The organism is Microlunatus sp. GCM10028923, assembly GCF_042666975.1.
Lineage (GTDB): Bacteria > Actinomycetota > Actinomycetes > Propionibacteriales > Propionibacteriaceae > Microlunatus.
Genome location: NZ_JBHTFF010000007.1, coordinates 113,388 through 169,376, shown reverse-complemented (window position 1 = coordinate 169,376; position 55,989 = coordinate 113,388). Strand labels below are relative to the sequence as shown.

Below are 55,989 nucleotides of genomic sequence, written 5' to 3'. Positions count from 1 at the left end.
CGTCGCCGGCGGCCCAGGCCAGGTGCCCGTGGTGGGCGTGCTCGTCGGGGTCGGTGACCGGGCCGGACTCGGCGCCGGCCAGGAAGACCGCCGTGCTGGCCGGCCGCAGCGAGAGCGTGCTGACGGCGACACTGCGCTGGTCATGCGACGCGACGACGGTCGCGACGTAGCCGCCGCCGTCGTACAAGATCGTTTCGGTGCCGTCGGCCAGGTCGCGGACGATCACGTCCATGTCGACCCCGTTGCGGCGGTTGGTCGAGTAGATCACCGCGGTGTCGGTGACGTCCTGCAGGACGTGCATGTAGTCCGGGTCGTTGACCAGCGGCGTCAGCTCGTCCAGCCGGTACGGGTCCCGGCCCGGCTCGACGGTCAGCAGCGAGAGCTGCATCCGCTCGTCGCCGTCGGTGTCGTGCTGCACCACCACCTGGCGCGGCGAGGAGCCGGGCAGATAGCGGCCCGAGCACCGGGACGGCAGGTCGGTCAGCGGGGTCCGGCTGCCGTCCGGCGCCAGCTCGACCAGCTGGAGGCTGCCCGGCGCGTCGTTGCCGGCCAGGATCCGGCCGTCCGGATCGATGTCGAAGACCTGCCAGGCCTGCAGGTCGAGCAGCGCGGTGATGATCGACTGGGGATCGCGTGTCACACGATTAACCTAGCGCCCCTAGCCTGGCCGGATGACCGTGACCCTGAACGAGAAGGTCCGTGCGCTGGTCGACGGACGCAACTACGCCGTGCTGGCTACGGTGAATCCGGACGGAGCGCCGCAGACCTCGCCGATGTGGATCGACCGGGACGGCGACGACGTGCTGTTCTGTACGGTCGCCGGCCGGCAGAAGGACCGCAACCTGCGCCGCGACCCGCGGGTCAGCATCACGATCTTCGACCTGGCCGATCCGGAGCACTACGCCGAAATCCGCGGCACCGCGACGATCACCGAGGAGGGCGGATTCGCCTTCGACGACAAGCTTTCCTGGAAGTACGACGGCAAGCCGAAGGACCCCGACCCGGAGGGCTTCGTCCGGGTGATCGTCCGGGTCACGCCGACCCGGGTCACCGGCTACGCGGCCCGATGATCATGGTCCTCACTCGGGATAGGCGGCCGGTTCGGTCGCCGGGTCGCCGTCGGTGGCGGCGGCCAGCCGGGGCACCGCGATGTCGAGCAGGAACGGCAGGCTGAGCGGCGAGTTGAAGCCGAGGGCGGCCGCGAAGTCGTCGTCGAAGGCGCCGAGCCCGACGTAGCGGCCCTCCTTGACGACCTTCAGCTGCTGGACCAGGTCGCGCTTCAGGTCGGCCTCGGCGACGCCCTCGCCGAGCAGCACGTCGCGGTCGAGCGTGTCCAACTTCTCGTAGCTGATCTCGCCGCCCTTCGGGTCCAGCTCGAAGCCGAGCTCGGTCAGCCAGCCGGTGCGGTAGTCGTCGGTGCCGAGGCTGTAGAACCCGGCCGCGCTGGAACCGAGCAGGAACCCGGCCCGCTTCCCGGCGAACTCGGGGTGCTCGCTGATCGCCGCTTCGAAGGCGGCCTTGGTCTCCGCGATGATCTTGGTCGCCTGCTCGGTCCGGCCGAGGGCCCGGCCGGTCTGCTCGGTCTGCTGGTCCCACGGCGTCGCGCCCTCGGCGTAGTCGGCGGTCTGCGCGACGGTCGGGGCGATGCCGTTGAGCAGGCCGTACGCCTCGTCGTCGATGTAGGAGTTGATGCCGAGGATCAGGTCGGGCTCCAGCTTCGCGATCGCCTCCAGGTCGAGGTCCTGGCTGCCGACGGTGGGCAGTTGCTTGCCCCGGACACCCTCGGGAGCCCACGGCCGGTCGGGCGCCGGGTAGCCCAGGAACTCCCGTACCCCGACCGGCTCGACGCCGACCGCGAGGGCGAAGTCCTGGTCGTTGAACCCGACCGTGACGACCCGCTGCGGCCGCGCCTCGATCGTCGTCGTACCGAACTTGTGCGTCATGGTCACCGGGAAGGCGCCGTCGTCGCTCGCCGCCGGCGCGCTGCCGGTGTCGGTGGGGCCGGCGGTGGTCGCGGCGCAGGCCGGTACGGCCAGCAGGGCGAGGACGGTGAGCAGCAGAACTGTGAGGCTGCGAGCAGAATGCATGTTGCTAAGGCTAACCTAAGAGCTTCCGGCGCCCCGCACCATGATCAGAACTCGGCCTCGCCCTGCCAGAAGTCCCAGACGTTGCCCCAGGGGTCGGTGACGGTGACCGTCCGCGGACCGTACGGCTTGTCCTGCGGCTCGTCGATCTCGACCCCGGCCTCGATGATCTTGCGGTACTGGGCGTCGGCGTCCGGCACGGAGATGATCAGGTACGCGTTCCCGGCGGTACCGCCGCCGCTGATGGCGATCTTGCTGTCCCCGACGGCGAGGTCACCCTCGTACCAGGCGCCGTTCTCGTCCCGGGCGCAGCGGGCCGGCCCGAAGCCGAGCACCCGGGTCAGCCAGGCCACCGCGGCGTCGCCGTCCGGGTAGCGCAGGTAGGGCGTGAGCTTGGTGAAGTTCATGATCAACAGCATCGCCGGTGCCGCGGCCCGGGGTCTTGGAGAAATTCGTCAACGTACGGGCAGTGGCCCATGGAACGCGGCGTCGGTACCGCAGCGGAACCAGCGGCCCGGCGAGGTCCCGGTCAGCTCGGTGAAGTCGCCGACCAGATGCGCCTGGTCGAAGTAGCCGGCCCGCACCGCAAGATCGGCCCAGTCCACCCCGTCCGCTCCGGCGGTCCGGGCCAGCGTGATCACCTGCTCCAGCCGGAGCACCCGCTGGTAGCGCTTCGGGGTCAGGCCGACCGCGGCCCGGAACCGGCGGGTCCAGGCGGACTGGCTCAGCCCGACCCGGTCGCCGATCGTGCCGATCCGTTCATTCCGGCGCAGTCGTGTGATCACGTGCCGGACCAGCGGGTCGGCGGCGACGTCGGCGTCGGACCGGACCAGCCCGGCCAGTTCCGCCTCGATCCGGTCCAGCACGGCCGGACCGCCGGTCGCCGGCTCGGCGACGTCGCGCAACCGGTCGGACCAGGTACCCCAGAGTTGATCAAGGGCGGTCAGCGGGCCGATCCGGTCGGCCGGGATCCGGGCCAGCGCGCCGACCGCCTCGGGCCGGACCACCACGCCCACCAGCCGGCGCTGCTCGGACCGGTCCAGGACTTCCGGGCCGGAGCTGATCGGCGCCAGGGCGAGCGGTCCGACGGTCTGCCGCCGGTCCGCCGCACCGCAGCTGAGCCGGTCGCCGCCGAGGTTGATCAACAGCTGCGCGGTGCCGGTCGGCAGCTTCACCTCGAGCCCGCCGGAGCCGGGATTCTCCACGTACCAGAGGCGCTGCACGATGCCGGCCAGTTCCGGCCGGTGCGGTGCGCGTCCGTGCAGGGTCACCTGGCCAGCCTGCCATTCGAGGCCGTACCGGGCCAACGGCTAGAATCGCGGGACCTTGACCGATCTGCGTACCGCGAGCCAGCCGCGATGACCGAGTGGATTCTGCTGGCCGTCTCCCTGCTGTTGATGCTGGCCTGTGGCGTGTTCGTCGCCGCGGAGTTCGCCTTCGTCACGGTCGACCGGGCCACCGTCGACCGGGCCACCCAGGCGGGTGAGCGGGGCGCGGCCGGTGTCGGCCGGGCCCTGAGCACCCTGTCCACCCAGCTCAGCGGTGCCCAGCTGGGCATCACGCTGACCAACCTCGCCATCGGTTATCTGGCCGAGCCGGCGATCGCGACTCTGTTGCGACGGCCGCTCGGCGGGATCGCGGGCCTGGACGAGACCGCGATCGGCGCGATCGCGCTGGCAGTCGCCCTGTTCGGCAGCACGGTGATCACGATGCTGCTCGGCGAGCTGATCCCGAAGAACCTCGCCCTGGCGCTGCCGATGCGGATCGCCGCACTGACCCAGCTGCCGATGCGGGCGTTCACCAAGGCGATGGCGTGGCCGATCCGGCTGCTCAACGGCGCCGCCAACGCGATCCTGCGGTTCAACGGGATCGAGCCGCAGGAGGAGTTGCGGTCGGCCCGTTCGCCGAACGAGCTGCGCTATCTGATCCGCCGGTCCGCGTCGGAAGGGGCGCTGGACCGGCCGACCGCCGACCTGGTGGACCGGAGCATCGCCTTCGGTGACCGGACCGCCGCGGACGTACGGGTCGCGCGGGTCCGGGTCCGCTTCCTCTGGGCCGGCGACTCGGCGGCCGACCTGATCCGGGCCACCCGGGAATCGGGCCATTCCCGGTTCCCGGTGCTCGGCCGGGACGCCGACGACGTGCTCGGCCTGGTCCACCTGCGGCAGGCGCTGCAGATCGAGGCAAGCCGTCGCGATCAGGTACGGCTCGGCGAGCTGATCCAGCCGGTGCCGCGGGTCCCGGACACGATCGAGCTGGACCCGCTGCTGGCCGAACTCCGGGCGGCGCCGCACCAGTTCGCCCTGGTCGTCGACGAGTACGGCGGCAACGACGGCATCGTCACGCTGGAGGACCTGGTCGAGGAGATCGTCGGTGAGATCGCCGACGAGCACGACCGGCTGGCGACCTCGGTCAGCGCCCGGGCCGGCAACTGGACCCTGTCCGGGCTGCTCCGGCCGGACGAGGTGACCGAACGGACCGGCATCGTGCTGCCGGAACATTCCGACTACGAGACCATCGCCGGCCTGGTGCTGCACCGGCTGGGCCGGATCGCCGCCCCCGGCGACACGGTCCGGGTGCGCGGTGAACGGGCCCAGCGGTCGGAGGAGTTCGTTCCCGAACCGGTCGAGGTCGAGCTGCGGGTCGAGCAGGTCGTCCGGCGCCGGATCGACCGGCTCCGGCTGACCGTCGTCGACCCGATGGCGGGGGAGGACCGGCGATGAGCTTCTGGGCCGGAGTGGCGCTGACGATCGCGCTGCTGTTCGCCAACGCGTTGTTCGTCGCGTCCGAGTTCGCGCTCGTCTCGGCCCGCCGGGCGACGATCGAGCCGCTCGCCGAACGCGGCCGCTGGTCGGCCCGGATGGCGATCCGGGCGATGGAACAGGTCAGCCTGGCCATGGCCGGCGCCCAGCTCGGCATCACCCTGTGCACCCTGGGGCTCGGCGCGGTGTCCGAACCGGTGATCGCCCACGCCATCGAACCGCTCTTCCTCGCGGTGGGGATCCCCGAGTTCCTGGTGCACCCGATCGCCCTGGTGCTGGCGACGCTGCTGGTGGTCTGGTGTCACGTCGTGCTCGGCGAGATGGTGCCGAAGAACATCGCCCTGGCCGGGCCGGACCGGGCGGCGTTGATCTTGGGCCCGTTCATGCTCGTGGTGATCTTCCTGCTCCGGCCGTTCGTGGTCGCGCTGAACGCGATCGCCAACGGGGCGGTACGGCTGTTCGGGGTCGAGCCGAAGGACGAGGTCGGCTCGACGTACACCCACGAGGAGGTGACCGGCCTGGTCGACGAGTCGCGCCGGGAGGGTCTCCTCGACGCCGACGAGTACGGCCTCGTCTCCGGCGCGCTCGAGTTCGAACAGCACACGGTGGGCCAGGTGATGCTGCCGCTGGACGGGCTGCTCACGGTCTCGCCCGAGACCACGCCGGCCGAGATCGAACGGCTCTGTGCCGAGACCGGCTTCTCCCGCTACCCGATGGTCCGCGACGGCGAGGTGGTCGGCTACCTGCACGTCAAGGACGTGCTCGGCTCCGACGCGCCGGACCGGCCGGTGCCCGAGCACCGGATCCGCGGCCTGATCACCGTCGCGCCGGACACCCGGCTGCACCGGGCGCTGCGCACCCTGCAGGGCCAGGGCGTCCATCTGGCGCGGGTCGCCGGGCCGGACGGGTCGACCCTCGGCCTGGTCGCGCTCGAGGACATCCTCGAGGAACTGGTCGGCACCATCAGCGGCTGAGCCGAACCCCGGCAGCGGATAATCGGGCCGTGACCAGGGTGATGATCAAGGTGCTCGCGGCGATGGTGCTGGCCGCGCTGTTCGGGGCGTGCTCGGTGTTCGGCACGACCGGGCTCCCGAACGACCCGGTCCGCGCCCATCCGCTGCCGCCGGACCAGCTCGTCCTGGAGATCACGTACGGCGTGGGCGGGCTGGCTCCGTCCGAGCTGTACGCCACCACGGCACCCTGGCTGCTGGCGTACGGGGACGGCCGGTTGATCATGGCCGAGGAGCAGAACTACCAGGACGGCTGGCACCGCGGCTACCGGCAGACCATGATCGATCCGGAACTCGTGGCCGGGCTCGCCGAGCGGGCCCGGGCCGCCGGGCTGGACCGCGAGCTCGACTTCGGCTCGCCCCGGGTCACGGACGCCGGCTCGCTGAGCCTCCGACTGCACGGGACGGGGGAGCCGATGCGGCACCAGGCGTACGCGTTCGGTCCGGAGATGGAGAAGGGAATGTCCCCGTGGCTGCGGGGCCGCCGTGACCTGCTGCGATCCTTGATCGACAACGCCGAGTCACTAGCCGGCGACGCGGCCTGGCAGCCGTACCGGCCGGAGTTGATCTTCGTGTACGAGCAGCGCCGGCATGGCCGGGACAAGGGCACGGCCGAGCCGTGGCCGGGGCCCGACCCGGACCGGTTCCTGACCGAGGGGAGCAAGTCGTTCCGGGGTACGGCCTGCGGCGAACTGCGCGGGCCCGAGGCGGAGCAGGTCTATCAGGCCTCGCTGCGGAACCGGTTCGGCCAGTGGACCGTCGCCGGTGAGCCGCGGAAGTTGTTGATCAACGCCCTGCCCGGCTCCCGGGCCGCCTGTGGTCAGTGATCGTCAGAAGTAGTCCCGGATCTGCACGGCCGGCCCGCCGAACGCGCCGTCCCAGGCCGAATCGGTGGCTGGGTCGCCGCCGGTCAGCAGGCCGGTGGTCCGGAGCTCGGCGAGCGGCAGCGCCCCGGTGAACAGAGCGGCCAGCCCGCGGGCGGTGAAGACCCGCTGGTCCGGCTCGGCGTGGGACCGTTCGCACCGGCCGCGGCCACCGGCGATCCGGAGCCGGTAGGCGCCGTTGTTGCCGGCCACGAAATGATCAGCGACCGCGAAGTCGAGCACGGCCTCGTAGCCGTAGTGGTAGCCGCGGCGGGACAGCGCCCCGGCGACGTCGATCACGTTGATCATGTACGGGCTGCGCTTGACCACCTGCCAGTCCAGCGCCGGCAGGATCGCCCGGACCGCGTCGAAGCCCGAGCTGCCGAGCTTGATCGTCGGCGTCACCGAGGAGAATGAGCCGAGGGTGCGGAGCAGGCCGCGGTAGCCGTCCGGCGTGCTCGCGATCAGCTCGTCCACGGTGATCATGGAGCCCGGGCCGTAGCCCTGGCCGCGGTCCCAGAGCGCGTACCCGACGAGCTTTCCATGATCGTCTTCGGCCACCGTGACGCCGGTGAACTCGGACAGCAGTTGTTCGACCTGGCCGGCGAAGGCGGCGCCGTCGCGGGTCAGCGGACCCTGCTGCGCGGCGGCCCAGGCCGTGTAGCAGTCGAAGATCGCCGGCAGGTCCGCCGCGATCGCCCGGCGCACCCGTCCGGTCGCGGGAGCCTCGACGCCGGCCAGTGAGGTGGCCGGCACCTCGACCTCGAGCAGGTCACCGACCACCTCGTAGCCGAACCGGCGGTAGATCTTCGGCGCGGTGGGGAACAGGCTCGAGATCACCGCGCCACGCTTCCGGGCGCCGGCCAGCAACTCGGCGAACAGCGGCGAGAGCAGGCCCTGGCCGCGGTCCTCGGCCGCGGTCGTCACACCGGCGATCCCGGCCGTCGCCACCCGCCGGCCGCCGAACCAGGAGTCGAAGAACCGATCCAGCATCCGGGCGCCGAGGTGCTCGGTCCCGTCGGCCCCGGTGACGAACGCCCCGTACCAGGCCTTGCCGTCGCCGGCGATCGACGCCGGCTCGGTCGGCGGCGTGCTGGGCGCACCGAACGCCTCCCAGCCGAGCCGACGGGACGCCTCGGCGTCCTCGGAAGTCAGGGGTCGCACGGTCACGGTCACGTGCAGAAGCTAACCGATCAACCGCCCGGCGCCGCACCCGGCACCCGGCGGATGAAGCGGCGGTGAACATCGCTCAACGCCCGGCCGCAGGGCCGGAACGGTGTGGTAGCGTCCCGCTTGGGACCGGTCCCGGGACCGGTCCCAGTTTGGCCGAAGGTTCGGCATCCACGTTTCGTCGGAAGGCACCACGATGCGCCGTTTCCCTCATCCCCACAGAATTCTCGCCCTGGTCACGGTCCTGGCCTCGGTGGCAGCAGCGGTCGCCTGCTCGGCGACCCCGGCGGACAACGAAGGTCCCCTCAGCCTGATGATCTGGGATCCCGCCCAGACGGCCGGGGTACAGCGGGCCGTCGACGCGTTCGAGGCCGCCAATCCGGACCTCCAGGTCCAGCTGGAACAGGTCCCGGAGGACCAGTACTACACGAAGCTCGACGCCTCGCTGGGCGCCGGCGAAGGTCCCGACGTGATGTGGCAGAGCTCGCGGGCGCCGAGCTACGTCGAGGGCGGGGCGCTGGAGCCGTTGAACGCGTACCTGGAGCGGGACCAGGTGTCCCTGGACACGTACCCGAAGCAGCTGGTGGACCTGTACAACTTCGACGGCCAGCAGTACGGGATGCCGAAGGATCAGGACGTCTGGACCTTCGTCTACAACACGGCGGTGTTCGAGAAGCTCGGAGTGAGCGAGGTTCCGACGGCCGACTGGACCTGGGACGACATGATCCGGGTCGCCACCGAGCTCAAGGCGAAGCAGACGTCGTCGGCCGACGTGCCGATGTTCTACAACTACGACTTCAACCGCGGCGTCGGCAGTCTGGTCCACGCGCTCGGCGGCACCGTGATCAAGGACGGCCGGGGCTCGGTGTCCTCGCCGCAGGGGATCCGGTCGTTCGAGATGATCAAGGACCTGCAGGACCGGAAGCTGATCCCGCCGGTCAAGGACTCGGCCGACTTCAACGCGACCTCGTCGCTGATCTCCGGCAGCCTCGCGATGGCGAAGATCCCTTCCTGGCAGCTGTCCCTGCTGGCGCAGGCCGACGTACCCCGCGGCACCTTCCGGATGGTTCCGCAGCCGGCGGTCGACGGGTCCAGGGCGACCGACACCAACGGGCTGTCGTACGTCATGAACGCGAACTCCGGGCAGAAGGACGCGGCCTGGAAGTTGATCAAGTTCCTCACCTCCGACGAGGGCGCCAGGCTGCAGGTCGAGGGCGGCGCCAGCTTCGCGGCGAACGTCTCCGCCGACGTGAAGGCCGCCTACTACGAGGCGAACGGCACCATCGACGGGGTCCGCGAGACGTTCGAGGTGACGCTGGAGCAGAGCTATCTCCGCACCACCACGGAGTTCCCAGCCACCCGGGCCGTGATGCCGGAGATCGAGAGCACGGTGGCCGGTCCGTACTACGCCGGGGAGCTGTCCGTGGCCGAGGCGGCGAGCCGGGCCGACGCCATCCTGACCAGGTCGCTGCAATGACCAGCGCGACGCTGGAACGTCCGGTGCGAACGCCGGCGGCCCGGCCCCGCCCGGTCCGGCGGCGGCCCGCCGGACGCCGGGACGCCCGGGTCGGGCTGCTGTTCCTGGTGCCCCTGTTCGTCGGCCTGCTGGTCTTCCGCGGGTACGGCTTCGGCTACAACGTCTGGCTCTCGTTCCACCAGGCCGGCGCCTTCGGCCGGGCGAAGTTCATCGGGGCGGCCAACTACCAGGAGCTGCTCGCCGACGGGCAGCTGCGGATCGCGCTGATCAACACCGTCAAGTTCTGCGCCTTCGTCGTCCCCGGCGTCGTCCTGGTGGCGCTGCTCTGCGCGACCCTGATGCAGCACCGGTTCCTCGGCCAGTCGGTGTTCCGGGCCGTGATCTTTTTGCCCGCGGTGTGTCTCCCGACGGCGGCGATCCTGTTGTTCGGCTGGCTGTTCCAGACCCGGTACGGTCTCGTCAACGCCGTGATCCAGGCCCTCGGCGGAACGCCGGTCAGCTGGTTCGGCACCGCGGTCGGTGTCACCGTGGTGATCACGGTGATCGTGATCTTCCTGTCCTTCAGCGTTCCCGCGATCATCCTCTACGCCGGCCTGCAGGAGATCCCGGCGGAGGTCTACGAGGCCGCCACCATCGACGGCGCCGGGCCGGTGCGCCGGTTCGTCCTGATCACGCTGCCGCTGCTCAGCCCGTCGCTGTTCTTCGTGGTTCTCACCACGACGATCAGCACGCTCAAGCTGTTCGACGTCGCGTACGTCCTGCTGCCGCCCGAGCAGTCCGCCTCGGTGAACTACGGACTCACCGCCGTCTATTACTACTACCAGCTCGCGTTCCTCAACATCGGTGACCGCGGCTACGCCTCGGCGGTCTCGCTGCTGCTGTTCGTGCTCATCCTGGCCGTGTCGGTCGTCCTGTTCCGGCTGCAGCGGCGGTTCGTCCACTACGGGGAGGACGGCTGATGACCGGCACCCGTGGGTGGACCTACGCGGTCGCCGGGGCCGTCGGGCTGTTGATCTTGGTCCCGTTCGCCTGGATGGTGGCGACCAGCCTGATGACGCCGGCCCAGACCCTGCTCGTTCCGCCGCAGGTGATCCCGGCGCCCGCGACCCTGGAGGGAGTCCGCGAGGTGTTCGACCGGATCCCGTTCGCGACCCTGCTGGGCAACACCGTCCTGGCCTCGGCCGGCCGGGTGGCCGGGACCCTGGTCGTCTGCACCCTGGCCGCGTACGCGCTCGCGGTGATCAAGGTTCCCGGTGCCCGGGCCATCCTGGTCGCCGTCCTCGCTTTGATCATGGTCCCGGGCGACATCTTCGTCATCCCGAACTTCGCGATCATCTCCGCGCTCGGCCTCACCAACACGATCGTGGCCCTGTTCCTGCCGTCGATCTTCGACGTGTTCGGGGTGTTCCTGCTGTACCAGTTCTTCCGCGGGGTCCCGCGGGAACTGATCGAGGCGGCCCGGATGGACGGCGCCTCCCATCCGCGGATCTTGATCACCATCGTCGCGCCGATCGCCCGGGGCGGCCTGATCACCTTGTCGATCTTGACCGTGCTCGCCGAATGGAAGGAACTGCTGTGGCCGATCGTCGTCAACCGGTCCGTCGAGAAGCTCACCCTGGGGCCGGGACTGGCCCTGCTGCGCGGCACGTACACCACGGACTACAACGTCCTGATGTCCGCCGGTGTGCTCGCCGCCCTGCCGATGATCATCATCTTCCTGGTGCTGCAGCGGCGCTTCATCGCCAGCGTTGCCCGCAGTGGGCTGAAATGATCGCCGATAGCATGGGGCCCATGCCTGCCGGCCCCGATTCCCGCGACGGCGGATCGCAGAGCCCGCGCAAGGCGAGCACGATCCGCGACGTCGCCACGCTGGCCGGAGTGTCGAAGTCGACCGCGTCGCGCGCCCTGCTCGGGCAGCCGGGGGTCAGCCCGGAGAACCTGGAGAAGGTGCAACAGGCGATCCGCCAGCTCGACTTCGTCCCGAACCGGATCGCGCGCAGCCTCTCGGCGCCGTCGCCGGCGATGCTGGGGCTCTTCCTGCGGAACTCGGACTCACCCTTCTACGGCCACCTGGCCAAGGCGTTCGACGGCGAGGCCGACCGGCGCGGCTACGAGGTGCTGTCGGTCGCCTCCGGTGATCAGACCGACGACGCCAACTACCAGTCGCTGATGGTGCTCGTCGGTCTCCGGACGGCCGGGATCGTGGTGGCCACCCCGGTGGTGGACCCGCTGACGATCCGTCGCGTCGCGGCCCGGGTGCCGCTGGTGCTGGTCGGCCAGATCGGCCAGCCGGACAACCCCGAGGTGCCGTTCGTCGCTCCCGACCCGAAGGACGGGCTGGTGCTGGTCGATCAGGTGCTCGCCCACGGGCACACCTCGGTGGCGCTGACCGCGGTGCCGCCCGAGCAGTCGCCGACCCAGTGGGTCCGGATCGAGGAGATGCAACGCCACCTGGCGACCCGGGGCGTTCGGCACCGGGTCGTCACCGTGCAGCCCGACACGGATCTCTCCGACCTCGTCGCCGGCCTGGTCCGGGACCGGGTGACAGCGGTCCTGTGCAACAACGACTTCGTCGCCCTCGACGTGCTGGCGGCGGCCGCGCGGCTGGGGATCGCGATCCCCGGCGAGCTCTCGGTGGCCGGCTTCGACGGGCTGCCGCCGTTCGATCATGAGGCGGTCGGTCTGACCACCTACCGGGTGCCGGCGGCGGCGATGGCGGCCGCGGCCGCGGATCTCGTCGACCGGCTGGTCCGGGGCGAGACCGTGGACGCCGGCGGCAGCCTGCTGCCCGGCGAGCTGGTCGTCGGCCGTACCACCGGTCCGGCACCCACGTCCTGACCCGGACCCGGCCGCGGCACGACCTCCCGTGCCTGCGCCGGCGCTCCGCGTCCATCGCAGCAAGATCATCTACGGAACGGCATCCGACGTGACGAACCACGACCCCGCACACCTCCTGAACCTTGCCCGACGTACGGCCCGCGAGGCCGGTGACCTCGCGGCCGAACTGCGCGCCGGCGGCATCGACGTCGCGTCGACCAAGTCGAACCGGCTCGACATCGTCACCCAGGCCGACACCGCGGTCGAGACGCTGATCAGGACCCGGCTCCGGTCGGCCCGCCCGGACGACGGATTCCTCGGTGAGGAAGGCGATCCGAGCGAGGGGACCTCCGGCATCACCTGGGTCGTCGACCCGATCGACGGCACCGTCAACTACCTCTACGGCTCGCCCTACTACGCGGTTTCGATCGCCGCGACGGTCCGCGAGCCCGACGGCGGCCGGCGCGCCCTGGCCGGCTGCGTCCTCGCGCCGGAGCTCGGCGTCGAGTACACCGCGACCGCCGACGGACCCGCCGTCCGCAACGGTCAAGAGCTGCGGCTCGGCGATCCGGCGCCGCTCGCCGATGCCCTGGTCGCGACCGGCTTCCCGTACGACCTCGGCAGGCGCGAGCGCGTCGTCCGGGTCATGGCCAGGCTGGCGCCGCTGATTCGTGACTTCAGGCTCAACGGCGCCGCGTCCCTGGAACTCTGCGGCGTCGCCGAGGGCCGCCTCGACGCCTTCCTGCTCTGGGATCTCCCGGTCTGGGACTACGCGGCCGCGGCCCTCGTCGCGACCCGGGCCGGAGCGCGGGTCCGCGGCGGGACCGACTCGCCCCGGACGCCCCTGCTGCTCGCCGCCCAACCCGCCCTGGCGGCCTCGATCACCCCGCACCTGACCTAGCCCGCACCTGACCTAGGAGGCATCATCACCAACCCACCCCGCAGCTTCGTCCTCGCCGGGCATCGCGGAAACATGGCCGACGCCCCGGAGAACACGCTCCGGTCGTTCGCCAGCGCGGAACAGGTCGGCGTCGACGAGATCGAACTCGACGTCCAGCTGACCAGGGACGGCGCGCTCGTCGTGCTGCACGACCGGACCCTCGAACGCACGGCGGCCGGCGCGAGTCCGTACCTGCGCACCCCGGTCGAGGACCTGACCCTCGAGCAGGTTCGCAGCGTCGACCTGGGCGAGGGCCAGCGGGTGCCGACCCTGGAGGAGACCCTCGACGCGACGACCGTGCTGCTCCGGGTGGAGATCAAGGCGCTCGCGGCGGCCCGTCCGCTGGCCGCGCTACTGGCAGGGCGCCCCGATACCGACCGGGCGCGCTGCGTGATCACGAGCTTCGACCCGCTCTCGCTCGCAGAGTATGCGGCGGACGATCCCGGCGGCACCCGGGGCGTCGGGCTGCACGTACCCGATCCGGACAGCGACTGGCGAGCCGAGGTCCGGCGGATCGGTGCGTCGACGGTCCTGGTTCCCTTCGCCCGGCTGACTCGTGATCTTGTCGACGAGCTGCACCGGGACGGTCTCCGGGTGGAGGGCTCGCTGATCGAGGGACCGGCCGACGTGCGCCGGATCGTCGACCTCGACCTCGACGCGTCGGCGTCGAACTGGCCCCGCTACGCGCGCGAACTGCTCCGGGGATCGGACGAGTTCCTGACCCGCTTCCCGACCTGGCCGGGCACGGAACTCAGCCGGTGATGCTCTGCTGGACCGCCGGGCGGCCGGCCAGCCGCTGCTCGCCGTTGGCGACGCCGATGGCGAGGGCGCGGCCGAACAGTTCGGGGAAGCGGGACGGCATCATGCTCAGCTGCTGAGTGCCGCCGATCGAGAGCGCGGTGGCGATCACGGCGTTGCGGCCGGACGCGCTGCCGAAGACGGTGACGGTCTCGCGTTCCTCGGCGGGCCGGCTCTGCAGGGCCTTCAGTCGGTCGGTCACATAGGAGATGTCGCCCGGCGCGAAGCGGTTGGTCAGGTTGTCCGACCAGCTGAGTACGGTGCCGCCGGCGTGGGTCCGCGGTCCGCCGACCTGGTTGGCCGCGAACCCGATCAGTTCCCGGAGCCAGCCGACCACCCCGGGCTGGGACATGCTGATCACCCGGTACGTGTCCCGATGGCCGGCCGGGCCGGCCGCCTCGAAGACCGCGAACAGGGCGTCGCCCATCAGGTTGTTCCGGGTCGTCGTACTGACGTTGAGATTGACCTGGCTGAGCCCGCGGATCGAGCCGGAGAAGACGCCGGCCGAGGAGGAGCTCATCGACGCCGTCCGCGGCCCGGTGGCCCGGGCGCTGCCGTACGAACTCGAGAAGGAGGTGCCGAACATCCGCAGCTGGTGGCTCATCGTGCCGTTGATCGCGCCCTCGGTCTGGGAGTCGAAGTGCCGCTCGATCTCGACCAGCCGGGCGTTGCTGATGGTGGCGTCGCCCTCGGCGACCCGGTACGCCAGCTCCGACGGCTCGTGCCACAACTCGCCGAGCGACTCGTGCAGCGCGTCGGCCAGCGCCCAGTCCCGCCGGTTGAAGCTCTTCGACCTGATCTCGCCGGAGATCCCGACGATCAGGAAGATCACGCCGAGCAGGGCGAGGATGCCGATGAAGATCTGCAGGGCGATCACCATGCCGACCCGTTCCAGTGGGTCGCTGCTGTAGACCAGGGTGACCGGGATGGTGATCGCCGCCCAGACGACGATGAGAACGATGCCCCAGACCAGCAGGCTGCGCTTGCGCATCGAGAGTGCCATGGGCGACATCCGCCGGGTTTCCGCCATGGACCTGAACACTACTGAAACCGGCTGGCGCCGGGAACGATTCGTCCCAAAGGTAGGTTTCGGGTGTGCGAGCCGACACCAGTGAAACCGATCCCGTCAGCCTGCTCCGGTCCGAGGCCGAGCAGCGGGCGTCCATGATCACCGTGACGTCGATGCGGGTCGACCTCGATCTCACCTCCGCGACGCTGGAGGGTGCGGCCGGTGAGCTCTTCGCCTCCACCACGACGATCGACTTCCGGGCCACCCCGGGCGGTCGGACCTTCCTTGATTTCAAGGGCCGCCGGCTGATCTCGGCCACCCTGAACGGGACCGCGCTGCCGGCCGAGAGCTGGCGCAACGGCCGGATCGAACTGACCGGCCTGGCCGAGGCCAACACGGTGGTGGTCAGCGGTGAGATGGCGTACTCCAGCGACGGGGAGGGCCTGCACCGGCACGTCGACCCGGCCGACGGGCATACCTATCTCTATGCGATGTCGTTCCTGGACGCCGCGCCGCGCTGGTTCGCCTGCTTCGACCAGCCCGACCTGAAGTCGCCGTACGCGTTCGAGGTGACTGCGCCGGAGGAGTGGACGGTGATCGGCAACGGCCCGGCGGAGAAGGTCGGACCGGGTCGCTGGCGGATCGTCCAGGAGCGTCCGCTGTCCACCTATTTCGTCACCCTGGTCGCCGGTCCGTACGCCTCCGTACGGCATCGGCACGACGGAATCGAGCTCGGCTTCCACGTCCGCGCGTCGCTGGGCGAGCAACTGCAGGCGGAGGCCAAGGACCTGATCGAGGTGACCAGCCAGGCGTTCGACTACTACCACCGCACGTTCGGCGTCCGCTATCCGTTCGGCGAGTACCACCAGGCGTTCGTCCCCGACTTCAACGCCGGCGCGATGGAGAACCCGGGCTGCATCACGATCCGCGACCAGCTGATCTACCGCTCCCGGGCGACCACCGCGCAGCGGGCCGGCCGGGCCGGGTTGATCGCGCACGAGATGGCCCACCAGTGGTTCGGCGACCTGGTCACGATGACCTGGTGGGACGACCTGTGGCTGAACGAGTCGTTCGCCGAGTACGTCGCGCACCGCTGCTGCACCGACGCGACGCGCTACCCGCTCTGGATGGAGTTCGGGATCCGGAAGGACTGGGGCCGGATCGCGGACCAGGCACCCTCGACGCACCCGGTCGCCGGCAACGGCTCGGCCGACGCGCAGGCCGCGCTGCAGGACTTCGACGGCATCTCCTACGCCAAGGGCGCCGCGGTGCTCCGGCAACTGGTCGCCTATCTCGGCGACGACGTCTTCCTGGGCGGCCTGAAGGACTACTTCGCCCGGCACGCGTACGGCAACGCCGAGTTCGCCGACCTGATCGCGGCCTGGACCCGGGCCGGCGCGGTCGACCTCGACCGCTGGGCCGCGAACTGGCTGCGCACCTCCGGCCTGGACACCCTCGCGGTCGCCGACGGCGCGGTCCGGCGGATCGCACCCGCCGACCACCCCGCCGACCGGACCCACGCGATCGAGGTGGCCCGGCTGGACGAGGGTGGCGCCGTGGCGGAACGGACCCGGATCCAGCTCGCCGGCACCCCGCACCCGGCCCTGAGCCGGTCGAAGGGCCTGATCGTGCCCGACGCGGCCGACGAGACCTGGGCCAAGATCGCCTTCGACGGCGGGGACTGGCCGCGGCTGACCGCGGTGATCGGCGGGATCACCGACCCGGCGATCCGGCTGGTCGTCTTCAACGCCGCCCGGGACGCGGTCCGCGACGCGGCGCTCGATCCGGCCGAGGCCCTGCGGCTGATCCTGGCCGCACTGCCGGCCGAGACCGAGGACGTGGTCTGGGAGGCGATGGCCCGGTTCGCCCGGACCGAGCTGACCGGGCCGTACTGCCCGCCGGCCGAGCGGGCCGCCCGGCAGGCCGAACTGCACCGGGTGACGCTGGCCGCGATGGCCGCCGCCGCGGCCGGGTCGGACCGGCAGCTGCTGGCGTTCCGGGCGGCGATCCCGACCGCGGCCGACCCGGAACTGCTGCGCGGCTGGCTCGGCGGCGAAACGCTGCCGGCCGGGCTGGAGCTGGACCAGGACCTGAGCTGGGGCCTCGTGTCCCGGCTCAGCGAGCTGACCGGTGACGCGGGACTGATCGAGGAGCGGCTGGCGGCCGACCGGTCGGCGCTCGCCGAGCAGCACGCGGCCCGGGCCCGCGCGGCGCTGCCGACGGCGGAGGCGAAGGCGGCCGCCTGGGAGTTGCTGCTGCGGCCGTCCACCGGCTCGGCCTACCAGGTGTACGCCACAGCGGAGGGGTTCTTCCGGCCCGATCAGGACGAACTGGCCGCTGACTACGTACGACGCTACTTCGACGAGATCGGCGCGACGGCAGGCTTCCGGACCGGCTGGGCCCTCGGCCGGACCGCGGAGCTGGCGTATCCGTACCTGGCGGTGAGCGAGGAGATCCTGGCGCTGGCCGAGCAGACCCTGGCCGGCGACGGCCTCGCGGATCCGCTCCGGCGAGCCCTGATCGACGGCACCGACCGGCTCCGGCGCGCAGTCGCGGCCAGGCGGCGGTTCGGCTGATATCGATAACAGACCCTGTGGTCACAATCTTGTTTCGCGTCCACCGTGATTGGCACCACGCCTTGCGGTGATGGACGACGATGGCCTAGAAATGGTCAAGCCGCGCGGTCAGGAGGCGCGGTCCTTTCGCGCCCGCGATCCGGGCGCCATCTGGAGGAGGAGACGTTCCATGCGAGGAAGAGCTCGCGCAGCGATCGCCGCGGCGATCGGCAGTCTGGCGCTCATCGCGTCAGCCTGCGGAAGCGGCGGAACACCCACTGACCCCGGCCAGAGCGGGGCCGCCACCACGGGGGGCGAGATCACGGTCCGCGGCTGCACGCCGCAGAATCCGCTCGTCGCAGGCAACACGGCCGAGGTGTGTGGGGGCAACATGCTCGACCTGCTGACCTCGAAGTTGATGCACTACGCGCTCAAGGATGCGACGCCGGAGTACGACATCGCGGAGAGCATCGACACGACGGACAACCTCAACTTCACGGTCAAGCTCAAGCAGGGTTACAAGTTCCACGACGGCACCGAGGTGAAGGCTCACAACTTCGTCGATGCCTGGAACTACACCGCTGCTGGGGCCAACGGCCAGCAGGGCAGCTACTTCTTCGAGCCGATCGAGGGCTACGCCGAGGTTTCCTGCCCGAACGAGGAGTGCTCGCCGAAGCCGAAGACCGACAAGCTGTCGGGCCTGAAGGTCGTCGACGACTACACGTTCACGATCAAGACCACCGGCGCGGTCTCCAACCTGGTCGTCCGTCTCGGCTACTCGGCCTTCGCGCCGCAGCCGGATGCGTTCTTCGAGAACCCGGACAGCTTCAAGACCAAGCCGATCGGCGCCGGCCCGTACCAGGCCGAGATGATCGACGACACCCAGTACGTCTTCAGCAAGTACGCCGACTACTCGGGTGAGTTCAAGGGCAAGCCGGACAAGATCACCTTCCGGATCTACAACGACCCGGGCGCCGCGTACCGCGACGTGCAGGGCGGCAACCTGGACGCGACCGACATCATCCCGCCCGACTCGATGGTGGACGACCTGTACAAGTCCGACCTGCCGGATCGCTGGCTGGTCCGCGAGCAGGGCGTGATCCAGGCGATCGGCTTCTCGCCGGTCGACGAGCAGTTCAAGAACAAGGACCTGCGCCAGGCCATCTCGATGGGGATCGACCGGGACCTGATCACGAAGCAGATCTACAACGGCAGCCGTACCCCGGCCGACAGCTTCGTCTCCCCGGTGGTGAACGGCTACAAGGCCGGCGCCTGCGGTGAATGGTGCACGTTCGACGCGGCCAAGGCCAAGGCGTTGTACGACAAGGCCGGCGGCTACAAGGGCACGCTGACCTTCGGCGTCAACCAGGACGGCGGCCACAAGCCGATGGCCGAGGCTGTCTGCAACTCGCTGAAGAACTCCCTCGGCATCGACTGCGCCGTGGAGATCACGCCGGACTTCAAGACCCTGCGTGACCAGCTGAACAAGAAGGAGCGCAAGGGCATCTTCCGGCAGGGCTGGCAGATGGACTACCCGAGCATCGAGAACTTCCTCGCCCCGATCTACGCCAAGGGCGCGTCGTCCAACGATGTCCGGTACGACAACCCCGAGTTCCAGGCCGATCTGCAGAAGGGCAACGCGGCGAAGACGACCGACGAGGCCAACAAGTTCTACCAGGATGCCGAGGCGAAGCTGGTCGAGGACCTGCCCGCCTTCCCGACCTGGTACGACGCGGCCGTGATCGGTTGGTCCGACCGGGTGACCAACGTCGAGACGAACGCCTTCGGCGTCATCGACTACGCCCAGATCGAAGTCAAGCAGTGACGGACGGCCGAGGGGCGGTGGTGAACCCACCGCCCCTCGGCCGATTCCCGTGACCCACGTGCCTCAGCTTGTCGAAGCTCACCCGTTTCGGCATGCTCAGGTCACGTCAACCTGAAAAGGGGATGCGCGGATGGCAACCTTCATCGTGCGCCGGGTACTGCAGATGATCCCGGTCTTCTTGGGCACGATCTTCGTTCTCTACCTTGCGGTCTTCGGCCTCGGCGATCCCATCGCCGGCCGCTGCGGCGAGCGACCCTGCCAGCCCGGTTACGTCGCCAAGTTCACCGAGGAGTACAACCTCGACCAGCCGCTGCTGGTGCAGTACGTGCTCTACATCGGCAAGCTGTTGCAGGGTGACCTCGGCACCAACTTCTACGGCAACGAGGTGGCCCACGAACTGGCGATCCGGTATCCCACGACGATCACCCTGACGGTGATCGCGATCAGTTGTGAGGTCCTGATCGGCATCACGGCGGGCGTCCTGGCCGGCATCCGCAAGGGCCGCTTCCTGGACAACCTGGTCCTGGTCAGCACCCTCTGCGTGATCGCGGTGCCGGTGTTCGTGATCGGCACGCTGGCCCAGCTCGTGTTCGGCGTCCGACTCGGCATCTTCCCGGTGACGTCGACCCAGGGCACGCTCTACCAACTGCTGTTACCCGGCTTCGTGCTCGGCACGTTGTCGGTCGCCTTCGTGTCCCGGCTGACCCGGGCCTCGCTGGTGGAGAACCTCCGCTCCGACTACGTCCGGACCGGGAAGGCCAAGGGCCTGACCAACCGGCGGGTGATCGGCGTGCACACGCTGCGTAACTCCCTGATCCCGGTGGTGACCTTCGTCGGCACCGACATCGGCACCCTGATGGGCGGCGCGGTGGTCACCGAACGGATCTTCAACATCAACGGCATCGGCGGCTTCATCTTCCGCAGCGTCAACCAGAAGGACGGCGTCTCGGTGGTCGGGGCCGTGGTGGTGCTGGTGCTGGTCTATCTGTTGATGAACCTGATCGTGGACATCTTGTACGGGGTGCTCGACCCGAGGATCGGTCATGGCTGACACGACGTCGATTCCGCTGCTCGCCCCGGGCCAGGCGGAGCAGGTCGGCGGGCCGGGCGGCGGCCAGCAGGCCCGGTCGCTGTGGTCCGACGCCTGGCGGGAGCTGCGCGGCAATCCGATCTTCTGGATCTCCGCCGGCCTGATCGTGATCATCCTGCTGATGGCGATCGTGCCGCAGCTGTTCACCCAGACCGATCCGAACTTCGCCGACCTGCGCCGGGCCCGGGAATCACCGTCGTTCGACAAGGCCTGGTTCGGCATGGATTCGCAGGGGTACGACGTGTACTCCCGGACCATCCACGGCGCCCGGTCGTCGTTGATCGTCGGCCTGCTGACCACCGTGCTGACCGTGATCATCGGCGGCGGGCTGGGCACGATCGGTGCCTACCTGGGCGGCTGGGTGGACGCGGTGCTGTCCCGGATCGGCGAGATCTTCTTCGCCATCCCGCTGATCCTCGGCGGCCTGCTGTTCCTCTACCAGTTCCCCAACCATGCCGGCGATCCGTACCTGCAACTGGTCGGCAAGGTGGTCCTGGTGATGACCTTGATCAGTTGGCCGCAGACCGCTCGGGTGATGCGTTCCAGCGTGCTCCAGGTGAAGCCGAACGACTACGTCCAGGCGGCCCGCGCACTCGGCGCCAGCCCGGCTCGGTTGATCTTCCAGCACATCCTGCCGAACGCGGCGGCCCCGGTGATCGTCGTCGCGACGATCAACCTCGGCGTCTTCATCGCCACCGAGGGCACGCTGTCGTTCCTCGGCATCGGCCTGCAACCGCCGGCGATCTCCTGGGGACAGGCGATCTCCGACGCGTCCGGGATCGGCCTGATCCGGACGGCTCCGCACATGTTGATCTTCCCGAGCCTGTTCCTGTCGATCACGGTGCTGGCGTTCATCATGCTCGGCGACGCCGTCCGGGACGCCCTCGATCCGAAGCTCCGCTGAGGAGGGGGAGAGATGACCGAATCATTCGTGGAGACCCGTGCGGTCGAGGCCGAGCGCAGCTGGGTGCCGACCGACGGGGTGTTGCTCGAGGTTGATCAACTCCAGGTCGAGTTCCGGACCAAGGAAGGCGTGGCGCACGCGATCAACGGCGTCTCGTTCGACCTGCGCGAGGGCGAGACGCTGGCGATCCTCGGCGAGTCCGGTTCCGGGAAGTCGGTGACCGCGCAGGCGATCATGGGCATCCTGGACACCCCGCCCGGCTACGTCACCGGCGGCGAGGTGCGCTACTGCGGCACCGACCTGCTGAGCCAGGACGAGGAGATCCGGCGGTCCGTCCGCGGCGCCGAGATCGCCATGGTCTTCCAGGACGCGCTGTCGGCGCTGAACCCGGTGTTCCCGGTCGGCTGGCAGATCGCCGAGATGTTCCGCAAGCACCGCGGAATGAACCGGGCCGACTCGCTGGAGCAGGCGGTCCGGCTGATGGAGCGGGTGCAGATCCCCGGCGCCCGGCAACGGGTGAAGGCGTTCCCGCACCAGTTCTCCGGCGGCATGCGGCAGCGGATCATGATCGCGATGTCGATCGCGCTCGACCCGGCGATCTTGATCGCCGACGAGCCGACCACGGCGCTGGACGTGACGGTGCAGGCCCAGATCATGCAGCTGCTGGCCGAGCTGCAGGCAGAACGCAAGATGGGCCTGATCCTGATCACTCATGATCTTGGTGTGGTGGCCGACGTGGCCGACCGGATCGCGGTGATGTACGCCGGCAAGATCGTCGAGTCGGCCGAGGTGTTCGAGCTGTACGCGCAGCCGCAGCACCCGTACACGAAGGGTCTGCTGGAGTCCATCCCGCGACTGGATCAAAAGGGCCAGGACCTGGCCGCGATCGGCGGCCTGCCACCGAACCTGATGCACATCCCGGACGGCTGCGCCTTCCACCCGCGCTGCAAGTACGCCCAAGACATCTGCCGGGAGGAACCGGCGCCGCTGCTGCGCCAGCTCGGCAAGAGCCGGCACAGCGCCTGCCACTTCGCGGAGGACCTCGCCGTCGCCGAGCCGACGAACAGTGAGCTTGCCGACACCACCCAGCAGGGGAGGGAACTGCGATGAGCGACGTGATCCTGCGCGCCGAGGAGTTGTACAAGCACTACCCGATCAAGGCCGGTGTGCTGCGCCGGACGGTGGGCCACGTGAAGGCCGTCGACGGGGTCTCGTTCGAACTGCACAAGGGTGAGACCCTCGGCATCGTCGGCGAGTCCGGCTGCGGCAAGTCGACCCTGGCCCGGCTGCTGGTCGGGCTGGAGGAGCCGTTCCGGAGCAACGTCGGCAGCACCAGCCGGCCGAGCCCCGGCCGGCTGCTGTACGACGACGTCGACGTGACCAAGCTGTCCGGGTCGGCCTGGCGGCGGGCCCGGCGGAACATCCAGATGATCTTCCAGGACCCGTACACGTCGCTGAACCCGCGCAAGACGGTCGGCGACATCGTGGCCGAGCCGTTCCACATCCACCCCGATGTGGTGCCGGCGCCGCAGCGGCGGGCCAAGGTGCAGGAGTTGCTCGACCTGGTCGGGCTGAACCCGGAGCACATCAACCGCTACCCGCACCAGTTCTCCGGCGGCCAGCGGCAGCGGATCGGGATCGCCCGCGGTCTCGCGCTGAACCCGAAGATCCTGGTCTGCGACGAGCCGGTGTCGGCGCTGGACGTCTCGGTGCAGGCGCAGGTGGTGAACCTGCTGGAGCGGCTCCAGGCCGAGCTCGGGCTGGCGTACATCTTCATCGCCCACGACCTGTCGGTGGTCCGGCACATCTCGGACCGGGTCGGCGTCATGTACCTCGGCACCATGGCCGAGATCGGCGACGAGGACCAGATCTACTCGCGGCCGACGCACCCGTACACGCAGGCCTTGTTGTCGGCGGTCCCGGTGCCGGACCCGACGCTGCGCAACAGCCGGGACCAGATCGTGCTGACCGGCGACGTGCCGAGCCCGGCCAACCCGCCGGCCGGCTGCCGCTTCCACACCCGCTGCTGGCGGGCCCAGGACCGGTGCGCCGTCGAGCAACCGCAACTGGTGCTGCGCCCCGACGGCACCGGTGAACACGCCTCCGCCTGCCACTTCGCCGAGGTCCGCGAAGTCGTCTGACCGCCGACCGGGGTCGAATCCCGGCGGGTCACAAATCTGCAATGGAACCGCCCGATCTGGGCCGAGATGCGCCGGCGAAGGGCGTTGCATTGCAGATTTAGGACAGCGGACTCAGTCGACGGGACGCCAGCGCCCGTCGTAGGCGGGCGGCACTGTCTGCTCCCATTCGCCCGAATTGATCGCCGCAACCTCCTCGACAGGGATCGCCATCACCGCGATCGTCACTCGTTTCGGGTCAGTGGGGTTGGTCGACGTGATCTTCACCCAGTCAAGGTCCCGCTCCTTCTTCGGCGCCTCCACGAGGGTTTCGAAGACGTAGTGGTCCTCGGTCCGGCCGTAGGTATTGGCCGCGATCACGATCGCAGCACCGCTCGTCAGAGTGACGCGGAATGGGGAGGGCGGGTTACCCACGATCTTCATGATCACCACTTCTCCTTCAAAGACTCGAGGGCCTCGCGGATCTTCCGTTGAGCCTTCTCATCGTTGTCGATGTCCTCCTGGACCTTCCGGGGCAGGCTCGCACCTTTCGACGTCCTGAACTTGCCCTTGCCCGCGTACTCGTAGCGGGTGCCGCCTTTCACGTTGTCCAGCTGAACATGGAGGCTAGCGGGTCGGTAACCAGGGCGCGGGTTCTCCAGGTCGATCCGCCACGGCGTCCGGCCTGCCGTGCCGTCCGCGACGGGCTTGGAGAAGGGGTATTGCTGGCCGTTCGCACCCCAGAGCTTCTTGTTGAACTCGACGTCCTTCTTCTTCGAGCCGGACTTCGGGCATTTGCACTTCTTGGCATTGCCACCCCGGTTGTTGCCGCCCCCCGGCTTGGCTCCTGAGCCGAACGCGCCGTCTCGGCCGTCGTTCGGCACGGCGTTGGTGGACCCCGCGCCACAGGTGCAGTTGCATCCCTGCAGGCCGAGCAGACCCATCGGGATGGCAGCAAGCAGCACCAGGACCTGGAGCAACCGACCCAACTTTCGAACCCTCATCTCAAACCTCCCTTACGATTCCCCGGCAGACACGGGGTCAGCATCCAGAGCTGCACCCGTCATCGACGGTCACCGTGACTCCTGCGAATCCCTCTACCCATGAGCAACACGGCGATGATCAACAAGCCGTATGGAGACCTCATCCACTGGTCTTGACCATGCCTCAGGCGATTCCGGCGAAGTCCTCTCGCACCTCGTCGCGCCGTCGAATTTTGCACGGTCCATACCAGGAAGGTGACGCGACGCCGCCACCCGGGTCGCAGTCGCAACGCCGCCTCCTGATGGGCGCGACACAGCCACACCGGTCGGTTGAGCCAGCCTGTCATCGCGCACGCGGAGTCTCCGCAGAGATGGCAGTCCCGTTCTTTGTGATGCACCGCAACAGACTGCGGCAGGTCGGACGACGGCAGGGGGACACCGCGTCCCCCTGCGGTCGGACGCGAATCAGTTGAGTACGGCTGCTTTCATCCGTGCAGCCAGAGAACTCGAGCGATCGGCGATCGACGCCGGCGCGCACTCAGCCAACTCATCGGCCAGCGTTCTCGCCCAGGGAATCAGCGCGACGGCTTCGAGGGAAACGGCCGCTGCGGCCTCAAGATCGACGACTGCCTCGGTGAAGTCGCGGCGGTCAGCTTTCGCCTGCGCCGTCTCCAAGAGGACGCGTGACCGCCGCACGACGGACCGGACACCGCCTATGTTGATCTTGCTCGCCTGGCGGATCGCGCTTCCGGTCTTCCGCAGGCACGTACTAACGATCACGGACAGGATCTCGACGTTGTAGGAGTCGAATGCAGATGGAAGGTGCGAATAGCCAGGCGGCAGTAGCCGCGCGGTTCTTGATGCGGCGTCCAGATATCGGTAGGAGTCGCCTTCACGACCTGCCAGTCCATGCGCCGCCGCAGCTTCCAACTGCAGCGCTCCGTAGACACCCCGGATCTCGACTGTTCCGGATTCAAGGTGGGGCCGAACCAGATCGGCGCCAAGATCAGCAAGCCGTGCCGCATCGGAGTACTCTCCCGAGGCACAGAGACTCACCGACGAGGACCAGGCAGCCAAGGCCAGTGACAGCGGTGTATCGGCGCCCTCAGACATCGCGCGGCCGCGCTCGACTGCCAGCGCGTGCAGTTGAGGCTCCGAGATGTGCGCCAGCAGCCGCTGCACGAGTCGGTATAGGTCCCCTGCAACGGCCCGCGCTCGCCGCTGCTCAGCCTCAGCGAACCGAACGCAACTGTGGGACTGGATGATCAGTTCTGGCAGCAATCGTCCGACATCTGTGCGCTGTTGCGGGGAACTGTGCCACAGCTTCCAAGCCTGCTCCACCCGGCGTTGCAACTCGATGACTGAGACGGGGTCCGGCGATCTCTGGTTCAGAAACGCCACGCTCCCCATCGCATCCCGGATTGCCGGAACGACAGGGTGAGTGGCCTTTTCCCACGCTGAGACGGGCAGAGCGATCGACTCGCCCGTTAGCTCCGACACGTCCTTCACGTCGAGTACCTCGGCGATCTGGACAAGAAGCCGGATGGAAGTCAGACCACGCTTCCCGCTCTCGATCTTTTTCAGCCAATCGGGACTTCGCCCGACAAGACCGGCAAGGACTGGACGAGTCAGTCCACGTGCCTCGCGACAGCGACGTATGCGCTCACCGGTCGACCGCGGTGGAACCTCAGCCACGGGCTACCTCCATACTCCTCACCGCGACATCTCGAACCACAAACGCTGAGCCTCGGGCCGCAGACCAATAACGATAGCGTTGCAGACGGGACGCCAGGAAGCCTTGAGGAGCTACTGAAACCATGCCGGTCATCGGAATCACAGGCCACTCGCAGTTGAGCGAACCAACCGTCGGATCAGTTCGCGATGCTCTCCGCGAGGCGCTGCGCCCCTATGGCCATGGCCTCATTGGTCTGAGCTGCCTGGCCCGAGGCGCCGATCAGATCTTTGCCTCGGTCGTCTTAGAACTTGGCGGAGCTCTCGATGTGGTCATTCCGGCATTCGACTACGCGTCCGGAATCCGCGACAATACCAGCCGGGCCCGGTTCGATGGACTCCTGCGACAGGCCCGCGACGTCCACCATCTCCAGTTCGCAGAATCCGGCCCGGCCGCCTACATGGCGGCGAGTCGAGAGGTCATCGAACGTTGCGACAGGCTGATCGCCGTATGGGATGGCAGCCCCGCGGACGGAAATGGCGGCACGTCAGACGCGGTCCAGTATGCGCGCCACGTCCGACGTGAGATCACCGTGATCTGGCCCCACGGCGCGCAACGCAGGTAGCTCAGGAATGCGAGTTCGGCAGCCGGTCAGTCGACCTATGATCGACCAGCCCTCGGCGGAGAGTGGGATGATCAGGCGGTGACCAGGGAAGCGCCGCCGATCCGCGACCGGATGCTGGCGGCGGCGCTCACGGTGCTCACCGCCGAGGGGCAGGCGGCCGTCACCGCGCGTCGGCTGGCCGCCGAGACCGGGGTCTCCACGATGGCGGTCTACACGCACTTCGGCGGGATGGACGGGGTCTGGCGGGAGGTCGTGGCGGAGGGCTGCCGACGGCTGGTCGCGGGCTTCGACGAGGTCGGGGTGACCGACGATCCGGTGGCGGATGTCGCCGCGTTCGGTGCCGTGTACGTGCGCTCCGGGCTCACCGACCCGGAGCTCTACCGGGCGATGTTCGCCGATCCGCGGCTGAGCGAGATCACCGATGTGCTGGCCGACGAGGCCCTCGACCGACTGGTCGGTGCGGTCGGCCGTTCGGTCGGGGTGCGGCTCGATGATCTTGACGAGCCGGCGGTGACCGGCGTCGCGTACCAGTTCTGGATCCTCTGGCACGGCGCGGTCAGCCTGGCCCTGGTCGGCATGCTCACCACCAACCAGGTCCGGCGTACGGTGACCGAGGGCATGATCAGGTTGTGCGCCGGTCACGGCGACGCCCCGGAGCAGGCCGCGGAGTCCGTGCGCCGCGGGCTGCGTGAGCTGGCCGACTTGGCCTGACAGAAACGCCACTTACACTCTGGCCCATGCCGGTGAGCCCTCTGCGCGTCGTCAAGATCGTCTCGTCCTTCCTGCTGTTCGCCGTGGTGAGCGTGGTCGCCGGCGTTCTGGTGGCCGGGCTCTTCGTACCGCTGGCGGGGCTGTCCGGGGTGACCGGGCAGGCCGCCGCCGGCCAGCTGGACGAGTTGCCGGCCGAGCTGGAGACGCCGCCGCAGGCCGAGCGGTCCACCGTCCTGCTGGGCAACGGCGAGGTGCTGACGCACTTCTACGACCAGAACCGGATCTACACCGAGCTGGACGACATCGCGCCGGAGATGATCACCGCGCTGCTGGCGATCGAGGACCACCGGTTCTACGAGCACGGCGCGCTGGACCTGACCGGCACCCTGCGGGCGCTGCTCCGCAACTCGTCCGGCAGCGACACCCAGGGCGGCTCCTCGATCAGCCAGCAGTACGTGAAGATGGTGCTGCTCGAGGCCTGCGACCTTGATCAACAGTGCATCGCCGAGGTGACCAGGTCGGACGGCCCGGAGGGTTACCAGCGCAAGATCAAAGAGCTGCGGTACGCGCTCGCCCTGGAGCAGAAGTTCAGCAAGGACGAGATCCTGGAGCGGTACCTCAACATCGCCTACTTCGGCAACGGCGTGTACGGCGTCGAGGCCGCGGCCAGCTACTACTTCTCCACCACGGCAGCGAAGCTGACCCTGCCGCAGGCCGCGATGCTGGCCGGCCTGGTCCGGGACCCGAACCAGCTGAACCCGGTCAAGAGCGCCGACGCGGCCCTGCAGCGGCGCGACGTGGTGATCAACCGGATGGCCGAGCTGGGCATGATCAAACCGGCCGCGGCGGACCAGGCGAAGAAGCAGGGCTACGACCTGCGCGACGTGCGCCCGGTCCGGAACGGCTGCCGCGACTCGGACTACCCGTTCATCTGCGACTACGTCCGCCGGACGCTCCTGCAACTGCCCAGCCTGGGCGCGACGCCCGAGGAGCGCGAGCAGACCCTGAACCGGGGCGGGCTGACGATCAAGACCGCGATCGACCCGGACACCCAGGACCTCGCCCAGCGGCAGCTGGAGAAGGTGGTCGGGCCGAAGGACTCGGTGATCGCGACGATGAACATGATCCAGCCGGGCACCGGTCTGATCTTGGCGATGGCGCAGAGCCGGCCGGTGATGGGTGACGACAGCAAGGCGGGGGAGACCTACTACAACTACTCGGCGACGCCGGCGATGGGCGGCGCCGAAGGCTTCCAGGCGGGCTCGACGTTCAAGGCGTTCACCGCGGCCGCGGCACTGGCGCAGGGCATCCCGCTGAGCAAGACCTACGACGCGCAGCCGCGGATGGACTTCACCGACCGGCGCTTCGACTCCTGCTCCGGGCCGGTCAAGACCGGGAAGTTCCCGGTGAAGAACTCGACCGCGGCCAAGGGCGTGATGGACATGCGGCGGGCCGCCGAGCAGTCGACGAACACCTACTTCGTGCAGTTGGCGCTGGACGTCGGTATGTGCGACATCGTCGAACTGACCGAGAAGCTCGGCATGGAGAGCAGCACCAAGGACCTGCCGATCAGCGCGTACGACACGATGCCGTCGTTCACGCTCGGCACGGCCGAGGTGGCCCCGATGAAGCTCGCCGAGGCGTACGCGACGTTCGCGGCCCGGGGCGTGCACTGCGACCCGATCGTGCTCCGCCAGGTGACCACGGCCGGCGGCAAGGACCTCGCGGTGCCGGACGGCAACTGCCGCCGGGTGATCCCGGCCGAGGTCGCCGACGCGATGAACGAACTGCTGTCCGGCGTGATGAGCGACGGCACCGGCCGGCCGGCCCGGCTGGACGGCGGCCGCCCGCAGGCCGGCAAGACCGGCACCACCGACGACAACTACACGGTCTCCTTCGCGGGCTACACGCCCGAGGCGGCCGGCGTGGCCATGATCGCGATCGACAACCGGAAGGTCCCGTTCCGTAAGGGATCGGAGCCGTACCGGAGCAAGGGCGTGCTGGGCTACGAGACCGACACCGGCGTCGTGCTGGAGGGCAGCGGCGGCGGCGACGCGGGCAGCCTGATCTGGAAGCCCACCATGGAGCGCTACCTGGACGGCAAGCCGGAGACGGACTTCGTGGCGCCGCCGCGGGACCTCGAGGCCGGGGCCTTGATCGAGCTGCCCGACGTCACCGGGCTCAGCATCGCGGCGGCGGTCGATCGGCTCGAGGACGCGGGCTTCACCGTCCGCCAGGTCCGTCGGCCCAGCGAGACCGTACCGGCGGGTGAGGTGATCGGCTTCAGCCAGACTGGCGGCCAGGCGCGGGCCTTCAGCACGATCGATCTGTACGTCTCGGAGGGTCCGGAGCCGGCCGAGCCGCCGGGTGATCGTTGAGGCTTCGCGCGAGTTCGCGAAGCGTCTGCACCGGGAGGAATCCGGTGCCCTCGCCCGAGTTGATCATGACCCCGCCATCCTCGAGCCGGAGCAGGTGCGGCCCGAATCCGTCCGGCAGGGCCACGGCCGTCGCCGCGGAGAGGTAGCTCAGGGAGCCGAGCTTCGGCGTCGGTGTCCCCACCGGCTGCACGTCGGCAAGCTCGCGCAGGAGCGAGCGCGGGGCCACCGCGGCCCAGTCCGGCTCCCAGGTCGCGACGAGCCGGCGCAGGATCCGCTCGGCCGGCGCGGCCGCAGCGTCGCCGGACCACGTCATCACGAAGCCGTTCCGGACCCTCGGGGAAGAGCCGCCGACGTTCATGGTGATCGAGAGCTGCTCGAAGCGTCGGCCGCGAGCGTCGTACGCCTGGGTGATCCCGAGGGGCGGGGCATCGGTGTTGCGGCGGAAGGCGTCGTCGATCAAGGTCCCGAGCTTCCCCGACTCGACCAGCGATCGGCCCGGAAGCTTGTGCGAGGTCCAGGGGACGCGTTCCTCGAGGTCATCGTCCAGGCCGGTCAGGAACGCGAGGAGCCGGTCGGTGATCCGTTCCGCTGACTCCGGCCGCGGGCCCCAGAATCCCCGCGCGATCATCGGTTCGTCCACGGCATCCGACCTTAGTGGGCCCGCGTTCCGGCGGGCCGTGTCACCCTGACCACCATGGGGTACGAGGAGCTGCCGGTCACCGAATGCCTGCGGGGGACCGATGCGGAGATGCTGGGGTTCGCGTTGGACCGGGCGCGCAAGGAGTTCGCCTGGAAGACCGGCGGCCTCGACGCCGAACAGCTCCGGCGCCGGCACCCGCCGTCGTCGATGACCCTGGCCGGTTTGATCAAGCACCTGGCGTTCGTGGAGGACGGCTTCACGGCGACCGCGCAGGGACGCCCGCTGCCGTCGCCCTGGGACGCGCGGGACTGGGTGACCAACGACGCCTGGGGCTGGGAGTCGGCGGTCACCGACGAGCCGGACCAGCTCTACGCGCTCTGGTACGGAGCGGTCGCCCGATCACGTACGGCCTGGGCGGAGCTGGCTGCGGACGGCGGCCTGGACGTGATCGTCGCTGATCCGGACCCGGACTGGTCGCGGAACCGGCGCCGGATCCTGGTCGACCTGCTCGAGGAGAACCTGATCCACCTCGGTCACGTGGACCTGTTCCGGGAGGCGGTCGACGGCCGGCGCGGCCACGGCTGGCCCGATTCCTAGGAGGGCGGTTGTAACGCCGTAGGTCCCGGCCGCGTATGGAGGGTGACGGCGGCCGGACCGGCCGTCGGGGCGGAACGGGTGCGAGGAGAACGATGGCACGCAGACGCGACTTCGGCGACTGGGCGACGGAGAACTCCGCGCCGTTGTTCCGGCGGGCCTTGCTGCTGACCGGCGACTGGCACGGCGCCGAGGACCTGGTGCAGGAGACGCTGGCCAAGCTGTACGTCAGTTGGGCCCGGGTCGACCTGGACCGGAACGCGACCGGGTACGCGATGCGGACGCTGTTCCACGTCTTCGTCTCGGACCGGCGGCGCCGGCCGACGGAGGTGACGCTGCTCGATGCCGTACCGGAGCGGCCGGAGCGGTACCGCGATCCCGACCTGCGGCTCGACCTGGCCCGCACCCTGGCCGTGCTGAGTCCGCAGGAGCGGTTCGTCCTGGTCTCGCGCTATCTGGACGACCTCAGCGTGGAGGAGGTCGCCCGGATGCTGGGCCGCACCCGCTCCTGGGTCCGCACCACCAGCCACCGCGCGCTGCGCCGGATCGAGGCCGCCCCCGGACCCTTGACCAGCTCGCTGCTCACCTGACCGAGGAGAATGATCATGGAAACCCACGACCTGCAGACCCTGCTGCGAGCTGCCGACCGGGCCGACCGGCCGGCCCCGGTGGACGCCCTGGTGGAGGAAGGCGTCCGGCGTGGTCGGCGCCGGCTCCGGGACCGCCGGCTCACCGCCCTCGGCGCGGCCGGTGCCACCCTCGCCACCGCCGGTGCGTTGGTCGCCTTCGCCTTGCCCGGCGGCGGTTCCGGCGGCGTCACCATCGCCCCGGCCGGCACCCCGAGCGCCTCCCGCAGCATCGAGCCGAAGAAGGCCCAGGAACGGCTGCCGACCTCGGCCGAGCTGCGGAAGTTGATCAAGGCCAACCTGCCCGAGGGACTGACGCTGCGGAAGGCCAGCGGCGAGGACGGCATGATCGGGTACGAGCTCGGCAACAAGGACGGCTACGCCTGGTCCGGCGGTGGCGTCCAGCGGATGGACTGGTTCGAGCCGGCTTCCTGCGAGGAAGCGCAGGGTTGCACGCTCCTGAAGGTCGACGGCGGCGAGGTCCAGATCAGTCGCGACACCGAGAAGGTCGGTAACGGGACCTGGTACACCTTCGTTCGCGACGACGGCGCCGCGGTCTGGTTCGGTCAGCGCAACGCCTTCGACGGCAACGGTCCGGTGACCCGGGAAGAGTTGCCGCTGACGGACAAGCAGGTGATCGCCCTGATCACGTCCGACGACTGGACGCCGTGGCTGGACCGGCTGCCGAAGAAGTCGCCGCTCGGTGACCCTGAAGGCGAGCAGGACAAGAAGGGCGGGAGGTAGCCGGGCGGCCGGACTGTCAGCCGCTCCTGTAAAACTAGTGATTGTGACTGACCGACGACTGCTTCTGGTGCACGCCCATCCCGACGACGAGACGCTGGGCACCGGCGTCACGATGGCGAAATACGTCGACGAGGGGGCCAAGGTCACCCTGGTGACCTGCACCCTCGGCGAGGAGGGCGAGGTCCTGGTCGACTCGCTCGGACACCTCGCGGCCGGCCAGGAGGACCGGCTCGGCGATCACCGGATCGGCGAGCTGGACGGTGCCATGGAGGCGCTCGGGGTGACCGACTACCTGCGGCTCGGCGGGGACGGGCACTATCGGGATTCGGGGATGCTGTGGGACGAGAACGGCCACGCCACCGCGCGGACCGAGTTGCGCGACGGCATCTTCTGGTCGGCCGACCTGCTCGAGGCGGCCGACCTGCTGGTGCCGATCATCCGGGACCGGCGGCCGCAGGTGCTGGTCTGCTACGACGAGTTCGGCGGGTACGGGCATCCGGACCACGTCCAGGCCCACCGGGTCGCCATGTATGCGTACCAGCTCGCGGGAGTGCCCAGCTACCGGCCGGACCTCGGCGAGGCCTGGCAGGTGGAGCGGGTGCTCTGGTCGGCGATGAGCGCACGCCGGATGCGGGAGCGGATCGCGCAGCTCCGGGCAGCCGGCGACACCGAGACCTGGAAGGAGTTCGAGACCGCGGAGACGCCCAAGATGGTCAGCTCCGACGAGGCGATCGCGGTCGAGATCGACGGCCAGGACTACGTCGACCGCAAACATGCCGCCATGAAGGCGCACGCGACCCAGATCAACCTGGACGATCCGTTCTTCACGCTCGGCGGCACCTTCGGCAGCGAGGTCTGGTCCCGGGAGCACTTCCGGCTCGCCGCGGGGAAACCGTTCCCGGGGACCGGGTGGGCCGACGACCTCTTCGCGGGCCTCGACGCCTAGCTCTGTTGCGGGCTGGTCTCGATTCGGCGCCGGGACCCCGAAATCGCCAGGAGGCAAAGGATCCGTCCCGTACTATGCTGACCGCCCGTACTGACTTCTCGGGGGCCAGCTGTGGCCAGTCCCGACCTCCCGAGGCGAGGTTCTTTTCTTGACCAGCACCATTCCGACCGGCCCCGACGACACCCTTGTCGCCACCAAGAAACCGAAGAAGCGGATCCGGCCGGCCGCGGTGATCGGAGCCCTGCTCGGGGCGATCGTGGTGGCCGCCGGCATCCTGTATGCGATCGGCTACTTCATGGCCGGCGACAACCTGCCGCGCAACGCCTCGATCGCCGGGGTCGCGATCGGCGGAATGACCCGCGCCGAGGCGACCGAGAAGTTGCGGAACGAGTTCGCCCCGACGGCCGAGCGCCCGATTGCGGTGACCCTCGGGTCCTCCGGTGAGCCGGTGCAGGACGAGCTCGACCCGGCCGCGGCAGGCCTGACCGTCGACTACGAGGCGAGCGTCACGAACGCGGGCGTCGGACGCAGCTTCGACCCGCGGCGGATCTGGCTGGTGCTGACCGGCGGCGCCGCGATCGATCCGGTGATCCTGGTCGACCAGGACAAGCTGAAGGCCGCGGTGGCTGGGCTGGCCGAGGAGCACAACCAGGATCCGAAGAACGCCGAGCTGGCGTTCGACGACGCGAAGGTCGACCTCGAGCCCGGTGAGTCCGGGATCGCGGTCCTGGACGACTCCGCCGGGGCGCTGAGCCAGGCCTACACCGAGGCGAAGGGCAACCTCTCCGGACCGGTCGCGCTGCCGGTCAGCGAGACCCCGTCGGAGATCACCACCGAGGAGGCCGAACAGGTCGCCGCGGAGTACGCCGAGCCGGCCGTCTCCGGCCCGATCACGATCAAGGCCGGCGCCGCGGGCGAGTTCACGATCACCCCGGAGATGCTGGCCGAGTCGATCACGTTCTCCACCGAGGGCGGCAACCTGACCCCGGTGCTCGATCCCAAGAAGCTCGCCGAGGAAGCCGACGACGAGATCAAGAAGGTCGAGGGCAAGAAGCCGAAGGACGCGACGGTCAAGCTCGTCGACGGCAAGCCGAAGGTGATCCCGGCCGTGAACGGCACCGGGGTCGGCGACGAGCAGCTGGCCAAGGCCGTCGAGTCGGTGATCACGAAGTCCGGCGACGAGCGGACCGCCGAGATCGAGCTGACCGGCGCCAAGGCGGAGTTCGACACCAAGGACGCCGAGAAGCTCGGGATCAAGGAGGTGACCGGTGAGTTCACCACCTACTACCCGCACGCGAACTACCGCAACGTCAACATCGGCCGCGCCGCGGAGTTGATCAACGGCACCATCCTGAAGCCCGGCGAGGTGTTCTCGCTGAACGACATCGTCGGTGAGCGGACCCGGGAGAACGGGTTCACCGAGGGCAGCGTGATCTCCGGCGGCGTCTTCAAGGAGGAACTCGGCGGCGGGGTGTCGCAGAGCGCGACGACGACGTACAACGCCATGTTCTTCGCCGGCCTCGAGGACATCGAGCACAAGCCGCACGGCCTCTACATCAGCCGCTACCCGCCCGGCCGGGAAGCCACCGTCTCCTGGGGCTCGATCGACCTGCGGTTCCGCAACAACACCGACTACGGCGTGCTGGTGCAGGCGACCGTGGACAAGTCGAAGAACTACGACGAGAAGGGCTCGATCACCGTCAAGATGTGGTCGACCAAGTCGTGGGACAAGATCACCTCGAGCAAGCCCAAGAAGTCGAACTTCACCTGGGGCCGCGAGGTCGAGAACGACTCGCCGAACTGCCAGCCGTCCGAGCCGGTCCAGGGTTTCGACGTGAACTACTCCCGGCTCTTCTACAAGGACGGCAAGGTCGCCAAGAAGGAAGACTTCTTCTGGCGCTACAACCCGACCAACAAGGTCAAGTGCACCGCCCCGGGCCGCTGACCCCCATCGACGCGTCCTGAGCCTGTCGAAGGGCTCAGGGCCGCAGGTAGCGGTAGCTGTGGTGCAGCCGGAAACCCAGCCGCTGGTACGCCTCGTGCGCCGAGGTGTTCTCCTGGGCGACCTGCAGGTACGCGTTCCGGGCGCCCTTCGCGCCGGCCCAGTGGACCAGCCCGATCAGGACGGCCGTCGCGAGACCCTGCCGGCGCTGGTCCGGCTGGGTCCACAGGCCGGAGATGCCGAGCCAGCCCCGGCTGATCTGGCCGCGGCCGACGCAGACCAGGCGGCCGTCCGCCTCGATCCCGGCCAGGCCGCTCGGTGACCGTCCCTCCAGGAGGGTGCGCAGCAGCTCGGGGTCGGCGTCGTTCGGCCGGTACGCGTGGTAGGCCGCCAGCCAGGCCTCGGTCAGCGTCTCCTCGATGATCACCCGCGGGTCCGCCGGCCGCTCGCCGAGCACCGACAGCCGGTGCACCATGACGTCCGTCGGCAGGTAGGTCTCGGTCCAGCCCAGCTCCCGGAATCCCTTCTCCTGCTGGGAATCCGCGATGACCTGGACCAGCGGCGGGAGGCCGGCACGCTCGGCGAAGTCGATCACCCGCCGGGCCGCTTCAGGGAACGCAAGGCCGGGGTCACCGACCGCGAGGCAGGAGTTGGCCCGGCCGGTGAACCCGCCGCCGGACCGCAGCCACCAGTCGCCCAGCGGCTCGGCGTGGGCCACCCAGCCGGCCACGGCGGCCTGCTCGAGCTCCTCGGCCGGGATCCGCAGCGGGTCGGGGCCGCGGGAGATCAGCGGCACCCGTTTGGCCAGGATCACCGCCGCTCGCCGTACCTCGACGAGCCGGTCGTCCCGGGTCCGGACCACCACCGTCTCCGGGTCGGCCGAGACCAGCACCCCGAGCACATCGGTGGCCGATCCGTCCGGCAGCCGATGCCGGAGCACCAGCCGGTCACCGGGCGTGGCGGCGGGTGTGATCAGTGCGACAGCGTCCACAGGGTGGGGGTCCTTCGCTCCAACGGTGCGAAGGCGAGATACTAGCTCACACCAGGCGACGCACCGCCCGCCGTCCGCGCCGCCAGCAGCGATATCGAGGAGAAGTCCGTGACGTACGTCATTGCGCAGCCCTGTGTCGACCTGAAGGACCTCGCCTGCGTCGAGGAGTGCCCGGTCGACTGCATCTACGAGGGCAAGCGGATGCTCTACATCCACCCCGACGAATGTGTGGACTGCGGTGCCTGTGAACCGGTCTGCCCGGTCGAGGCGATCTTCTACGAGGACGACACCCCGGAGGAGTGGAAGGACTACTACCAGGCCAACGTCGACTTCTTCGACGACCTGGGGTCCCCCGGTGGTGCGGCCAAGACCGGCCCGATCGACAAGGATCACGCGCTCATCGCGGCCCTCCCGCCGCAAGAGCACGACGAGTGACGGACACCGCGAGGTCGGGCGTCACCGCGCTGCCCGACTTTCCCTGGGACAGCCTGGACGGAGCCCGAAAGCTGGCCGCCGCGCACCCGGACGGCCTGGTCGACCTCTCCGTCGGCACCCCGGTCGACCCGGTCCCGGAGATCGCCCGGCAGGCGCTGGTCGAGGCGGCGAACAGTCCCGGTTACCCGTTGACCTCGGGCACCGCCGAGCTGCGGGCGGCGATCGCGGACTACCTGACCCGGCGCTGGTCGGCCGTCGGCCTGGCCGCCGAGGCCACGATGCCGGTGATCGGGACCAAGGAACTCGTCGCCTGGCTGCCGACGCTGCTCGGCCTCGGCCCCGGCGACACCGTGGTGGTGCCGACGATGGCGTACCCGACCTATGCGGTGGGTGCGCTGATCGCCGGCTGCACCCCGGTGCCCTGTGATGATCTTGAAACGCTCGGCGACCTCCGGCCCGGCCTGGTCTGGCTGAACTCGCCGTCCAACCCGACCGGTCAGATCCTGGACGGCGACGAGCTGGCCCGGCGGGTCGCCTGGGCCCGCGATCGCGGCGCCGTGGTGGCGTCCGACGAGTGCTACGGCGAGTTCGGCTGGGAGGCCGAGCCGGTGTCGGTGCTGGCACCGGACATCTGCCGTGGCTCGCATGATCGACTGCTGGCGGTGCACTCGCTGTCCAAGCGGTCCAATCTGGCCGGCTACCGGGCCGGGTTCATCGGCGGCGATCAGGAGCTGGTGACCCGGCTGTTGGCCGTACGCAAGCACGCCGGCATGATCGTGCCGCGCCCGGTGCAGCAGGCCATGATCACCTTGCTGGCCGACGATGATCACGTACGGCAGCAGCGCGACCGCTACCTGGCCCGGCGGGCCGCCCTGCGGCCGGCCCTGGAAAGCGCCGGGTTCCGGATCGAACACTCCGAGGGCTCGATCTACCTCTGGGCCACCCGCGACGAACCGGGCCGCGCCACGATCGACTTCCTGGCCGGGCACGGCATCCTGGCCGCCCCGGGCGACTTCTACGGCGCGGCCGCCGAACGCAACGTCCGGATCGCCCTCACCGCCACCGACGAACGGATCGCCTCGGCCGCGGCCCGCCTCACCGCCTGACGGCGGGCCGGCCGGGGTCCTCGGACGGTGTCTTCGGCAGGCCGAGGAACCATCGGGTCAGTTCGGTCCGGCTGGTCAGGCCGGTCTTGGCCAGGATCCGCCGGACGTGGCTCTCCACGGTCCGTTCGGACACCACCAGCCGCGCCGCGATCTCCCGATTGGGCAGCGCCTGGGCGACCAGGGCGAGCACCTCGCGCTCCCGGGTGCTGAGCGGATCGGCCACGCGTTCACCCGCCGTCAGCGCCGCGAGCAGAGCCTCCGCGGTCCGTCGCGGCCCCGGCAGGTCGAGGCGTTGGGCCTGATCGGCGGCGGTCCGGGCGTGCGAAGCGGCGCCGGTGTAGTCGCCGGTGGCGGTCAGCGCGCGGGCCAGGCCGAGGTGCCCGAGGACCAGGAACGGCCGGGCACCGACCCGCTCGTCCACCCGCAGCCCCGACTCGAACCGCTCGACGGCCGCCACCGGGTCGCCCAGGGTCAGCGACAGCTCGCCCAGGATGCGGTCGACCGCGCCGCCGTAGTGCACCGTGCCCGCGCCCATGATCAAGGTGTCGCCGAACGTGCGCTCGATCAGCTCGCGCAGCATCCGGCAGGCGTCGAGATCACCCAGGGCGATGGCCAGGTCGGGCAGGTAGGCCAGCGCCGCCGCGGCCATCACCCGGTTCGGCTCGGCGGCCCCGGGCAGCGCGGCCCGATACAGCGCCGCCGCCTCGTCCCGGCGGCCGACCAGCACCAGCGCCATCGCCAGCCCCGCCTGGCCCACCGGCGGGAACTGGCTCGCCTCGGCCACCAGGGCCGGCCAACCCGGCATCAGTTCGCCCGGGTCGCCCCGGATCACGGCCAGGAAGACCGACTGGGCGAAGTGCGTGTAGTACACCGACGCATCGCCCCAGTCGACGGCGATCTCGGCGGCCTGGGCGGACAGCCGCCGACTGCGGTCGAAGTCGCCGACCAGGCCGGCCAGGGTCGACTGCCGGCGGAGCAGGTGCCAGCGCACCAACGGCAGCCCGGTGCGATCGGCCAGCACCTGCATGGCCCCGACCTCGCGCTGTGCCGCACCCATGTCGGCCTGGTGGATCGCGCCGTCGGAGCACCAGATGTGCGCCCACAGGCGGGCCAGGGGCCGGCCGGTCTGCTCGGCCAGCACCAGCGCCCGGCGGCCGATCATGATCATCTCGGCGTCGAACCCGGGCCGCCATTCCAGCGTGGCCCGCGCCCGGAGCGCCTCCAGTTCGGCGTCCGCGTCCCCGGCCTCCACCGCGTGCTGATAGGCCGTACGCGCCCAGGGCCCGGCCTCGCCGGTCAGGTCGAGTTCGAGCAGGACGCAGGACAGCTGCGCCTCCACCCGAGCCCGCAACCGCGGCGGACCGGACTCGCCGAGCAGGGCCAGCGCCCGCCGGCACAGGTCGAGCAGTTGCTGGTTGATCGCCGGATGGGCGATGCCCTGGACGATGATCGCCGCCCGGCCGACCACCTCGCTCCGGCCGGTCAGCTCGCCCTCGGCGGCGGCCCGGAGGCTGGTCGCGGCGCTCTGCTCGAGCCGGCCGGCCAGATACTGCACCCGGGCCAGATCCAGCAGCAGCTCCGCCCGGTCGATCTCGGCCGCCGGTCCGGCCGCGAGCGCGAGCTCGAGGTAGCGGGCCGCGTCGTCGTACGCACCGGCGGCGCGGGCGGCATCGGCCGCGCGGACCGCCCACACCGCGGCCTGGCCCGGTTCGCCGGCCCGCTGCCAGTGCAACGCCACCGCGCCGGTACGGTCATCGCCGGCCAGGGCCGTCGGCTCCAGCAGCAGCGCCGCCGCCCGGTGCAGCGCGGCCCGCCGCGGCGCCGGGATCGAGGCGTACGCGGCGTCGCGGACCAGCGCGTGCGCGAACCGGACCCGGGTCCCACCCGCCGGCAGCTCCACCAGCCCGGCCGGCACCGCGGGCCGGAGCCGCTCCAGCACCGGCACCGTCTCCTTGATCATTCCCCGCTTGTTGATCATGCCGGCATCCATGATCATCGCGGTGTTCTTGATCACCCCGGTGTTCTTGATCAACGCGGGCCCCGGGACCGGCTCGGCGTTCTTGATCAACTTGGCCAGCAGGCCAGGTTCGGCCTCGGTGCCGAGGACGCTCAGCCCGGCGACCAGTTCGGCGGCGTCCGGCCCGGCCGCCCGCAGCGCCGCGGCGACCAGGTGCCGGAGCTCGGGCTGCTCGCCGACGGTCTCGTCCCAGGTCACCTGCCCGCGGAGCTGGTCGGTGGCGACCCGGGCCAGCGTGCGCAGGAACAGCGGACTGCCGCCGGACAGCCGGGTGGCATGGCGGATCGCGGCCGGGTCGGCCTGCTCGACCGCTCCGGCCAGCACCTCGGCGGCCTCGGTAGGGGACAGCGGGCCGAGTCCGATCAGTTCGCCGGCCCGGTGTGCCGGCCCCTCGGCGGCGGCGCCGGTCGAGTCCCGGTGGGTGCCGACCAGCAGCAGCGGCAGCCGCCGGATCTCGCCGGCGACCCGGTCCAGCAGCCTCAGCGTCGCCTGATCGGCCCACTGCAGGTCGTCCAGCACGATCAGCAGGCCGGGCCCGGCCGCGGCGCACTCGGCCAGCGCGTCGAGCACCGCGGTCTCGGCGGCGAACGTGGTGGCGGCCGCTTCGTCGGCGGGGCTGTTGCCGCGCTCGGCGCCGCCCGCCAGTGCCGCGATCGCGGCCGACGGGCCGGGCAGGCCACGGGTCGCCCGGGCCCAGGGCCACAGGGCCGGCATCCCCGCATCGGCCAGCGCGGCACCCCAGCCAGACAGCCCGGGGGCGTCCGCGATCAGTTCCTCGACCAGCCGGGTCTTGCCGATGCCGGCCGGACCGGTGATCAGGACCAGTTGGCCGGTGCCGGCCCGGGCCTCGGCCAGCCGACGGCGCAGCAGGGCCAGTTCGTGCCGCCGCCCGACCAGCGGGTCGGCCGTCCCCGAAACGGGCCTCATTTCCGCAGTATGCAGTACCTGATTGCGTACTACCACTGATGTGCCCGGACCTGCGGCGGGGCGACCGTAACGGCATGAAACAGAGCCTGAACCTGAGTGCCGTCGTAGGCCGGCTGTTCGCTCCGGCGCGGCGGCCGGGCCGGATCGGCGCCGAGGTCGAACTGATCCCGGTCACCGACACCGCGGTGCCGCGGCCGGTGGATCCGGCGGCGCTCGCGGCCGGCTTCGACCCGGCCTTCGTCGCTGCGGCCCGGCCGAGTTTCGAGCCGGGCGGCCAGCTCGAACTGAGCCCCGCGCCGCGGCCCGGACCGGCCGCCCTGGTGGCCGAGCTGCACCGGCTGCTCGACCGGGCCGAGACGATCGCGCGGTCGCGCGGCGTCCGGCTGGAGTCGGCCGGCGTGAACCCGTACCACTGCTGGGCCGAGGTCCCGCTCCGGACGCCGACGCCGCGCTATCGCGCCCTGCAGTCCTGCCTCGACCGGACCGGGCCGGACGGGCGCCGGATGATGCGGCTGACCGCGTCGCTGCAGCTCGCGGTCGACCTGCTGCCCGGGACCGCCGGGCGCGAGCAGTGGCTGGTCGCCAACCTGGCCGGGCCGGCGCTGACCGTCGCGTTCGACAACTCCGGTGGCGAGCGGACCCGGATCTGGCGCGGCCTCGACCCGGCCCGTACCGGCTATGACGGACGGTCCCTGGATCCGGACGATCCGGTCGGCGGCTATCTCGCCTTCGCCGCCGCCGCGCCCCGGCTGCCGTTTCCCGAGACCCGCGATGCGGCCTATCACCTGACCACCCTCTTCCCACCGGTACGACCTCGCGGCGGCTACCTGGAGCTGCGCTACCTCGACGCCCAGCCGGCCCACCGGATCGAGGCCGTGGTGCACACCGTCAGCACCCTGCTCGGCGATCCGGTGGCCCGGCGGCACGCGCTGGCCCTGCTGCTGCCGCGGGCCGGAGAGCTGGATCGCGCCTGGGCCGAGGCGGCGGCGGGCCGCGCGCCGGAGTCCGAGGCACTGCTGGCCATCGCCGGCACGGCGGTCAGCTACGGCGGTGCGCGATGAGGATCGGGTTCGTCGCCGACCCGCTGGAGCGGCTGGATCCGGCCGTCGACACCAGCGTCGGCCTGATGCACGCCGCGCAGGACCGCGGCGCCGAGGTGTGGGTGACCGAGGCGGTCCGGCTGGAGGCGGTCGACGGCCGGGCCAGGGCGCTCGCCCGGCGGATCGCGCTGGCACCGGCCCGGCCGGATCAGGGCTGCCGCTGGAGCGTGCCCGACCCGTGGTTCACCGTCGTCGAAACCCGGCCGGTCTGGCTGGACGAGCTGGCCGCGGTGTTCCTGCGCACCGAGCCGCCGGTCGACGACGCCTTCGTCGCGGCCACGTTGATCATGGACCTGATCGATCCGGCCGGCACGGTCCTGGTGAACGCGCCGCAGGGACTGCGGGAATGCAGCGAGCACCTGTTCCCGCTGCGCTTTCCTGATCTTGTCCCGCCGACCGTGGTGACGGCCGACGCGCGGACGATCCGCGACTTCCTGGCCGAGCACGGCGCGGCAGTGATCAAGCCCGTCGACGGGTTCTCCGGTCGCGGCGTCCTCCGGCTGGACCGGCACGACCCCAACCTCACCTCGTTGATCGAGATCTGCACCGCCCTCGGCACCAGAGCCGTGCTGGTGCAGCGATTCCTGCGCGACGTCACCGCCGGCAACAAGCGGGTGTTCCTGGTCGACGGCGAGCCGGTCGGGGCGGTGTTCCGCTACCCGGTGGCCGGCGACTTCCGGATCGGCCAGCCGAGTGCCGAGGCTCCGGTCACGGCCAGGGACCGGCAGATCTGTGCCCGGTTGGCGCCGCAGCTGCGCCGGATGGGCCTCCGGCTGGCCGGCCTGGACGTGATCGGCCCGTACCTGATCGAGATCAACGTGACCAGCGTCGGCGCCCTGCGCAAGGTGGACGCGCTGCTCGGCTGGACGCTCTGCGCGGACCTGCTGGACCACCTCCTGCAACCCCACCTGGAAAGGAAATCAGCATGATCACCACCCTCGACCCGAGCATGATCACCGCGATCGTCTGCATCGCCATCCTGGCCGCGATGATCTTCCTGCTCGGCTTCAACGTCTCCCGGCTGCGGGGTGTCACCGCGCAACAGGGCGGCTCGCAGCAGCCCACCGACCCGGCCAGCCCGTTGTTGATCGCGATCCGGGCGCACGGCAACGCGATCGAGTACGTCCCGGTGCTGCTGGTGCTGTTCCTGCTGGTCGGCGCCCTGGCTCCTGCCTGGCTGGCGCTGCCGTTGATCATCGGTGCGACCGCGTCCCGGGTGCTGCACGCGTACGGGATGGTGACGACGAAGACCCTGGCGGCGGAGGACCAGCGGCGGATGGTCGGCGCGATGGGCACCTACCTGTTCGGCCTCGGCCTCGCCGTCACCGCGGCGGTCGTCGCCTTCTGATGACCGGTCAGCCGCCGACCGGCCACCCGTCGGCCGCGGCGCTGCGATCGCCGGCGCTGCTCCGCTATCTGGCGGGGCAGCTGCCGTCGGTCACCTGCTCCTGGGCCCAGGTGGTCGCCCTGGCCTGGGTGGTGGTGCAGCAGGACCCGCACGCGCTCGGCCTGGTGATCATGCTGCAGTTCCTGCCCACGCTGGTGATCGGGCCGTGGTTCGGTGCGCTGGCCGACCGCTACGACCGGCGGCGGATGTTGATCATCGCCGAGTCCGGGCTGGCCCTGGTCGCCGCCGGCTACGCGATCGCCGCGGCCACCGGCGCGCTGACCCTGCCGGTGATCTACCTGCTGGCCGCCGCCTGGGGCGTGATCAACGCGCTGGACACGCCGGCCCGGCGGGCCCTGGTGCCGATGCTGGTGCCGGCCGACCTGGCGGCTGCCGCGTCGGCACTGACCGGGACCGCCATGCTGTTCGGGATGACCGCCGGCTCGGCCCTGGGCGGGATCCTGGTCAGCACGGTCGGGGCGAGCGCGACGTTCGCGATCAACGCGGCCTCGTTCGCCGCGGACGTGGTGGTCCTGGCCACGATCCGGACCGGCCCGTCGCCGCGGGTGGCCCGGGCGGCCGGGCAGGTGCGGGCCGGGCTGAGCTACCTGTGGCGGGCTCCGCTGCTGCGGTCGACCATGATCACGATCGCCCTGCTGGCCACCTTCGGCTTCACCGTGCAGGTGTCGGTGCCGATCCTGGTCCGGGTCACCTTCGCCGGCGGTCCGGACCTGGTCGGCGCCGCGTTCACCGCCGGCACCGCGGGCAGCCTGGCCGGGATGGTGGCCGCCGCCGTCCGCCGCGCGCCCGGTCCGCCGCCGCTGGCTCCGGCCGCCGCGACCTTGGCCGGGGCGCTGCTGCTCACCGCCGTCGCCCCCGCCGTGCCGGTCCTGCTGGTCGGGCTCGCCGGCGCCGGCTTCGCCTGGTCGGTCTGCATCATCGCGGCGACGGCGACCCTGCAGACCGCCGATCCGGCGATGACCGGCCGGGTGATGGCGATCTTCGCCGCGGTGCTGCTCGGCGGCACCGCCGCCGGCGGTCCGGTCGCCGCCCTGCTCGCCGACCTGGCCGATCCGCGCGCCCCCTTCGTCGTCGGCAGCCTGGCCGGCGTCGTCGGGGCCCGGCTGGCCCTCGCCGGTGGACGGCTGCGACGCCCGGCGTAGCGGTGTGGTGTGCTGGGCCCGGACTGCTGGAGGTGGAGATGGCGTACGAGGCGAAGGTGATCGCCGACTCGGTGTCCGATGCGGGGCATCGGCTGGTGACGATGGAGGTCACGTTCCCGCGGCTGGTGCTGGCGGAGTTCAACACGCACCGGGTGTTCTCCCGGAACAGCGCGTCCAGCCGGGCCATCCCCGTGAAGGCTCAGCTGGCGCGGGTCCGGGACGACCCGTTCGTCCCCGAGTCCTGGGGTCGCAACCAGGCCGGCATGCAGGCCGAGCAGGAGGTCGACGAGGTGGCCGGGAAGGCGGCACGGGAGGCCTGGCTGACGGCCCGGGACCGGGCGGTCGAGCAGGCCGAGCGCCTGCTGGAGTTGAAGATCCACAAGCAGTTGGCGAACCGGCTGCTGGAGCCGTTCGTCTGGCACACGGTGATCGTGACGGCGACCGACTGGAGCAACTTCTTCGCGCTCCGGGCCAATCCGGAGGCGCAGCCGGAGATCGGGCGGGTCGCCGAACTGATGCAGCAGGCGCACCGGACGGGCTCGCCGACCACGGTCCCGGACGGCGGCTGGCACCTGCCGCTGCTGCAGCCGGAGGAGTACGACGGGACGTTCGAGCACACCGAGCAGGCCCGGCAGGTGTCGGCGGCCCGCTGCGCCCGGGTCAGCTACCTGACCCACGACGGCCGCCGCGATCTCGACGCCGACCTGCGGCTCTACCGGCGGCTGGTCGAGAGCGGGCACCTGTCCCCGCTGGAGCACGTCGCCACCCCGGACACCGGCGGGGCCCGGATCGGCAACTTCCTCGGCTGGCGGCAGCTGCGCAAGACGATTCCCGGCGAGGACGACTTCGGCTCCTGGTCCGGCACGGCCCTGGCAGACTGAACGGGTGCCGAGCTCCGTCCAGCTGATCCGCGCCGCCGATCTGTCCGACCTCGCCGAGTACGCCTACGCCGCCACCGCGCCGGCCGAGGCGCGGCTGATCTTCCTGGCCGGGTCCTGCCCGCTGGCCGAGGACGGGACGACCGTCGCCGTCGGCGACTACTCCGGCCAGGCCGCGGCCTGCGTCGAGACCATGACCCGTGCCCTGGCCGCGGCCGGGGCGACCATCGAGGACGTGATCAACACCCGCGTCCTGGTCGCGTCGTCCGATCAGGCCGACCTCGTCGCGGCCTGGCAGGTGGTCCGGGACGCATTCGGCGAGCACGACGTGCCGAGCACCCTGCTCGGCGTGACCGTGCTGGGCTACCGGGACCAGCTGGTCGAACTCGAAGCGGTCGCGGCCGTCGTCGACTGACCCGGGTCAGCGGACGGTGATGATCACCTGACGCGGCTCGGCTGGCTCCTCGGCGGCGGACCAGCCGGCGCGTTCGTCGGCGACGCTCTGCCAGCGTTGATCACCGACGGTGACGGCGGCCACCCCGTACTCCTCGAGGTTGGCGACGGCGAACTGCCCGTACGCCCAGGCGGCGGTGTCGGACCTGCCGGTGATCGTCACGGTGTCGCCCTCGCGGCTGATCTTGACCTTCCCGAACGTCTTCTGCAGCGCCGAGGCCAGACCCTTCGCGTCGCCGGGGTCGGGACTGAGGTCGAGGCAGGCGATGGCGGCGGGGGAGTGCCCGGTCAGCGCGCTGGCCAGCGCCCGGCCGTCGGACTCGTGATCACGGTAGGCGTCCGGGTAGCCGCTGATCTGCACCGCCTGGGCGACCTCGGTGATGTCCCGCTTCTGCCAGTTCTTGATCTTGACCAGCGCGTCGTAGAAGGCGCCGGTCGAGTAGTACGGGTCCATGATCTGCTTCGGCGTACCCCAGTCCTGGGACGGCCGCTGCTGGAACAGTCCGAGCGAATCGCGATCACCGTAGTCGATGTTGCGGATCTCGGATTCCTGGTAGGCCGTGGTCAGGGCGATCGAGGCGGCCCGAGCCGGCAGTGATCGTTTCAGGGTCAGCCCGGAGATGATCGAGGCGTACTTGGCCTGCTCGAGATCGACCACCACCGACGTCTCCTCGGTGGTGATCATGCAGCTGTCCGAGATCGACGGCCGGACTCCTTCGGCGAGGCCGGAGCAGGCCGGCGCCGCGGCGACCAGGGCGATCGCCGCGACCAGCCCGGCGGTACGTTTCCCGACCATGATCAATGCGCGTGCAGGGCGGCGTTGAGCTCGACCGCCCGGCCCTGCCGGTTGCGCACCTCCACCTTGCCGGTGACCGAGTTGCGGATGAACAACAGCCCGTTCTGCCCGGCCAGCTCGATCGCCTTGATCACCCGGCCGTCGGGCAACGTGATCTTGGTCCCCTCGGTCACGTACAGGCCGGCCTCGACCACGCAGTCGTCGCCGAGCGGGATGCCGAGACCGGAGTTGGCGCCGAGCAGGCAGCGCTCGCCGAGCGAGATGACCTGCTTGCCGCCGCCGGACAGGGTGCCCATGATCGACGCGCCGCCGCCGACGTCGGAGTCCTTGCCGATGATCACGCCGGCCGAGATCCGGCCCTCCACCATCGCCTTGCCGAGGGTGCCGGCGTTGTAGTTGACGAAGCCCTCGTGCATCACCACGGTGCCCTCGGCCAGGTGGGCGCCGAGCCGGACCCGGTCCGCGTCGGCGATCCGCACCCCGGCCGGCACCACGTAGTCGATCATCCGCGGGAACTTGTCCACGCCGAACACCGTCAGGTGGCCGCGCTCGGTCCGCAGCCGAGTCCGTACCTCCTCGAAACCGTCGACCGCGCACGGCCCGGCAGAGGTCCAGACCACGTTGGCCAGGGCGCCGAAGATCCCGTCCAGGTTGACCTGCCAGGGCCGGACCAGCCGGTGGCTGAGCAGATGCAGGCGCAGGTACGCGTCCGCGGCGTCGGCCGGGCCGGCCGCGAGCTCGATCTCGGTCCCGACCACCTCGGTCCGCACCCGCCGTACCGGATCCGTCGCAGCGGCAGCGGCCAGCTCGGCGGGCGGTTCGGCCGGCAGGCGGTCCAGGGTCGGGGCCGGGTAATAGGTGTCCAGCACCTGGCCGCTGTCATGGATCGTCGCCACGCCCCAACCGGACGCGTGCGAACTCGGGCTGTCGGTCATGGGGCAACTGTAGTGACCGCGCGCCGCGACGCCTGACCGCCCGCGTTAGGGTCGAACTCGTGAGTTCACCCCACGACGTTCCTCTCCTCCGCTTCGCTCCCCCGAGCAACGCCGCGGGGACCCCGACGTGCTGAACCTCGAGGGAGACCTGCCGGGCCTGCTCCGTTCCTTGATCGACATCGAGTCCGTGAGCGGCAACGAGCAGCGGATCACCGACGAGGTGGAGGTCGCCCTGAGCGGGTACCCGCACCTCAAGGTGATCCGGGACGGCAACGTCCTGATCGCCCGGACCGAGCTGGGCCGCCGGGAACGGGTGGTGATCGGCGGGCACCTGGACACGGTCCCGATCGCCGACAACGTGCCGGCCACCATCACCGGCGAGGGCGACGACCTGATCGTGCACGGCCGCGGCGCCTGCGACATGAAGGGCGGGGTCGCGGTCCAGTTGTCGGCGGCCGCCGCACTGACCGAGCCGAACCGTGATCTGACCTGGGTCTTCTACGACAACGAGGAGGTCGAGGCGGACCGCAACGGGCTGTTCCGGATCACCCGGGAACGGCCCGAGCTGCTGGCCGCCGACTTCGCGGTGCTCGGCGAGCCCACCAACGCCGGCATCGAGGGCGGCTGCCAGGGCACCATGCGGGTCGCGGTGACGTTCACCGGGCTGGCCGCGCACTCGGCCCGCTCCTGGCGTGGGCGCAACGCGATCCACGACGCGCACGGGCTGCTGGTCCGGCTGGCCGAGCACCAGGCCCGCGAGGTCGAGGTGGACGGGCTGATCTACCGGGAGGGCCTGAACGCGGTCCGGATCGAGGGCGGCATCGCCGGCAACGTCATCCCGGACCGCTGCCGGGTCTTGATCAACTACCGGTTCGCGCCGGACAAGGACATCGCCGGCGCCGAGGCGTACGTCCGCGAGGTGCTGGCCCCGTACGACCTCGAGGTGGTGGACGCCGCGCCCGGAGCCCGGCCCGGTCTCGATCGCCCGATCGCGGCCGACTTCGCCGCGGCCGTCGGCGGCACGCCCGGCCCGAAGTTCGGCTGGACCGACGTGGCCCGGTTCGCCACGCTCGGCGTACCGGCGGTGAACTACGGCCCCGGCGACCCCAACAGGGCGCACACCGACGACGAGTTCTGCCCGGCCGCGGATCTGGAACGGTGCCGCGCCGGGTTCCTCACCTGGCTCGGCTGAACCCGGTACTAGGGTCGGCGGCGTGACCGAGATCGTCCGACGCCATGCCGAGAACCATGATCAACGCCTGCTGGACAGCCGGGCGCCGGCCGACTGGGTGCACACCGACCCGTGGCGGGTGATGCGGATCCAGGCCGAGTTCATCGACGGCTTCGACGCGCTCGCCGACCTGGGCCCGGCGGTGGCGATCTTCGGCTCGTCCCGGGCCGCGGCGGACCACCCGATGGCCGTCGCCGCGGAACGCCTGGGCGGTGACCTGGCCCGGGCCGGGCTGACCGTGATCACCGGCGGCGGCCCCGGCATCATGGCGGCCGCCAACAAGGGTGCCCTGGAGGCCGGCGGGACCTCGGTCGGGCTCGGCATCGAGGTGCCGCACGAGCAGGGCCTCAATCCGTACGTCAACCTCGGGATCAACTTCCGCTACTTCTTCGTCCGCAAGGTCTGCTTCGTCAAGTCGAGCCAGGGCTTCATCGTCTTCCCCGGCGGCCTGGGCACCTTCGACGAACTGTTCGAGGCGCTCACCCTGGTGCAGACGAAGAAGGTGACCCGGTTCCCGATCGTGCTGTTCGGCAGCGCCTACTGGCAGGGCCTGCTGGACTGGGCCGAACACACCGTCCTGGCCGAGGGCTTCATCAGCGAAGCGGACCTGTCCCTGGTCACCGTCACCGACGACGTCGACGAGGCGGTCGCCACGCTTCGGTCCGCGCTCTGACCACCGAACCCGTGAAAGGATCGACCCCATGGAGTGGTTCATCGCGGCCCTGGTCGTCATCGCACTCGGCGTGGTCGCCATTGCGGGATCGGGCAAGCTTGGTGGCATGAGCCGGGAGCCCGACCGCGATGTGTACCGCCAGAACCCCTGGCCGGACGACGAGCCGGTGAGCTCGGCCGACGTCGCGGACGTCAAGTTCGGGATCACCCTGCGCGGGTACGCGATGGACCAGGTGGACGACGTGCTGGACCGGTTGGCCGGCGAGCTGGCCGAGCGGGACGCGACCATCGCTGATCTCAAGGCGAAGCTCGCCGCCAACGAACTCCACTAGCCGTGCTGCGGGTCGCCGCCTCGGTGCGTACGGACGCGCCGGTGCCGACCGCCTGGCGGGCGGTGGTCGACTGGCCGGGTCAGGCCCGCTGGATCCCGCTCACGACGGTACGGGTCCGGACCGCCCACGAGGCCGGCCTCGGGGTCCGGGTCGAGGCGTTCTCCGGGTTCCGGCTCGGGCCGCTCCGGCTCGGCCTGCTGGACCGGTTCGTGGTCACCGGCTGGTCCGAACCGGACGCGGACGGCGGTCCGGGCGAGGTCGAGGTGCTGCATCTGGGGCCGGGCTTCACCGGCGTCGGCACCATCCGGGTGCTGTCAGTGCCCGGTGGCAGCATGATCGCCGTGACCGAATCGTTCCTGCCGCCCGGCGGTGCCGTCGCCGCCCCGCTCGTCCGCCCGCTGCTGCCGTTGCTCCGGGCCGGGTTGTCGTTCAGTCTGCGCCGGCTGGCCCGGCTGCTGTCCAGGGACCTCGGATGACCGCACAGCCCGGGCCGGACGGACGGCTGCGCTGCGCCTGGGCGCTGTCGGCCCCGGAGTACGTGGCGTACCACGACGACGAGTGGGGGCGCCCGGTCCGGACCGCCGCCGGACTCTACGAGCGGCTCACCCTGGAGGCGTTCCAGTCCGGCCTGGCCTGGATCACCATCCTGCGCAAGCGGGACAACTTCCGCGCGGCGTTCGCCGGGTTCGATCCGGAGCAGGTCGCCGAGTTCGGCCCGGCCGACGTGGAGCGGCTGATGGCCGACACCGGCATCGTCCGCAACCGGGCCAAGATCGAGGCCGCGATCGCCAACGCCGCGGTGGTGAGCCGGATGGGCGAGTCGTTCGCCGAACTCATCTGGTCCTTCGCGCAACCGGACCGTCCTCGACCGGCGGACGACGACGGGGTGCCTCCGCAGACCCCCGAGTCGGTCGCGCTCGCCAAGACCCTGAAGCGGGAGGGGATCCGGTTCTTCGGCCCGACGACGGCCTACGCGATGATGCAGGCGGTCGGCTTGGTGAACGACCACCTGGCCGCCTGCGAGACCGGCTGAATCGGCCCCTCACGTGCGACCCGACCTGCGGCCGCGAGCCAGATGCGGAATAATTGCAGTAATAGCTGCCGAACCGATGAAGATCGTCGACAACAAGGGATTGAGGGTGAGCGATGGCTGCCATGAAGCCGCGGACCGGTGATGGACCGATGGAAGTCACCAAAGAAGGACGCGGAATCGTCATGCGGGTGCCGCTCGAAGGAGGTGGCCGGCTCGTCGTCGAGCTCAATGCTGAAGAAGCCACCAAGCTGGCCAGCGAGCTGAAGGCCGTCGTCGGCTGACCACACCCGACGGCTTCGGCCCCGTAGCCCGGTCCGGGTTGCGGGGCCGACCCCGTACTGCCATCGCCATCATCACGAAGGACGAGTCTTGACCACCCTCCATGCCAACTGCGTCGCGGTGGAATCCATCCTGATCTCCGAGGGTCTGCCCGGCCGGATCCGGATGCTTCCCGACGCCGCCACCACCGCGCAGCTCGCCGCCGATCAGCTCGGCTGCGAGGTCGGCGCGATCGCCAACTCGTTGATCTTCGCGGTTCAGCCGGACGACGGCGGCGAGCGGGAGCCGATCCTGGTGATGGCCAGCGGGGCGTACCGGGTGGACGTGGAGAAGGTGTCGGCCACGGTCGGCGGCCGGCTCCGGCGGGCCGACGCCGACTTCGTCCGTACCCACACGGGACAGCCGATCGGCGGCGTCGCGCCGGTCGGGCACCCGGCCCCGATCCGTACCGTGGTCGATCGCAACCTCGCCGGGTACGAAACCTTGTGGACCGGCGGCGGCATCCCGCACGCCGTGGTGCCCTGGACCTACCCGGACCTGCTCCGGCTCACCGGCGGCACCGAGATCGACGTCGTCTGATCAAGCCGCGTGCCGGGCGATCGCCGCCCGGTACACGTCGACGGTCTCGGCAGCGATCTTGGACCAGGAGAACTCGTCGATGCAGCGCTGCCGGCCCGCCTTGCCGAACCGCGCGGCGAGGTCCGGGTCCCGCAGCAGCGAGTTGATCTTGGTCGCGAAATCGGTCTCGAACGCCGTGACGTAGTCCGGGTCGCCGGCCCGGTCGGGGGAGTACGGCACCAGCAGCCCGGTCTCGCCGTCGACGACCACCTCGGGGATCCCGCCGACCGCGCTGGCGACGACGGCCGTCTCGCAGGCCATCGCCTCCAGGTTGACGATGCCGAGCGGCTCGTACACCGAAGGGCAGGCGAAGATCGTCGCCCGGGACAGCACCTGCCGGACCTGTTCGCGGGGCAGCATCCGCTCGATCCAGACCACATGATCGCGGGTCTCCCGCAGCCGGCCGAACGCGTCGCCGATCTCCCGGGCGATCTCCGGCGTGTCCGGCGCACCCGCGAGCAGCACGAGCTGCGCTTCCTGATCAAGGTGTACGGCAGCGCGGACCAGATGGATCAGGCCCTTCTGCCGGGTGATCCGGCCGACGAAGACCACGGTCGGCCGGTCCGGGTCGATGCCGAGCTCGGCCAGGTAACCGGTGCCGGGATCGGGTGCGAACTCGTCGGTGTCGATGCCGTTGCGGACCACGTGCACCTTGTCCGGATCAAGATCACGATAGGAATCCAGGGTGTCGGTCCGCATCCCGTCACTGACCGCGATCACCGCGTCGGCGGCTTCGAACGCGGTCCGCTCGGCCCAGGAGGAGAGCCGGTAGCCGCCGCCGAGCTGCTCGGCCTTCCAGGGCCGGTGCGGCTCCAGCGAGTGCGCGGTGACCACGTGCGGGATGTCGTGATAGAGGCCGGCCAGATGCCCGGCCAGGTTGGCGTACCAGGTGTGCGAATGGACCAGGTCGAGGTCCCCGATCGCCGCCGCCATGGCAAGATCGGCACCGAACACCCGGTAGGCGGCGTTGGCCCCGGCGGGGTGGTCCTCGGGGTGCGCGGTGGCCCCGTCCCGAGGTTCGCCCATGCAGTGCACGTCGACGTCGATCAGCCGGCGCAGCTGCGGAACCAGTTGCCCGACGTGCACGCCGGCACCGCCGTAGATCATCGGCGGGTACTCCCGTGTCAGCACCCCGACCGCCAAACGATCACTCATGGCTTGATGGTGTCATACGTGTCGGCTTTGTCGGAGGGCTTGTCGGAAGCCCGTTGATCAGCTTAGGTTTCGGGCATGGCGACGCGTCCGAAGGTGCTGTCGATCGTGTTGGCGGGGGGCGAAGGCAAGCGCCTGATGCCATTGACGATGGACCGAGCCAAACCTGCGGTGCCGTTCGGCGGCACGTACCGCTTGATCGACTTCGTGCTGTCCAACCTCGCCAACGCGAACCTGCGCCAGATCGCCGTTCTCACCCAGTACAAATCGCATTCCCTGGACCGGCACATCTCGCTGACCTGGCGGATGTCGACCATGCTCGGCAACTACGTGACCCCGGTGCCGGCCCAGCAACGGCTCGGTCCGCGCTGGTATCAGGGCAGTGCCGACGCGATCTTCCAGTCGATGAACCTGATCATCGACGAGGCGCCCGACCACGTCGTGGTGTTCGGCGCGGACAACATCTACCGGATGGACGTCGAGCAGATGCTGGACGCCCATATCGACGGCGGCAGCGGCTGCACGATCGCCGGGATCCGGGTGCCGCGCAAGCAGGCCAGCGCGTTCGGCGTGATCGACGCCGAGGCCGACGGCAAGATCAAGAGCTTCCTGGAGAAGCCGGCGGTGCCGCCGGGCCTGCCGGACGATCCGGGGTCCAGCTTCGCCTCGATGGGCAACTACATCTTCACCGCCGAGGCGCTGGTGGACATGCTGACCACCGACGCCGAGAACACCGACTCCCGGCACGACATGGGCGGCGACATCATCCCCGCGTTCGTCACCGGCGGCGACGCCCGGGTGTACGACTTCACCGCCAACACGGTGCCCGGCGCGACCAGCCGGGACGCCAGCTACTGGCGCGACGTCGGGACGATCGACGCCTACCACGAGGCGCACATGGACCTGGTCTCGGTCGACCCGGTCTTCAATCTGTACAACTTGGACTGGCCGACCTGGACGTACCAGGTGCAGATGCCGGGTGCGAAGTTCGTCCTGGAGGGGACCGCGGAGGACTCGATCGTCAGCCCCGGCTGCATCATCTCCGGCGGCTCGGTGGACAGCTCGGTGCTGTCGCCGAACGTCCGGGTGGAGGAACGCGCGACGGTCGACCGCTCGGTGCTGCTGAACGGCGTCCAGGTCGCCCCGGGCGCCGTGGTCCGGAACGCGATCCTGGACAAGAACGTGGTCGTCCCGCCCGATGCCGAGGTCGGAGTTGATCTTGATGCGGACCGGGCGCGTGGCTACACGGTGTCCGAAGGTGGCATCACCGTGGTCGGCAAGGGCATCACGATCGAACGCTGATCACTCCGCCGGCGGTACGGCCGTGGGTCAGCCGAGCGGGGTGATGGCGACCAGCAGACCGTCGCCGCAGGGCAGCAGCGAGGAGATCAGGCCGTCGTCGTCGCGGATCCGGTCCAGGGTCTCCCGGACGGCGAGGGTCTCGTCGTCGTCGTTGGACCGGTCGGCCACACGGTCGTGCCAGAGCGCGTTGTCGACGGCCAGCACACCACCCGGCCGGAGCAGGCGCAGCGCCTGCTCGATGTAGTCGGGGTATTCCAGCTTGTCGCCGTCGACGAAGACGAGGTCGTACGCGCCGTCGCTGAGCCGCGGCAGCACGCTGAGGGCGGCGCCCGCGATCAGCCGGATCCGGCGGCTCTCGATGCCGACATCGGTGAAGGCCTGGCGCGCGATCCGCTGGTGCTCCGGCTCGATGTCGACGCTGGTCAGGATCCCGTCCGGGACCATGCCGGCGTAGAGGGCCAGCCCGGACACGCCGGAGCCGGTGCCGATCTCCACGACGTGCGAGGCGCGGACGAGCCGGGCGAGCATGGTCAGGGCGCTGGCCGTACCGGGGCCGACCGGCTTGACGCCCAGGTCCTCGGCCTCCTGACGGGCCATGGTCGCGGCATCGGATTCGGCGGCGAAGTCCTCGGCGAACATCCACGAGGCCGCCGACGGCGCGGTCCTTTCCTGTTCCGACAGGGCATCCATGCCGCTCACCCTATCCGCGCCGACCCTCCCCCTCCCGCCGACCGGGCACTAAAGCAGCGGTTTTCGCGGCGTGTCCCTGCGCGAGTGCCCACTCGGCGGCAAGGATCCGGGGCCGGTCCTGATTTTTCGTGGCGTTGTCGACGCGGATCGGCGGAGAAACCTTCGCGTTCGTACGGGAAGCGAAGCCGATGTTCTCGCCCGCACCCGGGAATGGGCGCCAACCAGGGCCGACACCGGGCTTCGCGGTCAGGTCACGGCCCTAGAATGACGCGCATGCCGGACGTACCGCCCTTTGGAAATCTGATCACCGCGATGGTGACCCCGTTCGCGAAGGACGGCTCGCTCGATCCGGACGGTGCCGCCGAGCTGGCCCGGCATCTGGTGGACGACCTCGACCACGACGCGCTGGTGATCAGCGGGACCACCGGCGAGTCGCCGACCACGACCGCCGCGGAGAAGGTCACCCTGCTCCGTGCCGTCGTCGAAGCGGTCGGCGACCGCGCCCAGGTGATCGCCGGCGTCGGCACCTTCGACACCCAGCACACGATCGAGTCGGCGCACGAGGCGGAGGCCGCGGGCGCCACCGGCCTGCTGGTCGTCACGCCCTACTACTCCAAGCCGCCGCAGGCGGGCGTGCTGCAGCACTTCCGGACCGTCGCCGACGGCACCGGCCTGCCGATCATCGTGTACGACATCCCGCACCGGGCCGGCATCCCGATCGCGACCGAGACCATGATCGCGTTGGCCGAGCACCCGCGGATCGTCGCGGTGAAGGACGCCAAGAGCGATCCGGTCGCCTCGGCCACCGTGCTCAGCCAGACCGACCTGGCCTATTACTCCGGCGACGACGCGATGACGCTGCCGCTGCTCGCGGTCGGCGCCGTCGGCGTGGTCGGCACCTCGACCCACTTCACCGGTCGCGGGATGAAGCAACTGATCCAGGCCTTCGCCAAGGGCGACACCGCCGAGGCGCTCCGGCTGCACCGAAGCCTGCTGCCGGTCTTCACCGGGGTGTTCGCCGCGCAGGGCTGTTCGATGGTCAAGGCCGGTCTGGACCTGCAGGGCCGCGGCGTCGGCGGGCTGCGGCTGCCCCAGGTGCCGGCCACCGACGAGCAGCGCCAGGTCTTCGGCGAACAGCTCCGGGCCGCCGGCCTGCTCTGACCGTCTGCTCGGCCGGCGGGCGCAGGACGATGATGTCCGAAACCCGCGA

The 55,989-nt window shown here is 70.3% G+C and carries 57 protein-coding genes and 1 pseudogene (1 of these 58 cut by a window edge); 41 read left to right on the top strand and 17 right to left on the bottom strand.

The annotated features are described in order from the left end of the window. A protein-coding gene (locus ACFQU4_RS18545) for a S9 family peptidase (RefSeq protein ID WP_377494554.1) crosses the window boundary here: on the bottom strand, positions 1-640 show its 5' end (the start). Its footprint begins 1,169 nt before the window's first position; 640 of the gene's 1,809 nt are visible here — the first part of the coding sequence; its start codon is at positions 638-640; the stop codon falls past the left edge of the window. A gap of 31 nt (positions 641-671) precedes the next feature. On the opposite strand from ACFQU4_RS18545, the gene ACFQU4_RS18540 reads away from it, so the two are divergent. After that, a complete protein-coding gene (locus ACFQU4_RS18540) occupies positions 672-1,070 on the top strand; it encodes a PPOX class F420-dependent oxidoreductase (protein WP_377494552.1) in 399 nt (132 codons plus the stop codon). A gap of 9 nt (positions 1,071-1,079) precedes the next feature. Here the strand turns inward: ACFQU4_RS18540 and ACFQU4_RS18535 are convergent, their stop codons facing one another. The 3 genes from ACFQU4_RS18535 to ACFQU4_RS18525 are packed head-to-tail and all read right to left on the bottom strand — an operon-like array spanning position 1,080 to position 3,355. After that, positions 1,080-2,087: an ABC transporter substrate-binding protein gene (locus ACFQU4_RS18535; RefSeq protein ID WP_377494550.1), complete on the bottom strand. Its 1,008-nt coding sequence runs from the start codon at positions 2,085-2,087 to the stop codon at positions 1,080-1,082. 44 nt (positions 2,088-2,131) lie between these two features. Beyond that, entirely contained in the window at positions 2,132-2,491 is a 360-nt protein-coding gene (locus tag ACFQU4_RS18530) for a VOC family protein (protein ID WP_377494548.1), read from the bottom strand. 48 nt (positions 2,492-2,539) lie between these two features. Continuing rightward, on the bottom strand, positions 2,540-3,355 hold the full coding sequence (locus ACFQU4_RS18525; RefSeq protein WP_377494546.1) for a helix-turn-helix domain-containing protein: 816 nt from the start codon (positions 3,353-3,355) through the stop codon (positions 2,540-2,542). 87 nt (positions 3,356-3,442) lie between these two features. Between ACFQU4_RS18525 and ACFQU4_RS18520 the strand changes: the two genes are divergently transcribed. The 3 genes from ACFQU4_RS18520 to ACFQU4_RS18510 are packed head-to-tail and all read left to right on the top strand — an operon-like array spanning position 3,443 to position 6,683. Further along, entirely contained in the window at positions 3,443-4,807 is a 1,365-nt protein-coding gene (locus tag ACFQU4_RS18520; protein WP_377494544.1) for a hemolysin family protein, read from the top strand. Then, complete coding sequence (locus ACFQU4_RS18515) at positions 4,804-5,820, top strand: hemolysin family protein (protein ID WP_377494542.1); 1,017 nt, start codon at positions 4,804-4,806, stop codon at positions 5,818-5,820. Before ACFQU4_RS18520 ends, ACFQU4_RS18515 begins: the two co-directional genes overlap by 4 nt. A gap of 29 nt (positions 5,821-5,849) precedes the next feature. Beyond that, positions 5,850-6,683, top strand: a complete 834-nt coding sequence (locus ACFQU4_RS18510; protein ID WP_377494540.1) for a hypothetical protein — start codon at positions 5,850-5,852, stop codon at positions 6,681-6,683. Positions 6,684-6,686: 3 nt separating this feature from the next. Here ACFQU4_RS18510 and eis read toward each other — a convergent pair whose 3' ends face one another. Continuing rightward, positions 6,687-7,895 (bottom strand): enhanced intracellular survival protein Eis, encoded by a 1,209-nt coding sequence (gene eis / locus ACFQU4_RS18505; RefSeq protein ID WP_377494538.1) that lies wholly within the window; start codon positions 7,893-7,895, stop codon positions 6,687-6,689. 247 nt (positions 7,896-8,142) lie between these two features. Here eis and ACFQU4_RS18500 point away from each other — a divergent pair, with 247 nt between their 5' ends. From ACFQU4_RS18500 to ACFQU4_RS18475, 6 genes are all read left to right on the top strand, one after another. After that, a complete protein-coding gene (locus ACFQU4_RS18500; RefSeq protein ID WP_377494536.1) occupies positions 8,143-9,366 on the top strand; it encodes an ABC transporter substrate-binding protein in 1,224 nt (407 codons plus the stop codon). After that, entirely contained in the window at positions 9,363-10,325 is a 963-nt protein-coding gene (locus tag ACFQU4_RS18495) for a carbohydrate ABC transporter permease (protein WP_377494534.1), read from the top strand. The genes ACFQU4_RS18500 and ACFQU4_RS18495 overlap by 4 nt, the downstream gene beginning before the upstream one ends. Then, positions 10,325-11,137 (top strand): carbohydrate ABC transporter permease, encoded by an 813-nt coding sequence (locus ACFQU4_RS18490; RefSeq protein ID WP_377494532.1) that lies wholly within the window; start codon positions 10,325-10,327, stop codon positions 11,135-11,137. The genes ACFQU4_RS18495 and ACFQU4_RS18490 overlap by 1 nt, the downstream gene beginning before the upstream one ends. Before the next feature lie 20 nt (positions 11,138-11,157). Beyond that, positions 11,158-12,204, top strand: a complete 1,047-nt coding sequence (locus ACFQU4_RS18485; protein ID WP_377494530.1) for a LacI family DNA-binding transcriptional regulator — start codon at positions 11,158-11,160, stop codon at positions 12,202-12,204. A 28-nt stretch (positions 12,205-12,232) separates the two neighbouring features. Further along, the gene (locus tag ACFQU4_RS18480) at positions 12,233-13,084 is read left to right on the top strand and encodes an inositol monophosphatase family protein (protein WP_377494528.1); all 852 of its coding nucleotides are present in this window, start codon (positions 12,233-12,235) and stop codon (positions 13,082-13,084) included. Positions 13,085-13,156: 72 nt separating this feature from the next. Then, on the top strand, positions 13,157-13,885 hold the full coding sequence (locus ACFQU4_RS18475) for a glycerophosphodiester phosphodiesterase (RefSeq protein ID WP_377494527.1): 729 nt from the start codon (positions 13,157-13,159) through the stop codon (positions 13,883-13,885). On the opposite strand, the gene ACFQU4_RS18470 is transcribed toward ACFQU4_RS18475, so the two are convergent. Next, positions 13,875-14,924, bottom strand: coding sequence for a hypothetical protein (locus tag ACFQU4_RS18470; RefSeq protein WP_377494525.1), 1,050 nt, complete (start codon positions 14,922-14,924; stop codon positions 13,875-13,877). The genes ACFQU4_RS18475 and ACFQU4_RS18470 overlap by 11 nt on opposite strands. 92 nt (positions 14,925-15,016) lie before the next feature. On the opposite strand from ACFQU4_RS18470, the gene pepN reads away from it, so the two are divergent. From pepN to ACFQU4_RS18440, 6 genes are all read left to right on the top strand, one after another. Next, positions 15,017-17,506: an aminopeptidase N gene (pepN, locus tag ACFQU4_RS18465; RefSeq protein WP_377494523.1), complete on the top strand. Its 2,490-nt coding sequence runs from the start codon at positions 15,017-15,019 to the stop codon at positions 17,504-17,506. A 169-nt stretch (positions 17,507-17,675) separates the two neighbouring features. Continuing rightward, positions 17,676-19,310, top strand: coding sequence for an ABC transporter substrate-binding protein (locus ACFQU4_RS18460; protein ID WP_377494521.1), 1,635 nt, complete (start codon positions 17,676-17,678; stop codon positions 19,308-19,310). Between the two features lie 130 nt (positions 19,311-19,440). After that, the gene (locus tag ACFQU4_RS18455) at positions 19,441-20,361 is read left to right on the top strand and encodes an ABC transporter permease (RefSeq protein ID WP_377494519.1); all 921 of its coding nucleotides are present in this window, start codon (positions 19,441-19,443) and stop codon (positions 20,359-20,361) included. Further along, entirely contained in the window at positions 20,354-21,304 is a 951-nt protein-coding gene (locus ACFQU4_RS18450) for an ABC transporter permease (protein WP_377494517.1), read from the top strand. Before ACFQU4_RS18455 ends, ACFQU4_RS18450 begins: the two co-directional genes overlap by 8 nt. Positions 21,305-21,316: 12 nt before the next feature. Continuing rightward, a complete protein-coding gene (locus ACFQU4_RS18445) occupies positions 21,317-22,414 on the top strand; it encodes an ABC transporter ATP-binding protein (protein WP_377494515.1) in 1,098 nt (365 codons plus the stop codon). Continuing rightward, positions 22,411-23,445, top strand: a complete 1,035-nt coding sequence (locus tag ACFQU4_RS18440; protein ID WP_377494513.1) for an ABC transporter ATP-binding protein — start codon at positions 22,411-22,413, stop codon at positions 23,443-23,445. Before ACFQU4_RS18445 ends, ACFQU4_RS18440 begins: the two co-directional genes overlap by 4 nt. 111 nt (positions 23,446-23,556) lie before the next feature. Here the strand turns inward: ACFQU4_RS18440 and ACFQU4_RS18435 are convergent, their stop codons facing one another. The 4 genes and pseudogenes from ACFQU4_RS18435 to ACFQU4_RS18420 all read right to left on the bottom strand — a co-directional run. Next, positions 23,557-23,871 carry a hypothetical protein gene (locus ACFQU4_RS18435; RefSeq protein ID WP_377494511.1) on the bottom strand — a complete coding sequence of 105 codons (315 nt, stop codon included), beginning with the start codon at positions 23,869-23,871 and terminating at the stop codon, positions 23,557-23,559. Then, a complete protein-coding gene (locus ACFQU4_RS18430) occupies positions 23,868-24,425 on the bottom strand; it encodes a hypothetical protein (RefSeq protein WP_377494509.1) in 558 nt (185 codons plus the stop codon). The genes ACFQU4_RS18435 and ACFQU4_RS18430 overlap by 4 nt, the downstream gene beginning before the upstream one ends. A 444-nt stretch (positions 24,426-24,869) precedes the next feature. Continuing rightward, positions 24,870-25,913 carry a hypothetical protein gene (locus ACFQU4_RS18425; RefSeq protein ID WP_377495170.1) on the bottom strand — a complete coding sequence of 348 codons (1,044 nt, stop codon included), beginning with the start codon at positions 25,911-25,913 and terminating at the stop codon, positions 24,870-24,872. A 3-nt stretch (positions 25,914-25,916) separates the two neighbouring features. Then, a pseudogene (locus tag ACFQU4_RS18420) lies at positions 25,917-26,099 on the bottom strand (helix-turn-helix domain-containing protein); the annotation flags it as partial. A gap of 122 nt (positions 26,100-26,221) precedes the next feature. Here ACFQU4_RS18420 and ACFQU4_RS18415 point away from each other — a divergent pair. The 3 genes from ACFQU4_RS18415 to ACFQU4_RS18405 all read left to right on the top strand — a co-directional run bounded on the left by ACFQU4_RS18415 (position 26,222) and on the right by ACFQU4_RS18405 (position 29,790). Beyond that, on the top strand, positions 26,222-26,701 hold the full coding sequence (locus ACFQU4_RS18415) for a hypothetical protein (RefSeq protein WP_377494507.1): 480 nt from the start codon (positions 26,222-26,224) through the stop codon (positions 26,699-26,701). A gap of 78 nt (positions 26,702-26,779) precedes the next feature. After that, positions 26,780-27,412: a TetR/AcrR family transcriptional regulator gene (locus ACFQU4_RS18410; RefSeq protein WP_377494505.1), complete on the top strand. Its 633-nt coding sequence runs from the start codon at positions 26,780-26,782 to the stop codon at positions 27,410-27,412. A 26-nt stretch (positions 27,413-27,438) separates the two neighbouring features. Continuing rightward, positions 27,439-29,790: a transglycosylase domain-containing protein gene (locus ACFQU4_RS18405; RefSeq protein ID WP_377494503.1), complete on the top strand. Its 2,352-nt coding sequence runs from the start codon at positions 27,439-27,441 to the stop codon at positions 29,788-29,790. Here ACFQU4_RS18405 and ACFQU4_RS18400 read toward each other — a convergent pair. Further along, on the bottom strand, positions 29,726-30,430 hold the full coding sequence (locus ACFQU4_RS18400) for a hypothetical protein (protein WP_377494501.1): 705 nt from the start codon (positions 30,428-30,430) through the stop codon (positions 29,726-29,728). The two genes, ACFQU4_RS18405 and ACFQU4_RS18400, sit on opposite strands and share 65 nt — an antisense overlap. A gap of 54 nt (positions 30,431-30,484) precedes the next feature. On the opposite strand from ACFQU4_RS18400, the gene ACFQU4_RS18395 reads away from it, so the two are divergent. The 5 genes from ACFQU4_RS18395 (at position 30,485) to ACFQU4_RS18375 (ending at position 35,285) form a co-directional block, all read left to right on the top strand. Beyond that, positions 30,485-31,027 (top strand): DUF664 domain-containing protein, encoded by a 543-nt coding sequence (locus ACFQU4_RS18395; RefSeq protein ID WP_377494499.1) that lies wholly within the window; start codon positions 30,485-30,487, stop codon positions 31,025-31,027. A gap of 92 nt (positions 31,028-31,119) precedes the next feature. Then, a complete protein-coding gene (locus ACFQU4_RS18390) occupies positions 31,120-31,614 on the top strand; it encodes a sigma-70 family RNA polymerase sigma factor (protein WP_377494497.1) in 495 nt (164 codons plus the stop codon). A 15-nt stretch (positions 31,615-31,629) separates the two neighbouring features. Further along, positions 31,630-32,394: a hypothetical protein gene (locus ACFQU4_RS18385; RefSeq protein WP_377494495.1), complete on the top strand. Its 765-nt coding sequence runs from the start codon at positions 31,630-31,632 to the stop codon at positions 32,392-32,394. Positions 32,395-32,437: 43 nt separating this feature from the next. Next, positions 32,438-33,340 (top strand): N-acetyl-1-D-myo-inositol-2-amino-2-deoxy-alpha-D-glucopyranoside deacetylase, encoded by a 903-nt coding sequence (mshB, locus tag ACFQU4_RS18380; protein ID WP_377494493.1) that lies wholly within the window; start codon positions 32,438-32,440, stop codon positions 33,338-33,340. A 148-nt stretch (positions 33,341-33,488) separates the two neighbouring features. Continuing rightward, a complete protein-coding gene (locus tag ACFQU4_RS18375) occupies positions 33,489-35,285 on the top strand; it encodes a VanW family protein (protein WP_377494491.1) in 1,797 nt (598 codons plus the stop codon). Positions 35,286-35,319: 34 nt separating this feature from the next. Here the strand turns inward: ACFQU4_RS18375 and ACFQU4_RS18370 are convergent, their stop codons facing one another. Beyond that, positions 35,320-36,273 carry a GNAT family N-acetyltransferase gene (locus tag ACFQU4_RS18370; RefSeq protein WP_377494489.1) on the bottom strand — a complete coding sequence of 318 codons (954 nt, stop codon included), beginning with the start codon at positions 36,271-36,273 and terminating at the stop codon, positions 35,320-35,322. A 108-nt stretch (positions 36,274-36,381) separates the two neighbouring features. Between ACFQU4_RS18370 and fdxA the strand changes: the two genes are divergently transcribed. Further along, positions 36,382-36,708 (top strand): ferredoxin, encoded by a 327-nt coding sequence (fdxA, locus tag ACFQU4_RS18365; RefSeq protein ID WP_152360360.1) that lies wholly within the window; start codon positions 36,382-36,384, stop codon positions 36,706-36,708. Then, a complete protein-coding gene (dapC, locus tag ACFQU4_RS18360) occupies positions 36,705-37,814 on the top strand; it encodes a succinyldiaminopimelate transaminase (protein WP_377494487.1) in 1,110 nt (369 codons plus the stop codon). Before fdxA ends, dapC begins: the two co-directional genes overlap by 4 nt. On the opposite strand, the gene ACFQU4_RS18355 is transcribed toward dapC, so the two are convergent. Then, a complete protein-coding gene (locus tag ACFQU4_RS18355) occupies positions 37,804-40,758 on the bottom strand; it encodes an ATP-binding protein (protein WP_377494485.1) in 2,955 nt (984 codons plus the stop codon). The two genes, dapC and ACFQU4_RS18355, sit on opposite strands and share 11 nt — an antisense overlap. Positions 40,759-40,832: 74 nt before the next feature. Between ACFQU4_RS18355 and ACFQU4_RS18350 the strand changes: the two genes are divergently transcribed. Genes ACFQU4_RS18350 through ACFQU4_RS18325 form a run of 6 tightly spaced genes read left to right on the top strand, consistent with a single transcriptional unit; the run spans position 40,833 to position 45,701 of the window. Beyond that, positions 40,833-41,819 (top strand): glutamate-cysteine ligase family protein, encoded by a 987-nt coding sequence (locus tag ACFQU4_RS18350; RefSeq protein WP_377494483.1) that lies wholly within the window; start codon positions 40,833-40,835, stop codon positions 41,817-41,819. Continuing rightward, positions 41,816-42,787 (top strand): glutathione synthase, encoded by a 972-nt coding sequence (gene gshB, locus ACFQU4_RS18345; RefSeq protein WP_377494481.1) that lies wholly within the window; start codon positions 41,816-41,818, stop codon positions 42,785-42,787. Before ACFQU4_RS18350 ends, gshB begins: the two co-directional genes overlap by 4 nt. Beyond that, positions 42,784-43,206, top strand: a complete 423-nt coding sequence (locus ACFQU4_RS18340) for an MAPEG family protein (protein WP_377494479.1) — start codon at positions 42,784-42,786, stop codon at positions 43,204-43,206. The genes gshB and ACFQU4_RS18340 overlap by 4 nt, the downstream gene beginning before the upstream one ends. Next, on the top strand, positions 43,206-44,408 hold the full coding sequence (locus ACFQU4_RS18335; protein ID WP_377494477.1) for an MFS transporter: 1,203 nt from the start codon (positions 43,206-43,208) through the stop codon (positions 44,406-44,408). Before ACFQU4_RS18340 ends, ACFQU4_RS18335 begins: the two co-directional genes overlap by 1 nt. Positions 44,409-44,446: 38 nt before the next feature. Then, entirely contained in the window at positions 44,447-45,289 is an 843-nt protein-coding gene (locus ACFQU4_RS18330) for an FAD-dependent thymidylate synthase (protein ID WP_377494475.1), read from the top strand. A gap of 4 nt (positions 45,290-45,293) precedes the next feature. Then, complete coding sequence (locus tag ACFQU4_RS18325; RefSeq protein ID WP_377494473.1) at positions 45,294-45,701, top strand: RidA family protein; 408 nt, start codon at positions 45,294-45,296, stop codon at positions 45,699-45,701. Between the two features lie 6 nt (positions 45,702-45,707). Here ACFQU4_RS18325 and ACFQU4_RS18320 read toward each other — a convergent pair whose 3' ends face one another. Beyond that, complete coding sequence (locus ACFQU4_RS18320; protein WP_377494471.1) at positions 45,708-46,535, bottom strand: hypothetical protein; 828 nt, start codon at positions 46,533-46,535, stop codon at positions 45,708-45,710. A gap of 2 nt (positions 46,536-46,537) precedes the next feature. Beyond that, positions 46,538-47,470 (bottom strand): 2,3,4,5-tetrahydropyridine-2,6-dicarboxylate N-succinyltransferase, encoded by a 933-nt coding sequence (gene dapD / locus ACFQU4_RS18315; RefSeq protein ID WP_377494469.1) that lies wholly within the window; start codon positions 47,468-47,470, stop codon positions 46,538-46,540. Positions 47,471-47,597: 127 nt separating this feature from the next. On the opposite strand from dapD, the gene dapE reads away from it, so the two are divergent. From dapE to ACFQU4_RS18280, 7 genes are all read left to right on the top strand, one after another. Next, the gene (gene dapE, locus ACFQU4_RS18310; RefSeq protein ID WP_377494467.1) at positions 47,598-48,662 is read left to right on the top strand and encodes a succinyl-diaminopimelate desuccinylase; all 1,065 of its coding nucleotides are present in this window, start codon (positions 47,598-47,600) and stop codon (positions 48,660-48,662) included. Positions 48,663-48,684: 22 nt separating this feature from the next. Further along, entirely contained in the window at positions 48,685-49,374 is a 690-nt protein-coding gene (locus ACFQU4_RS18305) for a TIGR00730 family Rossman fold protein (RefSeq protein ID WP_377494465.1), read from the top strand. Between the two features lie 28 nt (positions 49,375-49,402). Then, complete coding sequence (locus ACFQU4_RS18300) at positions 49,403-49,705, top strand: DivIVA domain-containing protein (RefSeq protein WP_377494463.1); 303 nt, start codon at positions 49,403-49,405, stop codon at positions 49,703-49,705. 2 nt (positions 49,706-49,707) lie between these two features. Beyond that, complete coding sequence (locus ACFQU4_RS18295; protein ID WP_377494462.1) at positions 49,708-50,181, top strand: SRPBCC family protein; 474 nt, start codon at positions 49,708-49,710, stop codon at positions 50,179-50,181. Continuing rightward, a complete protein-coding gene (locus ACFQU4_RS18290; protein WP_377494460.1) occupies positions 50,178-50,738 on the top strand; it encodes a DNA-3-methyladenine glycosylase I in 561 nt (186 codons plus the stop codon). Before ACFQU4_RS18295 ends, ACFQU4_RS18290 begins: the two co-directional genes overlap by 4 nt. A 113-nt stretch (positions 50,739-50,851) precedes the next feature. Next, on the top strand, positions 50,852-51,019 hold the full coding sequence (locus ACFQU4_RS18285; RefSeq protein WP_179749581.1) for a DUF3117 domain-containing protein: 168 nt from the start codon (positions 50,852-50,854) through the stop codon (positions 51,017-51,019). An 88-nt stretch (positions 51,020-51,107) separates the two neighbouring features. Continuing rightward, positions 51,108-51,596: a YbaK/EbsC family protein gene (locus tag ACFQU4_RS18280; protein ID WP_377494457.1), complete on the top strand. Its 489-nt coding sequence runs from the start codon at positions 51,108-51,110 to the stop codon at positions 51,594-51,596. On the opposite strand, the gene glgA is transcribed toward ACFQU4_RS18280, so the two are convergent. Then, positions 51,597-52,778: a glycogen synthase gene (gene glgA / locus ACFQU4_RS18275; RefSeq protein WP_377495156.1), complete on the bottom strand. Its 1,182-nt coding sequence runs from the start codon at positions 52,776-52,778 to the stop codon at positions 51,597-51,599. It lies immediately after the preceding gene. 87 nt (positions 52,779-52,865) lie between these two features. Between glgA and glgC the strand changes: the two genes are divergently transcribed. Then, positions 52,866-54,089: a glucose-1-phosphate adenylyltransferase gene (glgC, locus tag ACFQU4_RS18270; protein WP_377494455.1), complete on the top strand. Its 1,224-nt coding sequence runs from the start codon at positions 52,866-52,868 to the stop codon at positions 54,087-54,089. A gap of 27 nt (positions 54,090-54,116) precedes the next feature. On the opposite strand, the gene ACFQU4_RS18265 is transcribed toward glgC, so the two are convergent. Then, on the bottom strand, positions 54,117-54,779 hold the full coding sequence (locus ACFQU4_RS18265) for an O-methyltransferase (RefSeq protein ID WP_377494453.1): 663 nt from the start codon (positions 54,777-54,779) through the stop codon (positions 54,117-54,119). Positions 54,780-55,052: 273 nt separating this feature from the next. Here ACFQU4_RS18265 and dapA point away from each other — a divergent pair, with 273 nt between their 5' ends. Next, positions 55,053-55,940: a 4-hydroxy-tetrahydrodipicolinate synthase gene (gene dapA, locus ACFQU4_RS18260; protein WP_377494451.1), complete on the top strand. Its 888-nt coding sequence runs from the start codon at positions 55,053-55,055 to the stop codon at positions 55,938-55,940. Positions 55,941-55,989: the final 49 nt, after the last annotated feature.

Coding starts and splice junctions, on each gene's coding strand:
- ACFQU4_RS18540 (WP_377494552.1), top strand. CDS start 672: ATGACCGTGACCCTGAACGAGAAGGTCCGTGCGCTGGTCGACGGACGC.
- ACFQU4_RS18535 (WP_377494550.1), bottom strand. CDS start 2,087: ATGCATTCTGCTCGCAGCCTCACAGTTCTGCTGCTCACCGTCCTCGCC.
- ACFQU4_RS18530 (WP_377494548.1), bottom strand. CDS start 2,491: ATGAACTTCACCAAGCTCACGCCCTACCTGCGCTACCCGGACGGCGAC.
- ACFQU4_RS18520 (WP_377494544.1), top strand. CDS start 3,443: ATGACCGAGTGGATTCTGCTGGCCGTCTCCCTGCTGTTGATGCTGGCC.
- ACFQU4_RS18515 (WP_377494542.1), top strand. CDS start 4,804: ATGAGCTTCTGGGCCGGAGTGGCGCTGACGATCGCGCTGCTGTTCGCC.
- ACFQU4_RS18495 (WP_377494534.1), top strand. CDS start 9,363: ATGACCAGCGCGACGCTGGAACGTCCGGTGCGAACGCCGGCGGCCCGG.
- ACFQU4_RS18490 (WP_377494532.1), top strand. CDS start 10,325: ATGACCGGCACCCGTGGGTGGACCTACGCGGTCGCCGGGGCCGTCGGG.
- ACFQU4_RS18485 (WP_377494530.1), top strand. CDS start 11,158: ATGCCTGCCGGCCCCGATTCCCGCGACGGCGGATCGCAGAGCCCGCGC.
- ACFQU4_RS18475 (WP_377494527.1), top strand. CDS start 13,157: ATGGCCGACGCCCCGGAGAACACGCTCCGGTCGTTCGCCAGCGCGGAA.
- ACFQU4_RS18470 (WP_377494525.1), bottom strand. CDS start 14,924: ATGGCACTCTCGATGCGCAAGCGCAGCCTGCTGGTCTGGGGCATCGTT.
- ACFQU4_RS18460 (WP_377494521.1), top strand. CDS start 17,676: ATGCGAGGAAGAGCTCGCGCAGCGATCGCCGCGGCGATCGGCAGTCTG.
- ACFQU4_RS18455 (WP_377494519.1), top strand. CDS start 19,441: ATGGCAACCTTCATCGTGCGCCGGGTACTGCAGATGATCCCGGTCTTC.
- ACFQU4_RS18450 (WP_377494517.1), top strand. CDS start 20,354: ATGGCTGACACGACGTCGATTCCGCTGCTCGCCCCGGGCCAGGCGGAG.
- ACFQU4_RS18445 (WP_377494515.1), top strand. CDS start 21,317: ATGACCGAATCATTCGTGGAGACCCGTGCGGTCGAGGCCGAGCGCAGC.
- ACFQU4_RS18440 (WP_377494513.1), top strand. CDS start 22,411: ATGAGCGACGTGATCCTGCGCGCCGAGGAGTTGTACAAGCACTACCCG.
- ACFQU4_RS18430 (WP_377494509.1), bottom strand. CDS start 24,425: ATGAGGGTTCGAAAGTTGGGTCGGTTGCTCCAGGTCCTGGTGCTGCTT.
- ACFQU4_RS18415 (WP_377494507.1), top strand. CDS start 26,222: ATGCCGGTCATCGGAATCACAGGCCACTCGCAGTTGAGCGAACCAACC.
- ACFQU4_RS18405 (WP_377494503.1), top strand. CDS start 27,439: ATGCCGGTGAGCCCTCTGCGCGTCGTCAAGATCGTCTCGTCCTTCCTG.
- ACFQU4_RS18395 (WP_377494499.1), top strand. CDS start 30,485: ATGGGGTACGAGGAGCTGCCGGTCACCGAATGCCTGCGGGGGACCGAT.
- ACFQU4_RS18390 (WP_377494497.1), top strand. CDS start 31,120: ATGGCACGCAGACGCGACTTCGGCGACTGGGCGACGGAGAACTCCGCG.
- ACFQU4_RS18385 (WP_377494495.1), top strand. CDS start 31,630: ATGGAAACCCACGACCTGCAGACCCTGCTGCGAGCTGCCGACCGGGCC.
- ACFQU4_RS18355 (WP_377494485.1), bottom strand. CDS start 40,758: ATGAGGCCCGTTTCGGGGACGGCCGACCCGCTGGTCGGGCGGCGGCAC.
- ACFQU4_RS18350 (WP_377494483.1), top strand. CDS start 40,833: ATGAAACAGAGCCTGAACCTGAGTGCCGTCGTAGGCCGGCTGTTCGCT.
- gshB (WP_377494481.1), top strand. CDS start 41,816: ATGAGGATCGGGTTCGTCGCCGACCCGCTGGAGCGGCTGGATCCGGCC.
- ACFQU4_RS18340 (WP_377494479.1), top strand. CDS start 42,784: ATGATCACCACCCTCGACCCGAGCATGATCACCGCGATCGTCTGCATC.
- ACFQU4_RS18335 (WP_377494477.1), top strand. CDS start 43,206: ATGACCGGTCAGCCGCCGACCGGCCACCCGTCGGCCGCGGCGCTGCGA.
- ACFQU4_RS18330 (WP_377494475.1), top strand. CDS start 44,447: ATGGCGTACGAGGCGAAGGTGATCGCCGACTCGGTGTCCGATGCGGGG.
- ACFQU4_RS18320 (WP_377494471.1), bottom strand. CDS start 46,535: ATGGTCGGGAAACGTACCGCCGGGCTGGTCGCGGCGATCGCCCTGGTC.
- dapD (WP_377494469.1), bottom strand. CDS start 47,470: ATGACCGACAGCCCGAGTTCGCACGCGTCCGGTTGGGGCGTGGCGACG.
- ACFQU4_RS18300 (WP_377494463.1), top strand. CDS start 49,403: ATGGAGTGGTTCATCGCGGCCCTGGTCGTCATCGCACTCGGCGTGGTC.
- ACFQU4_RS18290 (WP_377494460.1), top strand. CDS start 50,178: ATGACCGCACAGCCCGGGCCGGACGGACGGCTGCGCTGCGCCTGGGCG.
- ACFQU4_RS18285 (WP_179749581.1), top strand. CDS start 50,852: ATGGCTGCCATGAAGCCGCGGACCGGTGATGGACCGATGGAAGTCACC.
- glgC (WP_377494455.1), top strand. CDS start 52,866: ATGGCGACGCGTCCGAAGGTGCTGTCGATCGTGTTGGCGGGGGGCGAA.
- ACFQU4_RS18265 (WP_377494453.1), bottom strand. CDS start 54,779: ATGGATGCCCTGTCGGAACAGGAAAGGACCGCGCCGTCGGCGGCCTCG.
- dapA (WP_377494451.1), top strand. CDS start 55,053: ATGCCGGACGTACCGCCCTTTGGAAATCTGATCACCGCGATGGTGACC.